Annotated in this window: 55 protein-coding genes and 1 tRNA gene (1 of these 56 only partly in view); 29 read left to right on the forward strand and 27 right to left on the reverse strand. The window is 65.4% G+C overall.

The window, feature by feature from the left end:
* Positions 1 to 53: 53 nt before the first annotated feature.
* Positions 54 to 1,703 carry a thiamine pyrophosphate-binding protein gene (locus ACX0GZ_RS00005; protein ID WP_458811822.1) on the reverse strand — a complete coding sequence of 550 codons (1,650 nt, stop codon included), beginning with the start codon at positions 1,701 to 1,703 and terminating at the stop codon, positions 54 to 56.
* Positions 1,704 to 1,810: 107 nt separating this feature from the next.
* Here ACX0GZ_RS00005 and ACX0GZ_RS00010 point away from each other — a divergent pair, with 107 nt between their 5' ends.
* The 6 genes from ACX0GZ_RS00010 to ACX0GZ_RS00035 all read left to right on the forward strand — a co-directional run bounded on the left by ACX0GZ_RS00010 (position 1,811) and on the right by ACX0GZ_RS00035 (position 6,082).
* Positions 1,811 to 2,518, forward strand: coding sequence for a CoA transferase subunit A (locus tag ACX0GZ_RS00010; protein WP_458811825.1), 708 nt, complete (start codon positions 1,811 to 1,813; stop codon positions 2,516 to 2,518).
* Positions 2,519 to 2,625: 107 nt separating this feature from the next.
* The gene (locus ACX0GZ_RS00015) at positions 2,626 to 3,468 is read left to right on the forward strand and encodes a 5'-nucleotidase, lipoprotein e(P4) family (protein ID WP_458813256.1); all 843 of its coding nucleotides are present in this window, start codon (positions 2,626 to 2,628) and stop codon (positions 3,466 to 3,468) included.
* Between the two features lie 11 nt (positions 3,469 to 3,479).
* A complete protein-coding gene (locus tag ACX0GZ_RS00020; RefSeq protein WP_458811828.1) occupies positions 3,480 to 4,088 on the forward strand; it encodes a hypothetical protein in 609 nt (202 codons plus the stop codon).
* A 31-nt stretch (positions 4,089 to 4,119) separates the two neighbouring features.
* Positions 4,120 to 4,572 carry a hypothetical protein gene (locus tag ACX0GZ_RS00025; protein WP_458811831.1) on the forward strand — a complete coding sequence of 151 codons (453 nt, stop codon included), beginning with the start codon at positions 4,120 to 4,122 and terminating at the stop codon, positions 4,570 to 4,572.
* Positions 4,572 to 5,207 carry a CoA transferase subunit B gene (locus ACX0GZ_RS00030; protein WP_458811834.1) on the forward strand — a complete coding sequence of 212 codons (636 nt, stop codon included), beginning with the start codon at positions 4,572 to 4,574 and terminating at the stop codon, positions 5,205 to 5,207. The genes ACX0GZ_RS00025 and ACX0GZ_RS00030 overlap by 1 nt, the downstream gene beginning before the upstream one ends.
* A gap of 20 nt (positions 5,208 to 5,227) precedes the next feature.
* Complete coding sequence (locus tag ACX0GZ_RS00035) at positions 5,228 to 6,082, forward strand: alpha/beta hydrolase (RefSeq protein WP_458811837.1); 855 nt, start codon at positions 5,228 to 5,230, stop codon at positions 6,080 to 6,082.
* A gap of 99 nt (positions 6,083 to 6,181) precedes the next feature.
* On the opposite strand, the gene ACX0GZ_RS00040 is transcribed toward ACX0GZ_RS00035, so the two are convergent.
* From ACX0GZ_RS00040 to ACX0GZ_RS00065, 6 genes are all read right to left on the reverse strand, one after another.
* On the reverse strand, positions 6,182 to 7,684 hold the full coding sequence (locus ACX0GZ_RS00040) for a S10 family peptidase (RefSeq protein ID WP_458811840.1): 1,503 nt from the start codon (positions 7,682 to 7,684) through the stop codon (positions 6,182 to 6,184).
* 71 nt (positions 7,685 to 7,755) lie between these two features.
* Positions 7,756 to 8,472 carry a PP2C family protein-serine/threonine phosphatase gene (locus ACX0GZ_RS00045; protein WP_458811843.1) on the reverse strand — a complete coding sequence of 239 codons (717 nt, stop codon included), beginning with the start codon at positions 8,470 to 8,472 and terminating at the stop codon, positions 7,756 to 7,758.
* A complete protein-coding gene (locus ACX0GZ_RS00050; protein ID WP_458811846.1) occupies positions 8,469 to 9,491 on the reverse strand; it encodes a type VI secretion system-associated FHA domain protein in 1,023 nt (340 codons plus the stop codon). Before ACX0GZ_RS00050 ends, ACX0GZ_RS00045 begins: the two co-directional genes overlap by 4 nt.
* 11 nt (positions 9,492 to 9,502) lie before the next feature.
* Positions 9,503 to 11,155: a protein kinase domain-containing protein gene (locus ACX0GZ_RS00055; protein ID WP_458811849.1), complete on the reverse strand. Its 1,653-nt coding sequence runs from the start codon at positions 11,153 to 11,155 to the stop codon at positions 9,503 to 9,505.
* A 62-nt stretch (positions 11,156 to 11,217) separates the two neighbouring features.
* Positions 11,218 to 11,964: a LysM peptidoglycan-binding domain-containing protein gene (locus tag ACX0GZ_RS00060; protein WP_458811852.1), complete on the reverse strand. Its 747-nt coding sequence runs from the start codon at positions 11,962 to 11,964 to the stop codon at positions 11,218 to 11,220.
* Entirely contained in the window at positions 11,961 to 13,484 is a 1,524-nt protein-coding gene (locus ACX0GZ_RS00065; RefSeq protein WP_458811854.1) for a putative bifunctional diguanylate cyclase/phosphodiesterase, read from the reverse strand. The genes ACX0GZ_RS00060 and ACX0GZ_RS00065 overlap by 4 nt, the downstream gene beginning before the upstream one ends.
* Positions 13,485 to 13,722: 238 nt before the next feature.
* Here ACX0GZ_RS00065 and ACX0GZ_RS00070 point away from each other — a divergent pair, with 238 nt between their 5' ends.
* From ACX0GZ_RS00070 to mnhG, 7 genes are all read left to right on the forward strand, one after another.
* Entirely contained in the window at positions 13,723 to 14,058 is a 336-nt protein-coding gene (locus ACX0GZ_RS00070) for a hypothetical protein (protein WP_458811857.1), read from the forward strand.
* A 123-nt stretch (positions 14,059 to 14,181) separates the two neighbouring features.
* Positions 14,182 to 16,920 carry a hydrogen gas-evolving membrane-bound hydrogenase subunit E gene (mbhE, locus tag ACX0GZ_RS00075; RefSeq protein WP_458811860.1) on the forward strand — a complete coding sequence of 913 codons (2,739 nt, stop codon included), beginning with the start codon at positions 14,182 to 14,184 and terminating at the stop codon, positions 16,918 to 16,920.
* A complete protein-coding gene (locus ACX0GZ_RS00080; protein ID WP_458811863.1) occupies positions 16,917 to 17,294 on the forward strand; it encodes a sodium:proton antiporter in 378 nt (125 codons plus the stop codon). The genes mbhE and ACX0GZ_RS00080 overlap by 4 nt, the downstream gene beginning before the upstream one ends.
* Positions 17,287 to 18,768 carry a proton-conducting transporter transmembrane domain-containing protein gene (locus ACX0GZ_RS00085; RefSeq protein WP_458811866.1) on the forward strand — a complete coding sequence of 494 codons (1,482 nt, stop codon included), beginning with the start codon at positions 17,287 to 17,289 and terminating at the stop codon, positions 18,766 to 18,768. Before ACX0GZ_RS00080 ends, ACX0GZ_RS00085 begins: the two co-directional genes overlap by 8 nt.
* Positions 18,765 to 19,100 carry a Na+/H+ antiporter subunit E gene (locus ACX0GZ_RS00090; protein ID WP_458811869.1) on the forward strand — a complete coding sequence of 112 codons (336 nt, stop codon included), beginning with the start codon at positions 18,765 to 18,767 and terminating at the stop codon, positions 19,098 to 19,100. Before ACX0GZ_RS00085 ends, ACX0GZ_RS00090 begins: the two co-directional genes overlap by 4 nt.
* Entirely contained in the window at positions 19,097 to 19,372 is a 276-nt protein-coding gene (locus ACX0GZ_RS00095; RefSeq protein ID WP_458811872.1) for a monovalent cation/H+ antiporter complex subunit F, read from the forward strand. The genes ACX0GZ_RS00090 and ACX0GZ_RS00095 overlap by 4 nt, the downstream gene beginning before the upstream one ends.
* On the forward strand, positions 19,369 to 19,698 hold the full coding sequence (gene mnhG / locus ACX0GZ_RS00100) for a monovalent cation/H(+) antiporter subunit G (RefSeq protein WP_458811875.1): 330 nt from the start codon (positions 19,369 to 19,371) through the stop codon (positions 19,696 to 19,698). The genes ACX0GZ_RS00095 and mnhG overlap by 4 nt, the downstream gene beginning before the upstream one ends.
* Before the next feature lie 13 nt (positions 19,699 to 19,711).
* On the opposite strand, the gene ACX0GZ_RS00105 is transcribed toward mnhG, so the two are convergent.
* The 7 genes from ACX0GZ_RS00105 to ACX0GZ_RS00135 all read right to left on the reverse strand — a co-directional run bounded on the left by ACX0GZ_RS00105 (position 19,712) and on the right by ACX0GZ_RS00135 (position 27,404).
* Positions 19,712 to 21,493, reverse strand: a complete 1,782-nt coding sequence (locus ACX0GZ_RS00105; protein ID WP_458811878.1) for a monovalent cation:proton antiporter-2 (CPA2) family protein — start codon at positions 21,491 to 21,493, stop codon at positions 19,712 to 19,714.
* 97 nt (positions 21,494 to 21,590) lie between these two features.
* A tRNA-Lys gene (locus ACX0GZ_RS00110) sits at positions 21,591 to 21,666 on the reverse strand.
* A gap of 99 nt (positions 21,667 to 21,765) precedes the next feature.
* Positions 21,766 to 22,869 (reverse strand): rod shape-determining protein RodA, encoded by a 1,104-nt coding sequence (gene rodA / locus ACX0GZ_RS00115; protein WP_458813258.1) that lies wholly within the window; start codon positions 22,867 to 22,869, stop codon positions 21,766 to 21,768.
* A gap of 5 nt (positions 22,870 to 22,874) precedes the next feature.
* The gene (gene mrdA / locus ACX0GZ_RS00120; protein WP_458811881.1) at positions 22,875 to 24,896 is read right to left on the reverse strand and encodes a penicillin-binding protein 2; all 2,022 of its coding nucleotides are present in this window, start codon (positions 24,894 to 24,896) and stop codon (positions 22,875 to 22,877) included.
* Positions 24,893 to 25,402, reverse strand: a complete 510-nt coding sequence (gene mreD / locus ACX0GZ_RS00125) for a rod shape-determining protein MreD (RefSeq protein WP_458811884.1) — start codon at positions 25,400 to 25,402, stop codon at positions 24,893 to 24,895. Before mreD ends, mrdA begins: the two co-directional genes overlap by 4 nt.
* Positions 25,399 to 26,292, reverse strand: a complete 894-nt coding sequence (mreC, locus tag ACX0GZ_RS00130; RefSeq protein WP_458811887.1) for a rod shape-determining protein MreC — start codon at positions 26,290 to 26,292, stop codon at positions 25,399 to 25,401. Before mreC ends, mreD begins: the two co-directional genes overlap by 4 nt.
* 71 nt (positions 26,293 to 26,363) lie before the next feature.
* Positions 26,364 to 27,404: a rod shape-determining protein gene (locus ACX0GZ_RS00135; protein WP_458811890.1), complete on the reverse strand. Its 1,041-nt coding sequence runs from the start codon at positions 27,402 to 27,404 to the stop codon at positions 26,364 to 26,366.
* A 150-nt stretch (positions 27,405 to 27,554) separates the two neighbouring features.
* On the opposite strand from ACX0GZ_RS00135, the gene mutL reads away from it, so the two are divergent.
* Positions 27,555 to 29,396, forward strand: coding sequence for a DNA mismatch repair endonuclease MutL (gene mutL / locus ACX0GZ_RS00140; RefSeq protein WP_458811892.1), 1,842 nt, complete (start codon positions 27,555 to 27,557; stop codon positions 29,394 to 29,396).
* Between the two features lie 101 nt (positions 29,397 to 29,497).
* Positions 29,498 to 30,031, forward strand: coding sequence for a hypothetical protein (locus tag ACX0GZ_RS00145; protein ID WP_458811895.1), 534 nt, complete (start codon positions 29,498 to 29,500; stop codon positions 30,029 to 30,031).
* Positions 30,032 to 30,398: 367 nt separating this feature from the next.
* On the opposite strand, the gene rplI is transcribed toward ACX0GZ_RS00145, so the two are convergent.
* The 4 genes from rplI to ACX0GZ_RS00165 form a co-directional block, all read right to left on the reverse strand.
* The gene (gene rplI, locus ACX0GZ_RS00150) at positions 30,399 to 31,019 is read right to left on the reverse strand and encodes a 50S ribosomal protein L9 (protein WP_458811898.1); all 621 of its coding nucleotides are present in this window, start codon (positions 31,017 to 31,019) and stop codon (positions 30,399 to 30,401) included.
* Positions 31,020 to 31,030: 11 nt separating this feature from the next.
* The gene (gene rpsR, locus ACX0GZ_RS00155; RefSeq protein WP_010543816.1) at positions 31,031 to 31,255 is read right to left on the reverse strand and encodes a 30S ribosomal protein S18; all 225 of its coding nucleotides are present in this window, start codon (positions 31,253 to 31,255) and stop codon (positions 31,031 to 31,033) included.
* Positions 31,256 to 31,267: 12 nt separating this feature from the next.
* Positions 31,268 to 31,675 carry a 30S ribosomal protein S6 gene (rpsF, locus tag ACX0GZ_RS00160; protein ID WP_458811905.1) on the reverse strand — a complete coding sequence of 136 codons (408 nt, stop codon included), beginning with the start codon at positions 31,673 to 31,675 and terminating at the stop codon, positions 31,268 to 31,270.
* Between the two features lie 206 nt (positions 31,676 to 31,881).
* The gene (locus tag ACX0GZ_RS00165) at positions 31,882 to 32,337 is read right to left on the reverse strand and encodes an RcnB family protein (RefSeq protein WP_458811908.1); all 456 of its coding nucleotides are present in this window, start codon (positions 32,335 to 32,337) and stop codon (positions 31,882 to 31,884) included.
* Positions 32,338 to 32,567: 230 nt separating this feature from the next.
* On the opposite strand from ACX0GZ_RS00165, the gene fabD reads away from it, so the two are divergent.
* The 6 genes from fabD (at position 32,568) to mltG (ending at position 37,535) form a co-directional block, all read left to right on the forward strand.
* Positions 32,568 to 33,503: an ACP S-malonyltransferase gene (gene fabD, locus ACX0GZ_RS00170; RefSeq protein WP_458811911.1), complete on the forward strand. Its 936-nt coding sequence runs from the start codon at positions 32,568 to 32,570 to the stop codon at positions 33,501 to 33,503.
* A gap of 88 nt (positions 33,504 to 33,591) precedes the next feature.
* Positions 33,592 to 34,329, forward strand: a complete 738-nt coding sequence (gene fabG, locus ACX0GZ_RS00175) for a 3-oxoacyl-[acyl-carrier-protein] reductase (RefSeq protein ID WP_458811914.1) — start codon at positions 33,592 to 33,594, stop codon at positions 34,327 to 34,329.
* A gap of 103 nt (positions 34,330 to 34,432) precedes the next feature.
* Positions 34,433 to 34,669 carry an acyl carrier protein gene (locus tag ACX0GZ_RS00180; RefSeq protein ID WP_140047144.1) on the forward strand — a complete coding sequence of 79 codons (237 nt, stop codon included), beginning with the start codon at positions 34,433 to 34,435 and terminating at the stop codon, positions 34,667 to 34,669.
* A gap of 198 nt (positions 34,670 to 34,867) precedes the next feature.
* Positions 34,868 to 36,130 carry a beta-ketoacyl-ACP synthase II gene (fabF, locus tag ACX0GZ_RS00185; protein WP_458811918.1) on the forward strand — a complete coding sequence of 421 codons (1,263 nt, stop codon included), beginning with the start codon at positions 34,868 to 34,870 and terminating at the stop codon, positions 36,128 to 36,130.
* A gap of 122 nt (positions 36,131 to 36,252) precedes the next feature.
* Positions 36,253 to 36,570, forward strand: a complete 318-nt coding sequence (locus ACX0GZ_RS00190) for a GIY-YIG nuclease family protein (RefSeq protein WP_458811921.1) — start codon at positions 36,253 to 36,255, stop codon at positions 36,568 to 36,570.
* Complete coding sequence (gene mltG, locus ACX0GZ_RS00195) at positions 36,567 to 37,535, forward strand: endolytic transglycosylase MltG (protein WP_458811924.1); 969 nt, start codon at positions 36,567 to 36,569, stop codon at positions 37,533 to 37,535. Before ACX0GZ_RS00190 ends, mltG begins: the two co-directional genes overlap by 4 nt.
* A 138-nt stretch (positions 37,536 to 37,673) precedes the next feature.
* Here mltG and eda read toward each other — a convergent pair whose 3' ends face one another.
* The 8 genes from eda to ACX0GZ_RS00235 all read right to left on the reverse strand — a co-directional run bounded on the left by eda (position 37,674) and on the right by ACX0GZ_RS00235 (position 45,238).
* Positions 37,674 to 38,279 carry a bifunctional 4-hydroxy-2-oxoglutarate aldolase/2-dehydro-3-deoxy-phosphogluconate aldolase gene (gene eda, locus ACX0GZ_RS00200; protein WP_458811927.1) on the reverse strand — a complete coding sequence of 202 codons (606 nt, stop codon included), beginning with the start codon at positions 38,277 to 38,279 and terminating at the stop codon, positions 37,674 to 37,676.
* The gene (glk, locus tag ACX0GZ_RS00205; protein WP_458811930.1) at positions 38,276 to 39,247 is read right to left on the reverse strand and encodes a glucokinase; all 972 of its coding nucleotides are present in this window, start codon (positions 39,245 to 39,247) and stop codon (positions 38,276 to 38,278) included. The genes eda and glk overlap by 4 nt, the downstream gene beginning before the upstream one ends.
* 109 nt (positions 39,248 to 39,356) lie before the next feature.
* Entirely contained in the window at positions 39,357 to 41,174 is a 1,818-nt protein-coding gene (gene edd / locus ACX0GZ_RS00210) for a phosphogluconate dehydratase (protein ID WP_458811933.1), read from the reverse strand.
* Position 41,175: 1 nt separating this feature from the next.
* Positions 41,176 to 41,880, reverse strand: a complete 705-nt coding sequence (gene pgl, locus ACX0GZ_RS00215) for a 6-phosphogluconolactonase (RefSeq protein WP_458811936.1) — start codon at positions 41,878 to 41,880, stop codon at positions 41,176 to 41,178.
* 43 nt (positions 41,881 to 41,923) lie between these two features.
* On the reverse strand, positions 41,924 to 43,381 hold the full coding sequence (zwf, locus tag ACX0GZ_RS00220) for a glucose-6-phosphate dehydrogenase (RefSeq protein ID WP_458811939.1): 1,458 nt from the start codon (positions 43,379 to 43,381) through the stop codon (positions 41,924 to 41,926).
* A 237-nt stretch (positions 43,382 to 43,618) separates the two neighbouring features.
* Positions 43,619 to 44,560, reverse strand: coding sequence for an N-acetyl-gamma-glutamyl-phosphate reductase (argC, locus tag ACX0GZ_RS00225; RefSeq protein ID WP_458811942.1), 942 nt, complete (start codon positions 44,558 to 44,560; stop codon positions 43,619 to 43,621).
* Positions 44,557 to 44,778 (reverse strand): hypothetical protein, encoded by a 222-nt coding sequence (locus tag ACX0GZ_RS00230; protein WP_458811945.1) that lies wholly within the window; start codon positions 44,776 to 44,778, stop codon positions 44,557 to 44,559. Before ACX0GZ_RS00230 ends, argC begins: the two co-directional genes overlap by 4 nt.
* A gap of 121 nt (positions 44,779 to 44,899) precedes the next feature.
* The gene (locus ACX0GZ_RS00235; protein WP_458813260.1) at positions 44,900 to 45,238 is read right to left on the reverse strand and encodes a MarR family transcriptional regulator; all 339 of its coding nucleotides are present in this window, start codon (positions 45,236 to 45,238) and stop codon (positions 44,900 to 44,902) included.
* Positions 45,239 to 45,472: 234 nt separating this feature from the next.
* On the opposite strand from ACX0GZ_RS00235, the gene secG reads away from it, so the two are divergent.
* The 3 genes from secG to ACX0GZ_RS00250 all read left to right on the forward strand — a co-directional run bounded on the left by secG (position 45,473) and on the right by ACX0GZ_RS00250 (position 48,543).
* Complete coding sequence (secG, locus tag ACX0GZ_RS00240) at positions 45,473 to 45,853, forward strand: preprotein translocase subunit SecG (RefSeq protein WP_458811948.1); 381 nt, start codon at positions 45,473 to 45,475, stop codon at positions 45,851 to 45,853.
* Positions 45,854 to 45,947: 94 nt separating this feature from the next.
* Positions 45,948 to 47,579 (forward strand): CTP synthase, encoded by a 1,632-nt coding sequence (locus ACX0GZ_RS00245; RefSeq protein WP_458811951.1) that lies wholly within the window; start codon positions 45,948 to 45,950, stop codon positions 47,577 to 47,579.
* A gap of 4 nt (positions 47,580 to 47,583) precedes the next feature.
* Positions 47,584 to 48,543 carry an NAD-dependent epimerase/dehydratase family protein gene (locus ACX0GZ_RS00250; RefSeq protein WP_458811954.1) on the forward strand — a complete coding sequence of 320 codons (960 nt, stop codon included), beginning with the start codon at positions 47,584 to 47,586 and terminating at the stop codon, positions 48,541 to 48,543.
* Between the two features lie 82 nt (positions 48,544 to 48,625).
* On the opposite strand, the gene ACX0GZ_RS00255 is transcribed toward ACX0GZ_RS00250, so the two are convergent.
* A complete protein-coding gene (locus ACX0GZ_RS00255; RefSeq protein WP_458811957.1) occupies positions 48,626 to 49,099 on the reverse strand; it encodes an Hsp20 family protein in 474 nt (157 codons plus the stop codon).
* Positions 49,100 to 49,607: 508 nt separating this feature from the next.
* On the opposite strand from ACX0GZ_RS00255, the gene ACX0GZ_RS00260 reads away from it, so the two are divergent.
* The 5 genes from ACX0GZ_RS00260 to ACX0GZ_RS00280 all read left to right on the forward strand — a co-directional run.
* On the forward strand, positions 49,608 to 50,858 hold the full coding sequence (locus tag ACX0GZ_RS00260) for a lipoprotein-releasing ABC transporter permease subunit (protein WP_458811960.1): 1,251 nt from the start codon (positions 49,608 to 49,610) through the stop codon (positions 50,856 to 50,858).
* Entirely contained in the window at positions 50,851 to 51,525 is a 675-nt protein-coding gene (locus tag ACX0GZ_RS00265; protein WP_458811963.1) for an ABC transporter ATP-binding protein, read from the forward strand. Before ACX0GZ_RS00260 ends, ACX0GZ_RS00265 begins: the two co-directional genes overlap by 8 nt.
* Entirely contained in the window at positions 51,522 to 51,998 is a 477-nt protein-coding gene (locus ACX0GZ_RS00270) for a glutathione peroxidase (protein WP_458811966.1), read from the forward strand. Before ACX0GZ_RS00265 ends, ACX0GZ_RS00270 begins: the two co-directional genes overlap by 4 nt.
* A gap of 69 nt (positions 51,999 to 52,067) precedes the next feature.
* Positions 52,068 to 55,697, forward strand: coding sequence for a DNA polymerase III subunit alpha (gene dnaE, locus ACX0GZ_RS00275; RefSeq protein ID WP_458811969.1), 3,630 nt, complete (start codon positions 52,068 to 52,070; stop codon positions 55,695 to 55,697).
* A gap of 11 nt (positions 55,698 to 55,708) precedes the next feature.
* On the forward strand, positions 55,709 to 56,040 hold the start of the coding sequence (locus ACX0GZ_RS00280; protein ID WP_458811972.1) for a long-chain fatty acid--CoA ligase. Its footprint extends 1,279 nt past the window's final position; only the first 332 of its 1,611 coding nucleotides appear in the window; the start codon lies at positions 55,709 to 55,711; its stop codon lies off the right edge, out of view.

The raw sequence follows: 56,040 nt of genomic DNA on the forward strand, positions 1-56,040 counted from the left end.
TACAAAAGTCGAAGATCGGAGCGCGCGCGAGTGTTACCGCGGCATCCCCTTGATCAGCGCGCGCGGATCGCGCGAATCGTCGTGGCCGGATTGATGACCTCGATGTCGGTCTTCAGGTGGAGCAGCCGCACCCCCGATTGCGCCATCGCACGGTCGAACGCGGGAGCGAACTCCGCAGTCCGCTCGACCGTCGCGGCACTCGCGCCGTAAGCGCGGGCAAGCGCGGCGAAATCCGGATTGCCCAGCCCCGTGCTGCTGACCCGGCCCGGATATTCGCGTTCCTGATGCATGCGGATCGTGCCGTATCCGCTATTATCGACGACGATCACGATCAGGTTCGCGCCGTGCTGGATCGCGGTCGCCAGTTCCTGGCCGTTCATCAGGAAGTCGCCATCGCCTGCGGTGGCGACCACCAGCCGGTCGGGGTTGCGCAGCGCTGCCGCGACCGCTGCGGGCACGCCATAGCCCATCGCGCCGCACGTCGGCGCCAGTTGCGCGCACGGTCCCGAATAGCGCCAGTAGCGGTGCCACCAGGCCGAAAAATTGCCCGCGCCGTTGCAGATCATGGTGTCGGCGGGTGCGACGTCGCGCATGTGCGCCACGCACGGGCCGAGATCGAGCTGGACGCCGTCGCGGGGTTTTGGGTCGGACCAGTCGAGCCATTCGGCATGCGCCGCCGCGCCCGTTTCGAACCTCGGCAGGTCGACAACCGCGTTCAGCGCCGTCGCAAAGCTGCGCATGTCGGCGCAGATGGCGAGATCGGCGGCATAGACGCGGTTCAGTTCTTCCGGGTCGGGATGGACATGGATCATCGTCTGACCCGGATGGTCGGGGTCGATCAGCGTGTAGCCGTCGGTAGTCGCCTCCCCCATCCGCGCGCCGATGACGAGCAGCAGATCGGCTTGTTTGATGCGTTCCGGCAGGCGCGGGCAGGGGCCGTAGCCCAGATTGCCGGCATAGACCGACAGCGTGTTGGGCACCGAATCCTGCTGCCGAAACGCGACCGCGACCGGCATCCCGATCCGCTCGGCGGCTTCGACGAAGGCAGACGAGGCCCCGCCGCACCAGCCCGCGCCGCCGATCACCGCGACCGGGTTCTTCGCCGCGCCGAGCATCTCGACCAGGCGCGCCATCGCCTGCCGATCGGCGGCCTGCGGCAGCTTTTCGATCCGCGCGCGGTCGGTCGCCTTCACGACATCGGTCAGCATATCCTCGGGCAGCGCCAGCACCACCGGCCCCGGTCGCCCGTTCATCGCCGTCGCATAGGCGCGCGCGATGTACTCGGGGAGCCGCGCAGCATCGTCGATCCGCGCCGCCCATTTGGCGATCGGTGCGAACATCGCCTCGAAATCGATTTCCTGAAACGCCTCGCGGTGGCGCGTGCCACGGTCGATATCACCGATGAACAGGATCATCGGCCGCGAATCCTGCATCGCCACATGCACGCCGATCGACGCATTGGTCGCGCCCGGCCCGCGCGTCACGAACGCGACGCCCGGCCGCCCGGTCATCTTGCCGTCGGCGGAGGCCATGAAGGTCACGCCGCCTTCCTGACGACAGGTCACCACATCGATCTGCGGCGTGTCGTGCAGCGCGTCGAGCACGGCGAGAAAGCTCTCGCCCGGCACCTGAAAGATGCGGTCGCAGCCCTGTGCGATCAGGTTGTCGACGAGGATGCGGCCACCGGTGCGTGAGTTGGTCATGACGCCTGGTCTAGCGACCGAAATCGCAATTGGGGAGGGGGCAGCTTCGCTTGACCGTCCTGCGCTCGCCCGACTATCGCCGCAGACAAAGTGCAGGAGAATCGTCGATGAAGAAGCTCTATCCCAACGCGCAAGCCGCGCTCGACGGGCTCCTTCATGACGGGATGACGCTCTGCGCCGGCGGCTTCGGCCTGTGCGGGATCCCCGAGCGGCTGATTGACGCGATCCAGGCAGCAGGCGTCAAGGATCTGACCATCGCCAGCAACAATGCGGGCATCGACAATGAAGGGCTGGGCAAGCTGCTCCGCTCGCGTCAGGTGAAGAAGATGATCTCGTCCTATGTCGGCGAGAACAAGGAGTTCGAGCGGCAATATCTGAGCGGCGAGCTGGAGGTGGAGTTCTGCCCGCAGGGGACGCTCGCCGAACGCTGCCGCGCGGGCGGCGCGGGAATCCCCGGCTTCTACACCAAGACCGGCGTCGGCACGAAGGTCGCCGAGGGCAAGGAAGTGAAGGTCTTCGACGGCGAGGAGTTCATTCTCGAACGTGGCATCCGCGCCGATTTGTCGATCATCAAGGGCTGGAAAGCGGACGAGGCGGGCAATTTGATCTTTCGCAAGACCGCGCGCAATTTCAATCAGCCGATGGCGACCGCGGCGAACATCTGCGTCGCCGAGGTTGAGGAAGTGGTGCCGGTCGGCAGCCTCGATCCCGATACGATCCATTTGCCTGGCATCTATGTGAAACGGATGATCGTGGGCGCGCCCTACGACAAGAAGATCGAGTTTCGTACCGTCCGCCAGCGTGAGAACGCGTGATGGTCCATTCCCGAAATCCGTTTGCTTCGAGCGAAGTCGAGAAGCGTTGGTGCCATGTTTCTCGACTTCGCTCGAAACGAACGGGCCTGATCGGTGTGGCCGCATTGATGCTCGCAGGCTGTGCGACCACCGCCACGCAAGCCCCTGTAACGCAACCGGTTTCGCCGACCCAGCCCGCAGCGCCGCCAAAGGGGATGCAGTGGCTCTACGGCTCGGGCGAATCCGCCGCGACGTCGATCCAGGCGTTCCGCGCGTTTCGCGATTACACCCTCGCCGCGATCAAGGCGCGCCCGCGCGACAGCGTGGTGCTGGCCGACGGGGCAACGCTGGCCGCGCCGCGCTGGGTGCCGTGCGGCAACCGGCCGTTCGCGGTGGTGCTCGACGTCGATGAAACCGTGATCCAGAATCTCGGCTATGAATATGACGAGGCGATCACCGGGCGCAGCTTCGACAGCGCGCGCTGGCAGCGCTGGGAACGGACCGGCGCCGACAAGGTCGCGCCGATCCCCGGCGCGGTGACGGCATTGCGCGCACTGCGCCAGGCGGGCGTCGTCGTGATCTACAACACCAATCGCGAAAGCGTGCATGCCGCACAGACGGCGGACGCGCTCAACCGCAACGGTCTGGGGCCGGTCAAGCATCGCGAGACGCTGTGGCTGGCGGGCGATGTCGGCGAGGGATCGGCCAAGGACGGGCGGCGCGCCGTCATCTCCGAACGCTATTGCGTGGTGGCGATGGCGGGCGACCAGCTCGGCGATTTCTCCGATCTTTTCAACGCCAAGACGCTGGGCGTTCGCGAACGGCGCGAAGCGGCAGGGCGTGGCGACTATGCGCCGATGTGGGGCGCGGGCTGGTTCATGTTCGCCAACCCCGTCTATGGTCCCAGCATTCGCGGCGATTTCGACGAGGTATTCCCGGTCGACAAGCAGTGGCGCGATCCCGGCGAGTAAGGAAGACGAGTATGCGTATCCGATTTCCCCTGATGGCGATGGCCGCGCTGGTCGCGGCCACGCCCGCAATTGCGCAGGTCAGCGACGAGGCGATCGTCGCGGCGGCGCTGCCCGACACCCAGTTTCGCGGTTTCCTGATGCGGACGGTGGCGGGCACCGACACGTTCAAGCGCGCCTTCATCGCGCTCGGCGCCGAACGCGGCTGCGCGCTGTTCACCCCGGCGTTTCAGGCGACCTATGACAAGCACATACCGACCTGGCGCGCGAATATGGTCAGCGCATGGCGTGCGCATATTCCGGCGGAGCTGCTTGAACAGGCTGTCGAAGCCGGGCCGGGAGAGGCAGGCCGCATCGCCGCGCCGCACGCCGAGGCCGTCGGCGGCGCGATGGAGGCATCGAGCAAGCCGGTGCTGACCGAAGCGAGCGCCGAGGTGCTGGCCGCGCTCGCCGAAGAGGCAAAGGCGGTCGATATGGCGTCGGTCGATCAGACGGCGCGGATCGCCGAACTCGAAGCGCTCGACGCGCGCAATTTCTGCGGCGTGATGGGCGGTGCGGTTGCGCCGACACCAACGACCAGCCGCAACGACGAAGACCGGCCCGGCCCGGAACAGGGCCGCTGAGGCGATGATACAGCGACCATCGACGAAAGCGGTGGCGCAGGGTCGCACGCTGTTGACGGTCGGGGGTCTGCTGAGCCTGTTGGCGTCGATGCTTCATCTGGCATGCATCGTCGGTGGCCCGGACTGGTATCGCTTCTTCGGCGCGGGTGAAGGCGTGGCCCAGGCGGCGGAACGCGGTGAGGCGATGCCGGCGTTGATGACGCTTGGGATCGCCGCTGTCTTGGCGGTGTGGGCGGCCTATGCCTTTTCGGGGGCGGGCAGAATCGTCCGGCTGCCGCTGCTGCGGGCCGGACTGGTGGTCGTCAGCGCGATCTATCTTGCGCGCGGACTGATGGGGCTGTTGCCTCCCTCCGCATGGGGGCGCCCCGATCTGTCGGCGACCTTCATCTTCTGGTCGTCGGCAATCGTATTCCTCTATGGCCTTGCCTACGCCATCGGCACGTGGCGGGCATGGCCGATACTTATCACCAGGGAGCATAATTGATGGCGTGGACACGCGACGAGATGGCGGCACGCGCCGCGCGCGAATTGAAGGACGGATTCTACGTCAATCTGGGGATCGGCATTCCCACTCTGGTCGCGAACCATATTCCGCCGGGGGTGGAGGTCACGCTGCAATCGGAAAACGGGATGCTGGGCATCGGGCCGTTTCCCTATGAAGGCGAGGAGGACCCCGACCTCATCAATGCGGGCAAGCAGACGATCAGCGAATTGCCGCAATCGGTCTATTTTTCGTCCGCCGACAGTTTCGCCATGATCCGCGGCGGGCATATCGACCTGACCGTGCTCGGCGCGATGGAAGTCAGCGAAGGCGGCGACATCGCCAACTGGATGATTCCGGGCAAGATGATCAAGGGCATGGGCGGCGCGATGGATCTGGTCGCGGGCGTCAAGAAGATCATCGTCGTGATGGAGCACAACGCCAAATCGGGCGATCCGAAATTCATTCCCGAATGCACCCTGCCGCTGACCGGCAGGAACGTCGTCGACATGATCATTACCGATCTGGCGGTGTTCCAGCGGCCCGACCATGACAGCCCGTTCAGGCTGATCGAGATGGCACCGGGCGTCACCGCCGACGAGATTGCCGCGAAGACCACGGCGAGTTACGTTTCGTGACGGCGCGGCGGTGGGCGGCGGTGGCCCTGATCCCGCTGCTTGCCGCCTGTACGCCACAGGGCGTGCTCAACTCGCTTGACCGGGCGAGCGGCGCACGCGGCACCGAACGCGCGGCAGAGGCCGTGGCGTTCGGCGATCACGGCCAGACACTCGACATCTGGCGCCCGTCAGAACGCGGCAACGGCCTGCGCCCGGTGGTGGTGTTCGTCTACGGCGGCGGCTGGGCGATGGGGCGGCGCGAGGAATATGGCTTTGCGGGCCGCGCCTTCGCGTCGCGCGGCTATGTCACCGTAGTCCCCGATTACCGCAAGCCCTTGTTCGAGGATTTCATGACCGACGGCGCGCAGGCCGTGGCATGGACTCGTGCCAATATCGCGCGCTACGGCGGCGACCCCGACCGGATCGCGCTCGCGGGCCATTCGGCGGGGGCGCATATCGTCACGCTGCTTGCGCTCGATCCGCACTGGCTGACGGGGGCGGGTGCGCCGTCCGACACCGTGAAGGCGGTGGTCGGCCTCGCCGGGCCTTATGATTTCCTGCCCTTCACCTCGCCGCGCGCAGAAGTCGCGATGGGCCATGTCGCCGACAAGACGACGACCCAGCCGATCACCTATGCCCGCGCCGACGCGCCGCCGATGCTGCTCGCGACCGGAAGCGCGGACACCGTGGTTCGCCCGCGCAACTCGGTGGCGCTGGGAAAGGCGCTCGCCGATCTGGGCGCACGCGCGGAGGTGCGCGAATATCCGGGGATTAGCCATGAGGGGATCGTCATGGCGCTGTCGCGGCCGTTCGGCGGCAAGGGGCCGGTGCTGGACGACGCCACCGGGTTCTTGAACGGGATATTCTCGGGGGCGGAGCCGCCGGTTACCGACTAGCCAACCCCGGTGTCGTCATTGCGAGCGCAGCGAAGCAATCCAGGGCATCGTGCGCGGCGCTGATTGCTTCGCTACGCTCGCAATGACGGGTAAATACCATCAGCGCGCGCGAATAAACGCCCGCAAGTCGCTGGACAGCTTACGCAAATCCTCCTCGCGCACATACATCATATGGCCCGATTCATAATAGGCCCAGGTGATCCGCCCGTCGTCCGGAATCCCCGTTCGACTCAATGAATATTCCGCCCCGAACAGCGGCGTCGCCATGTCGTAATAGCCTTGGCCGACGAACACGCGCAGACCGCTATTCTCGCGCATCGCCCGTCCGATGAACGGCGCGACGTTCAGGTAGCCCGATCCGCCGCGCGGCCCGGTGCCGATGTTCCAGTCCCAGTCGCCGACGCCGCCGATCGACACATAGGTCCGCTCGGGCGAGTAGTTCAGCCCTTCGCGCGCCCACTGGTTCATCGCCGCCGTATAGGCGCCGTCGATGCCATAGAAGCTGGGATCGTTGTCGGGGCGCTCGCCCGCCGCATCGTAATCGCGGCCCGTATAGCGGGTGTCTAGCCGCCCCACCGTCAGCCCGCGGTCGCGCAGCAATTCCTTGTAGAAACGGCTGGGCGACAGCCGCAGTTCGGCGTCCGACAGGAAGCGTTCGGAAATGCCGGTAAAACGCGAGAGTTGCGGCAATATCCGCTGGCGCTCGGCGTCGCTCAGCCCATTGCCCTTGAGCAAGGCGGCGGCATAGGGGCCGATTGCGAAGGCGCGTGCTTCGGCAACGAAGTCAGAGACTTGCGCGGGCTTGTTCGCCACCTTGTCATGATACCATGCGGTTGCCGCCATCGTCGGCAGGTTGGTGACATAGCCCAGTTCGTTGCCCGGCACGTCGGCCGCCTGGCTCATGTCGAGGATGGTGGAGATCAGGATGATCCCGTTGACCGATACGTCGGTATAGCTGCCCTCCAGCTCGCGGATGACGGCGGCGGCGCGCACTGTGCCATAGCTTTCGCCGCCGATATATTTGGGCGCGTTCCACCGGCCATGTTCGGACAGCCACAGCCGGATGAACTCGGCCATCGATTTGGCGTCCTGGGTGATGCCCCAATAATCCTTGGGATCGGTCTTGCCCAGCGCGCGGCTGAATCCCGTGCCGACCGGATCGATGAACACCAAATCGGTCACGTCGAGCAGCGATTCGGGATTGTCGACGATGGGGAAGGGCGGGGCGCCGTCGTCGCGCGCATCCGACGGCACTACTACCCGCTTCGGCCCGAACGCGCCCATGTGCAGCCACAGCGATCCCGATCCCGGCCCACCGTTCCAGATGAACGAGACCGGGCGGTTCGGATCGACCGGCCCTTCCTTGATATAGCTGTACGAGGTGATCGCGGCGAGCGGCTTGCCGTCCTTGTCGCGGAGATAGGTTTCCCCCGCGACCGCGCGGTACGCGATGCGCTGGCCGCCGAAGGTGCCGCTGTGGCGCGTGGTGGAGACGACCGGCGGCGCGATATCGACCTCGGCCTGCTCGGCTCGCTTGTCCTGCGCGAACGCGGGCGGTGCCAGTAACAACGCGCATGCCGAAATCAGAGCCGACCGCTTCATCATCTTCCCCCTTTGTGGCCCGACCGTCCCTAAGGCTCCGGTCGCGGCACGCAAGGGGCGGCGGGCGGCGCCTACCCGATTTCGATCAGGATCAGCGAGATGTTGTCGTGACCGTCGCGTTGCAGCGCGTTGGTCAGCATCCGGTCGGCAAGCGGGTCGAGCGCGCACTCACCCGAAACGTCGCGGTCGCTGAGCGAGCGCGACAGGCCGTCCGAACAGAGCAAGAGGCGGTCGCCCGACATCAGCTCGATAGCGCTGGTGTCGATCCGAACCTCGGTCGATGTGCCCAGCGCATGGGTGATGACATTGGCATGCGGATGATGCAGCGCCTGTTCAGGCGTGATGACGCCCGCGTCGATCAACTGCTGGACGACGCTGTGGTCGTGCGTCAGCAACCGCAATGCGCCGTCGCGGATCAGATAGGCTCGGCTGTCGCCCGCCCAGGAAATCATCGCGGTGGTGCCCGCGATCTGTAGCGCGACCACCGTGGTTCCGCCCTGTCCGCCGGTCTGCTCGCGGATCGCGTCGTTCGCTTCGACCAGTGCGGCCTCCAGCGAAGCGGCGTCGGGCAATGGTCCGCTCGCTGCGAGATAGGCGACCAGAGCCTCGGCTGCGACGTCCCCGGCGCTGTGCCCGCCCATGCCGTCGGCCACCACCCACAGCGCGCGGTCGGGGGCGTCGAGCAGCCGGTCCTCGTTGACGCGGCGCACGCGACCGACATGGGTCCGGCTGGTCGATCGGATGACGGGGGGCGGCATCGGCGTCGGCCGGCGGAACAGCGCGTTCACTCTGCCTCGCCGCGGTTGAGCGCCGCTTCGGTGCGGTCATAAGCGGTGACGAAGGCGTGGTCGAGCGACCCCGCATCGCCCGCCTCGATCTGGGCCGACAGGTCGGCATGACGACGCGCGACCTCTTCGACCTGAAGCCCCGCGCGGCTTTTCAGCAGGCTTGCCTTGTCGGCGATCGCGGCGTCGATCCGCGCGGGATCGAAGCTGTCGACCGCATGCCGCAGGCTGCCCTGCAATCCCGCAAAGGTCGCGACCAGATGACGTTTGACGTCGCGGAACGATGCCTTGAGCGCGGCCGGGCCCGACAGAAAGCTCGATGATCCGGCAAGCAGCAGATCGATCGCCAGTCGCTGCGACGGCGCCCATTTGAAGGGGTTGTTGCCTTCGCCGCCGATCGTCGTGCGGGTCAGCTGATAGCGCGCACGGGCACGATTGCGTTCAGTCATCAGGTCGCCGATGCCCAGCACCATCTGGCGATAGAGCGCACCGGCGCGCCGCATCACTTCCTCCGGCTCCTCGCTCGACAGCAGCGACGAATCGAGCCCCGCGCCTTCGCAGAACGCCTCAAGCAGCGAACCGTCGCCGACCGGCGCGACCGGCGCGACCGGCGCGGCTTCGGCCCAGTCGCTCGGCACCTCGATCGACGCGCCCAGCGGCGGGGTCAGGACCATCGTGCGACCTTCGTCGATGCCCGCGACATTATGCGGCGCATGGGTCGCGACGATTCGGAACCGTCCCATTCTCAGTGCCCCCGGCAGCGATACCGGGGCGGGCTGACCATCGGGAAACCGGGTGCCCGCAATGTCGTCGAACACGCCGTTGCTGCCCAGCGATTTCAGGTAGAGGCCGTCGGCAGCGACCTGAAATTCGCAATGTGCCCGCGACAGCGCGCATTCGGGATCGGCGATCGGCCATCCGGCGGCGGGATCGCGCCCGATGCTCAACGTGCCGTCCTGAAGCAGCCGCGCGTCGATCGGCTGGACCGCATCGTCGGCGTCGAACAGCTGGAGCATGTACATGGCGCTTACCCTCAGGCCGCGATGCGGGTGGCGAGAACGGCGGCGTCGGCGTCTGCGGCGCGCGTCTGTACCCGCGATTCGGCTTCGGCGGCGGCGCGATTGAACGCGTCGAACACCTCGCCGAATTCGTCGCGGCGACGATGCGACAGGCGCATCGCAAAGTCGTTCTTGGCGGCGTCGTCCAGCGCGACGCGCAACCGGCGAAGCGGGCGGGCGACCATCGCACCGCTCAGATAACCGACCAGCAGCACCGCGAACATGACGATCGCCGAAAGCGCGGCAAGCAGGGCTTTCGACCGGGCGATGGCCTGGTCCAGCGCCGTCCGCTTGAGCACCAGATCGACCGTGCCGAAGCGTGCGCCCGCATACAGGATCGGTCGAACGAAGCGCAGCCCGGTGCCCGCTCCCTGATCCGGCGCGCTGGTGACCGCACGGTCGCCAGCGCCGTCGATGGTCGGCTCGCCGCTGCTTACGCGATAGCGTCGACCGATCTGGTCGGGGCGGCTCGATGCACGGATGACGCCATCGGCATCGGCGACGACGATGTCGCGCACGCCTTCGTCCTGCGCCGCGGTGGCGACGAACGCCTGAAGCGATGCCCAGTCCTGATCGGCTGCGGCCAGCCCCGCATTATCGGCGGCAACCACGGCGGCGTTGCCGGTCACGAACGCGGCGATGCTGTTGCCCGAGATTGCCGCCATCTGTTCCAGTGCGCGCTGTTCGCGGCCCAGGATCGAATAGACGCTGGCGGCCAGTGCGAGTGCGGTCACGACGAACAGCGTCAGCGGCAGCTTGATTCGCAGCGGCAGGCCGCGGCGCGTGGGTGAAGCCTCGCGCTCGGCGCTCAGTTCGCGGTCGAGTGCGGCGACCAGCGCGGCGCCATCCGCAAAGCGCTGCTCGGGCTTCTTGGCGAGCAGCTTATCGATGATGAAGCGCAGGCCCGGCGGGCAATCGGCGGCGCTCGCCCCGATCGGGGCCACCTTGTCCTGCGCGATCTGGATGGCGAGCGCGGCGAGACCGGTTCCCGGAAACGCGACCTTGCCGGTCACCATTTCATAGAGGACGACGCCCAGCGAGAACAGGTCGGATCGCGCATCGACCGGCAACCCCATCGCTTGTTCCGGACTCATGTAACGCGGCGTGCCGACCAGCTGCCCGACCTGGGTCCTGGCAAGGGCCGCGCCTTCGGTATCGCCGACCCGCGCCACCCCGAAATCGAGCAGTTTGGCGGTCGATCCGTCGGGAGAGATCAGGATGTTCGACGGCTTCACGTCGCGGTGAACCACGCCCGAGCGGTGGGCATAGGCGAGCGCATCGGCAAGCTGGCGGCCGATCCGCAGCACGCGTTCGTACGGCATCCGTCCGGCAGCGTGCAGCACTTCGTCGAGCGGCTTTCCGTCGACCAGCTCCATCGCGATATAGGCGACGCCATCGACTTCGCCGACATCGAAGATGGTTGCGATATTCGCGTGGCTGAGCGCACCCGCCGCGCGCGCCTCGCGCAGGAAGCGCGCGCCGATTTCCGGGTCGCGCGCATATTGGGGCTTGAGCAGCTTGATCGCGACGGTCCGTCCGATATCGGGATCGTGGGCGCGAAAGACGTCGGCCATCGCGCCTTCGCCCAGCCGACCGTCAATCCGATATCGTCCCAACATCGTCGTCATTCGGCAAGCCCCACATCCTTAACCCGGTCGTCGCCTTGTACGATCAATGCCTTATCAATGGATTACCGCCGCGACTGCACGGTTGCCGCGATCCGTTCGGCACGCGCCAGATCGCGCGCGATGGCCGCATTGCCGGGGTCGAGCGCGGCGGCGCGGCGCAGCATCGTGACGGCATTCGCGACATTGCCCTGATTGAGCGCGGCTAGGCCTGCCGACCGCGCGCGCTGGGCCGCAGCGGGATTGGCGGCCGGCGCAGCGCGCGGTGCAGGCGCAGCGGGTGCCGCAGCAGGCGGCTTGGCGCGCGGCGTGGCGGGGGTCGGCGCTGTCGCTCGCGGTGCCGCCGGGCGCGGCGCGGGCGCCACGCGTGGTGGCTGGCCCGGAATGCGCAGCACCCGGCCGGGTGCCAGCGACGCGGGCGTGTCGATGTCGTTATAGCGCGCCAGCTGATACGCTTTCAGCCGATTGCCCAGGAACCGCTGGGCCAGGTCGGGCATGGTTTCGCCCGCGCGCACGGTGTGCGGATAGCTGGTCGGGCCGAGATCGACCTTGGCGTCGCCGGTCAGTCCCTGAAGCAGCACCAGCAGCGACGGGTTCATCGGATCGGTTTTCAGCGCCTTGTCCAGCCGCTTGCGGGCGTCTTTCGCCTCACCCTGCTGGAGCAGCTCGGCAATCGCCTCGATCTCTCCCATCGCCGTCGGTGCCGCGGGCGGCGCGCCGGTCGCGACCTTCGGTCCGCCCGAACAGGCGGCCAGACCCATCGCGGCGGCGACCAGAGCCAGGGTGAAAATCTTACGCAAACCAGCGGTCATGCAATCAACCTTTCGGGGGAAGACGGAATTTCGGTCGGGGCGAGCAACCGGGACAGCGTGTCCCGATCGCGCACGAAATCGAGGAAGGCGTCGCTGTCGAGCGGGCGCGCGAAATAGAAGCCCTGAAAGAACTGGCAGCCATGCGCGCGCAACCACGCATATTCGCGCGCGGTCTCGACGCCTTCGGCCAGAACGCGGATGCCCAGCCCGCGCCCCAGCGCCAGGATCGCGGCGCAGATCGCCTGATTGTCGCGCCTTGTGTCGATATCGGTGACGAACGCGCGGTCGATCTTGATCTTGTCGAACGGCAATGCGCGCAGCGCGCTGAAACTGGAATATCCGGTGCCGAAATCGTCGATCGCGATCGACGCGCCGCGTTCGCGCAACGCTTCGCACAGCCGCACCGCCCGGTCGCCATCGGCCAGCGCGACGCTTTCGGTCAGTTCGACCTCCAGCAGCGGCGGGGGCAGGGCGTGCCGCGCCAGCGTGCGGTCGATCAACGTCATCAGGTTGTCGGCTTCGAGCTGATGGCCCGACACGTTCACCGCGACGCGTAGCGGATTGGTTTCGCTCCTTGCCCAGTGGCGCGCTTCGCGCAGCGCGTGGTTGAGCGCCCACAGCCCGATTTCCTGCGACAGTCCCGCCGATTCCATGATCGGGATGAATCGTCCCGGCGGCACGAGGCCGCGGGTCGGATGGTGCCAGCGAAGCAACGCTTCGGCACCGCATACGCGGCCCGCGGTAGCGTCGATCAAGGGCTGGAACTGCATCCGCAATTCGCTGCGCGCGACGGCCTGGCGCAAATCCTGTTCGACGGCGAAACGCTCGCGGGCATGCGCGCCCAGATCGAGCGTGGCGACGTTTTCGGCGGTGTCGGCGACTAGCGGGACCGAAAAGGAAGACAGCGTCTGCGACAGGATTGCCTGGGGTGACGCGTTCGCCGCATCGAAACGTGCATGGCGGGCAACGATTTCGGGGAGAATCTCCCGCTCGCCATCGACCAGCCGGTTGCCGAGCGCATAGACCAGCGCCTCGGCCTCGGTCATCGCGGCCCCCGGTTCGACGTCCGGGCCGATCCAGATCGCCAGATGCGATCGATCGACATGCGCGAGGAACCGGCTGGCGGGCAGCATCGCGCGCAGCCGATCGACGATTGCCGTCAGCACCCGGTCGGCCAGCGGCGGATCGAACGCGCACAGCCGGTCGTAATCCCGGCAGGCGAGCAGCAGCAGCATGCCGTGGCCGTCGCCGGTCATCCGCACGAACAACGGCTCGCGCGTCGGCAATCCGGTGGCCGAATGAACCTGACCCGTGCGGTGTGCGTCGTTGTCGATCCGGGCCAGCAGGGCGTCGATCGCTTCTGCGGCACGGTCATGTTGCGACCCCGTGAACCGCCGACCGAGCAAGGCCTGCGCGCGGGCGATCGGGCCGCTCAATGCGTTGCTGCGGCGACGCGTGGCCCACACCGCCACGGCAACGAGCAGCGCGGCGACGACCGTGGCGATGGCAGGAATCAGCATGCGCCACCCGTGGCCACCGCGCGTCGCGGGGGCGTCGGGACTGGAAAAAGGGGCAATACCCGGCACATCATCGGCATGGCTGTAATAGTCAAAGATTGACAAACGCTTAGACCGAAACGGCTGGGTGTTCGTCGCGCGCCCGGTAGCACGCTCGGGGAATTTGCCGGCGACCCCACGCCGCGGGTGGCAATTATGGCGCGACAGGTTAGTAGGAAGCGTGGTGACGACTTCCTCTCCCTTGATCCGGACGGTTCGGCGCGCGCTGGCGGTGCTGGCGCTGCTGATCGTCGCGGTTCATGCGTTGACGCCCGCCACCACGCCGATCGAACGCGTCGCCGGTTCGCCATTCAGCGTCGCGACCTATGATGTTGCGATCGGTGGTACGGCCCAGGCCGAGATCGGCGACGACGCCCAGGTCGGCGACGGGCCGGATCCAGGGTCCGACAACGCCATCGCCGGGTCGCTCGACCCAAGCCCGATTGCGGGCACCAAATTCGCCTATCGAAGCTATCGGCAGTCGCATCGCGATCCGCCTGCGATACCGATCTGGTCGCGAGGCCCCCCGTCCGTCTAGAAATTCCCGCCGCGCCGCATCGCGCGTCAGCTTTTTCGTTCGGACATTTCAATGCTTCATTTCGTCCTTGATCGCAGCGTGTCGCCCCAGCAGGTTCGCCGTTCAGATGGCTGAGCCGCGCGCATGCTGATCCTGTTGTTCGTTTCGCTGGTCGGCGCGCTGCTGGTGCCGCTGGCCGCGCGCGTCATCGGGCGCGGGGCGGGGTTCGTCGTCGCGCTGTTGCCGTTCGGACTGCTCGCGGCCTTCGTCGCGATGGCGCCGCTGGTCGAACGCGGATGGGTGCGCGGCGAAGGGTGGATGTGGGCACCGGCGCTGGGGCTGGATTTTACCCTGCGGCTCGATGGTTTTTCGTTTCTCTTCTGCCTGTTGATCACCGGTATCGGCGGGTTGGTCACCATCTATACCGGCGGTTATCTGACCAACAAGTCGCGCAGCGAACGCGCGCGTTTCTTCAGCCTGATCCTGCTGTTCATGACCGCGATGCTCGGCACGGTGCTGGCCGACAATCTGTTGCTGCTGATCCTGTTCTGGGAAGCGACGAGCATCCTGTCCTACCTGCTGATCGGGTTCGATCACAAAAGCGCGCGGTCGCGGCGGGCGGCGAACATGGCGCTTCAGATCACCGCAGCGGGTGGGCTGGCGCTGGTCGTCGCGGCACTGATGATCGGGCATGTCGTCGGCAGCTATTCGTTGGCGGAGGCGGTATCGCGCGCGGGCGAGGTCGCGTCGCATCCGCTGGGGCCGGTGATCCTGATCGCGATCATGGTCGCCGCCTTCACCAAATCGGCGCAGTTTCCGTTTCATTTCTGGCTGCCCAACGCGATGCAGGCGCCGACGCCCGCGTCTGCATTTCTGCATTCGGCGACGATGGTCAAACTGGGCATCTATCTGCTCGCGCGGTTCGAGCCGGTGTTCGCCGCGACCGAATGGGGGCGTCCCGCGCTGGTCGGATTCGCCTGCGTCACCATGATCGTCGCGGCGGTTCAGGCATTGCGGGCGGAAAGTTTCAAAGCGGCGCTCGCCTATTCGACGATCGCGTCGCTGGGCATTCTGGTGCTGCTGATCGGGCTCGACGGCCCGCGCGCCAGCGTGGCGATGATCGGATTTCTGTTTGCGCATGCGCTTTACAAGGCGGCGCTGTTCTTCTGCGCCGGATCGGTGCTGCATGCGACCGGAAAGGGACGGTTGCGCGCGTTGGGCGGTCTTTGGAGGCCATTGCCGCTGACGGCGGCCGCGTGCATCGGCGCCAGCCTGTCGATGGCAGGTATTCCGCCGTTTCTGGGATTCATCTCAAAGGAATTCCTGTTCGAAGCGCAACTGGCGAGCAGCTGGGAACTGGTGCCGCTGACGATCGCGGTGCTGGTCAACGCGGTGATGGTCGGGGTCGCCGGCGTCATCACCCTGCGTCCGTTCTTCCTGAAGCCGAAGGAGCCGGTCGCGGTGCAGCATGGCGAAACCTTTTCGCTGGTCGCGCCGCCGCTGTTGCTCGCGCTGCTGGGTCTGACGATCAGCCTCGATCCCGAATGGATCACGCGCGTCGCGATTCGCCCGGCGGTCGCCGCGGTTTACGGATCGGCGGTGGAGGTCGATCTGTCAGTCTGGCACGGATTGACGCCGATGCTGGCGTTGAGCGCGGTCGTCGTGACGATCGGCGTCATCATCATCCGCTATTGGCGGCGCATCCATGAATTGCTGCGATCGCGTGTGCGGATGGATCAATATGCGATCGAGAATGTGTGGGAAAGCTCGGTCCACTGGCTGATGCGGACCGGCACGGGGCTGACCCGGCGGATCGAACATGGCGACCTGCGCGGCTATGTCGCGGTGGCGCTGGTCACTTTCGTCCTGCTGGCGGCCTGGTCGATGCTTGCATCGGGCGCCGCGCCGCGCCTCCCCGTCGATCGCGCTGCGCTGCGCCTGCCCGAATTGCTGATGGGGCTGACCGCGGTCGCGGGTGCGGTGGTCGCCGCGCGGTCGCGTAACGCGCTGACGGCGCTGGTCGGCGTCGGGCTGACCGGCTTTTCGATCGCCATCACCTTCATGCTGAACGGCGCGCCCGATCTGGCGCTGACCCAGTTCACGGTCGAAGCGCTGCTGGTGGTGCTGTTGACCGCATTGCTGCTGGCATTGCCGATGACGCGCGGCGATACGCGGTCGCGCGGCGAGCATTGGCGCGACGCCGCGATCGCGCTCGGTTTCGGCGTGGTGATGTGCGTCGCGCTGATCGACATGGCGGCAGGACGCGTGGCGTCCGATGCGTCCGAATGGTTCGGACGGATGAGCTATGTCGCCGGGTTCGGTGCCAATGTCGTCAACGTCATCCTCGTCGATTTCCGGGCGTTCGATACGCTGGGCGAAACCGCGGTGATCGCGGTCGCGGCGATTCTGGGCAGCAGCCTGCTGGCGAGGCGCTCCGGGGCGAAGCGCGATGGGGCAGAGGCGCGGCATGTGCATTTCAGCTTTGCCGCGGCCAGCGGTACGCTGTTCTGGCTGTTGCTGATTGCGTCGATCATCATTCTGTTCCGCGGCCACAACCAGCCGGGCGGCGGCTTTGTCGGCGGGCTGGCGGCAGCACTTGCCTTTGCCGTGCTGTCGCTCGCGCGCGGTGCGGCGTCGGCGGAACGCACGCTTCGACTGCAACCGCTGGCGCTGGTCGGCATCGGCCTGCTCTGTGCGGTCGCCAGCGGATTGCCGGGATTGATGTCGGGCGCCGCGCCGTTCCTGACCCATTTGTGGTGGGAACCGGGCCGCGGCCTGCCCAAGCTGGGCACGACGATGCTGTTCGATATCGGCGTCTATCTGGTGGTGTTGGGGGCGGTGCTGTCCTTCCTGTTCGGGTTGCAAAAGGAAGGCGCGCGATGACCATCTTCTATGCATTCTGCGCCGCCGCGATCATCGCCTGTGCGCTCCACATGGCGCTGTCGCGCAACCTGTTGCGAATGCTGTTGGGCCTGTCGCTGCTGTCGACCGGGGTCAATCTGGCGCTGTTCATCGGCGGCGGCCTTGCGAGCAATCAACCGCCGATCATCGCCGACGGCGCGCGAGCGCTGGGTGTCTCCGCCGACCCGCTGGTCCAGGCGTTGATTCTGACGGCGATCGTCATCGGCTTTGCGCTGACCATCGTGCTTGCCGCCATCGTGTTGCGCGCCTGGCGTGCGACGCGGTCGCTTGATGCTCGCGACATCGACGTCCCCGATCAGCAGGCCTGGCCCCAAGAGGAACGCTCGGTTGAGTGACGCGCTGATCCTGGTCGCGCCCGTCGCGTTGCCGCTGGTCGCCATCGCGATCGCGCTGTTGCTGCGCGGTCGGCCGCGTACGAGCGAAGGCTTCTCGCTGGCGGTGCTGGTCGTCACGTTGATTGCCGCGCTTTCGCTGCTTGTCCGTGCCAGCGATGGCGGGACGCTGGCGATCACGGTGTTCGGCGGTTGGCCGTCCGGTTTCGGCGTGTCCTTCACCGCGCGACTGCCGGGCGTCGCACTGGTCGTGGTCACCATGCTGATCGCGGTCGCGGTCGCGATTTACGGCCATGCGTCGGTCGGTGCGCGGCGCAGGCGAAGCGGGCACGATGCGCTGACGCTGGCGATGGTTGCGGCAGTCAATGGCGCGTTTTTGACCAACGATCTGTTCAATCTCTATGTCTGGTTCGAACTCGCCTTGCTTGCCGCGCTCGGCCTGATCACGCTTGACCGCCGCGAGCAGCAGGTCGGGGCGGCGGTGCGCTACGCGACGCTGGGTATTGTCGGCGCGACGGCGATGCTGGCCGGGGTCGGCCTGATCTATGGCAGCACCGGAACGCTCGATCTGGGCACCCTGGCGGCGCGACTCGCCGGCACGCCGCCCACGGTGGCGACGGCGACTGCCGCTGCGCTGCTGATGGGCGGCTTTGCACTCAAATCGGGGGTGGTGCCGCTGCACGTCTGGCTACCTGCGGCGTATGCGCCTGCACCGATTTCAGTATCGGCCACGTTCGCAGGATTGCTGACCAAGATGGGGTTCTACGCGCTGCTGCTGATCGCGGGGGGCGTGTTCGCGATGGGGTCGGGCGGGGTCGGCGCGGCGCACATCACGCCGATACTGGCGCCGATCGCGGCGGCGACGATGCTGCTCTGCTCGCTGGGCGCGCTGGCACAGAATGATATCCGGCGGCTGCTGGGTTACCACGTCATGGCCCAGGTCGGGTATATGCTCGCCGCCCTGGCGCTCGGCACCCGATCGGGCGTCGAGGCTGCGGTTTTTTACATGGTCCATTCGATGATCGTTCAGACCAACCTGTTCCTGGGCGCGGGCGCAATTCACCGGGCGACGGGATCGTGGGATTTGCGCACGATGGGCGGCATGCTGAAACGCAATCCGGTGTTCTGCGCGCTGTTTGCGGTGCCGATGCTGTCGCTGGCCGGGATCCCGCCCTTTTCGGGATTTTGGGGGAAGGTGCTGGTGTTTCGCGCGGCGATCGATGCCGGTAACCTGTGGCTGCTGGCGACCGGTGTGATCGCGGCGCTGCTGACGATCTTTTCGGTCGCGATCCTGTGGTCGGCAAGCTGTTGGAAGGATTTGAAGGGGCGTAGCGCGCGCGCCGTGCCGGTGCCGATGCTCGCGGGCATGGCCCTGCTTTCGACCGTTACCCTTGCCATCGGGCTCGTGCCCGGTCCGGTTCATGGCATCGCGCAGCTGTCTGCGGCGGCGCTTGCCCGGATGGGGATGTTCGGATGAGGCTGTTCGCCAAGATCTTCGCCGCCCTGATGCTCGCGATCAGTTTCCTCTGGGATTTGTTCGCATCGACCTGGACGGTCGCGCGGATCGTGCTGGCGCCCGGCATCCGTACCGAACCCGCCATCCTGGTGATGCCGGTCCGCGTAACCCGGCCCTGGGCAGTCGCGATGCTCGCCTATTTCACGTCGTTGACGCCGGGATCGACCTGCATCCATGTGTCGGCGGACCGGACACGGCTTTATCTCCATTTGCTCGACGCGCGCGATCCCGAAGCGTCGATCGACAAGTTTCGCCGCCTTTATGAACGCCGGATCGCGGAGCTGGAGCGATGACCGACCTGTCTATGCTGGCGACGATCCTTTCCGTCGTGCTTTGTGCGGCGCTGGCGCTGTCGGGCTGGCGAATGGTTCGCGGACCGAGTTTCGCGGACCGGTTCATCGCGTTCGACATGCTGACCGCGCTTGCCATCGCGTTCGGCGCGCTTACCGCGGTGGCGACCGGGCGCGGGGTGTTCCTCGACATCGGGCTGGCGCTCGCGCTCGTGAATTTCACCGCGACCGCCGCGTTCGCGCTGTTCCTCGAACGAAAGGCGCGCGACCGATGACCTGGCTGGGTGCGGTGTTGCTGGGTGGCGGCGTGTTGTTGATGCTGATCGCCGCGATCGGACTGGTGCGTCTTCGCGACCCGTTGCAACGCATGCACAGCGCGACCAAGGCGGGAACGCTCGGCACCATTTGGGTGGTGCTCGGCGCGCTGATCGTCGTCGACGACGTGCCGGTATCGACGGCGATCCTGACGATCCTCTTCCTGCTGTTCACGCTGCCGATCGGCGCTCAGCTGCTGGGCAGGGCGACCTATTTGTCCGGGGCGAAGCTCAAGGGGATCGACGACGATCCCATCGACGAGCTGCGCCGACGTTCGCCGGACTGAACGCGGACCGCGATCAGGATTTCGCTGGCGGAAAGAAGGGTTCGGGTTCGGGCGTCGTCATGTTGCCGCGAAGCAGCTTGCGTCCGGCCGCCAGTCCGCCGACCAGTTCCAGTTCGACCCGCTGCTCGTCGCGCTCGCGCACATCGTCGATCGCTTCGCGCGCTTCGCGTTCGTCGAACCCCAGTCCGGTCAGCACCGCATGGCCGAAGGCGAGCGCGGATTCGAACGTCTCGCGGATCTGGTAATCGACCCCCGCCTTGATCAGTCGCAGCGAATGCCCGCGGTCGAATGCGCGGACATAGAGTTTGACCAGCGGAAATTCGGACCGGCACAATTCGACGATCCGGTCGGCGACCTCGGGATCGTCGACGCAGACAAGGATCGCTTCGGCCCGTGCCGCGCCCGATGCGTGGAGCACGTCCAGCCGGGTGCCGTCGCCATAATGGACCTTGAATCCGAAATTGCCCGCGGCGCGGATCATGTCGACATCGGTTTCGATCAGAGCCAGCTCGACCCGGCGGGCGAGCAGCGCCTGGCTCGCGACCTGGGCAAAGCGTCCGAAGCCGACGAACAGCACGCGGCCGTGAAGATCCTCCGCGCGGTCGATCCCGTCGAGCGATACCGGCGCTTCGCTGCGCATCCGCGTCTGAACGATCAGGATCAGCGGAGTCAGCGCCATCGACAGGATGACGATCGCGGTCATGATCGCCGACACGCGCGGATCGAACAGGCCCACGCCCAACGCCGCGGCATAGAGGACGAATGCGAACTCGCCGCCTTGCGCGAACAAGGCGGCCCGGTGGATCGCGGCGCGGTGATCGGACCCGGCTACCCTCGCGATCGCATAGATGCCGATTGCCTTGACCACCATGAATGCCAGCACGCCGCCCAGCACCAACCGCCATTCCGCAGTCACCACCGACAGGTTCAGCGACATGCCGACGCTCAGGAAGAACAGGCCCAGCAGGATGCCGCGAAACGGCTCGATATCGGCTTCCAGCTGGTGACGGTAATTGGATTCGGACAGCAATACCCCGGCCAGGAACGCGCCCATCGCCATCGACAGACCCGCCGATTGCATGAACAGCGCCGAGCCCAGCACGACCAGCAGCGCGGCGGCCGTCAACACCTCGCGCGCGCCCGCCCGCGCGATGATCCCGAACAGCGGGTCGAGCAGCCAGCGCCCCGCCGCGATCAGCGCCGCCAGGGCGCCGATCGCAATGCCTACGCTTTGCCACAGCGGCAGGGCGTCCGCCGATCCGCGTCCGTTGAACGCGGCCCATAATGCGACCAGCGCGAGTAGCGGCACGATCGCCAGATCTTCGAGCAACAGGATGGCGACCGCCTTCTGCCCCTCGGGGCTGGCGGTGTCGCCGTCCTCCTCCAGCGTCTGCATGATGACCGCGGTGGACGACAGCACGAAGCCCATCGCTCCGACCGCCGCGACGACCGGCGCGAACCCCGCGACGATGCCGACGCCGGTCAGCAGCAGACCGCAGGTCAGCACCTGCGCCGCGCCCAGCCCGAAAATCTGGCCCCGCAATTTCCACAGCTTCGAAGGTCGCATTTCCAGCCCGATCAGGAACAGAAACATGACCACGCCCAGTTCGGCGATGTGCAGCAAGGCTTCGGTGTCGGAGAACAGCCCCAGCCCGAACGGCCCGATCACCAGCCCGGCGGCAAGATAGCCCAGCACCGACCCCAGACCCAGACGCCGGAATATCGGCACCGCCGCCACCCCCGCGCCAAGCAGAATCACCGCATGCCCCAGCCCGAACCCCGCCGCGTCGGCCATCGCCCACCCTTTTCGTAATTGCGCTCGCAAACTGTAACCGGAGCGCGCACGAACGCTAACGTCTTTTACGAGGCGAGAGGTTTAACGTGAGAAGACGTGGTGGACGCACTTGGGCTCGAACCAAGGACCCGCTGATTAAGAGTCAGCTGCTCTACCAACTGAGCTATGCGTCCATCCGGTGAAATCGGCGGCTCCGATGGCCAGCCGTTTCGTTTGGAAGCGCGCGGTTAGCACCGGGGTTTGGGGTTGGCAACCGCCTTTTGCGACAAAAATTACCAGCGTTGGACTTTACGGCTTTCGCGGTCGATGGCGAAGAGGATGCCGAGCGCGAACATTACCGTCATCATCGAGGATCCGCCGTGGCTGATGAAGGGCAGGGGGATGCCGGTGACCGGCGCCAGGCCCATCACCATCAGCAGATTGATCGCAACGTAGAAGAAGATCGTCGCCGAAATCGCCGCAGCGGTCAGGCGTTCGAATTTGGTCTTGGCGCGCATCGCAACGCCGACGCCCCAGACACACAGCGCGACGAACATCGCGATCAGCGTGACGCCGCCGACCAGCCCGAATTCCTCCGCCACCAGCGCGAAGACGAAATCGGTATGCCCTTCGGGAAGGTAGTTGAGGTGGACCTGAGTGCCGTTCAGGAAACCCTTGCCGAACAGGCCGCCCGATCCGATCGCGATTTTCGACTGAGTGATGTGATAACCCGCGCCCAGCGGATCGGCTTCGGGGTCGAGGAAGATCAGCACGCGCTTCTGCTGATATTCGTGCATGCCATATTCGATCATCAGCGGGATCGCGATCGCCGCCGTCAAGCCGCCCGCAACGAACAGCCGAAGCGGTACTCCCGCCAGGAACATAATCGTCGCGCCGCCCGCGATAATCATGACGGCGGTGCCCAGGTCAGGTTGGATCAGCACCAGCGCCGCGGGCACCATGATGAGGATCGCAGCAGGCCAGATCGCACTGAATTTCCGTGTCTCTCCGGCAGGCAGCATTTCGTAGAAACGCGCCAGCGCCAGCACCATCGTCAGCTTCATCAATTCGGATGGCTGGAGGCGCATGAAACCCAGATTGAGCCAGCTTTGCGCGCCGCCCGCGGTGTGTCCGATAAATTCGGTGAGAACGATCAGGAACAGCGCGGCGCCGTAAGCCGGAAATGTCAGGCGCCGATACCAGTCGATCGGAATGCGCGACATCGCCATTGCCACGCAGAAGAAAAAGCCGAAACGGATGCCGTGGCTGAACGCCCAGGGCGTCATGCTTCCTCCGGCTGCCGAATAGAGCATCAGCACGCCGAACCCGCCGAGCGCAAGGACCAGGAGTAGCGCTCCCCACGGCAAGCGCATGACGGGGGCGGGGACGATCGACAGGCTGGTCATTCGGGAACGGCGGCAGGCGTTGGGGTCGCCGTTGGGGTGGCAGTCGGGGCGGGGGTGGGGGTCGCGGTTGGTGCCGGGAACGTCCCCGGCGGCGTCGACGCGGCGGGATCAGCCGCGATCCCGGCGGCGATCGCCTGACGCTGGGCGAGGAACACCGCCTGTTCCTTGGCCATGCGTTCCGAAATCGTGCCGCCCCATTCCTTTTCCATCGGCGCGAGCACATCCATCGCCTTGTTCCGGTCGAACAGGAAGGTCAGGCAGTCGCGCGCGACTGGCGCTGCCGCGCCGGAGCCCGACATTCCGTGTTCGATGACGACTGCGACCGCATAGCGCGGGGCATCGACCGGCGCGAAACCGACGAACAGGCCGTGGTCGCGATATTTCCACGGCACGTTGCGCCCGCCGCGCGCCATGCCCTGCAAGCGGCGGACCTGCGCGGTGCCGGTCTTTCCGCCCATGCGGATGTCGGGAAAGGGGAGTTTGGAGCGCCCCGCCGTGCCCGCGCCGTTGACGACCTCGTCCATGCCGGACCGCACCGCGGCGAGATGTTCAGGCGAGAAGCCGAGCAAGCCCGGAGCGCCGACCTGTCCTGCGATCATGTGCGGAACGAGCGCACGGCCCGAGGCGATACGAGCGGTGGACAATGCAAGCTGGAACGGGCTGACCAGATAATAGCCCTGGCCGATGGCGGCGTTCAGGCTGTCCGACTGAGTCCAGGCCTGTTTCCATCGGCGCTGTTTCCATTCGGGGTCGGGCACGGTGCCGTAACGCTGCGACGGCATCGGCAGGTCGAATTGTTCGCCGAACCCCAGCTTGCGCGCGGCCTCCGCCATCGCGTCCATGCCGATTTCGCGACCCAGCGCGTAGAAATAGGTGTTGCACGACCGCGCGATGGCGGTGTGCATGTTCATCGGCCCGTGCCGACCAAGGCACCCGAAGCGACGATTGCCGAGCTGATAGCCGCCGGGACAGTTGATCCGGCGTTCGGGGTCGATCCCCATCGACTGGATCGCCAGCGCATGGGTGGGCTTCAGCGTCGATCCGGGGGGGTAGAGCCCCTGCAACGCCTTGTTGGTCAGCGGCAGATGGTCGTTTTCGGACAGCATCGCCCATTCGTTGCGGCTGATCCCGTCGGAAAATGCGTTGGGATCATAGGCCGGCATCGAGGCGAGCGCGAGCACGCCGCCGGTCAGGCAGTCGATCACCACGACCGATCCCGATTCGGTGCCGAGCCGCCGCGCGGCATATTCCTGCAAGCCAGCGTCGATCGTCAGTTTGACGGTGCCGCCCTGGCTGTCGGGACGGGTGTCGAGTTCGCGGACCAGCCGCCCGCGTGCCGTCACCTCGACGCGCTTGGCGCCGGGGACGCCCTGCAATTTGTCCTCCAGCACCTTTTCGATGCCGTCCTTGCCCAGCTTGAACCCCGGCGTGTTCATCAGCGGGTTCTTGGTTTCCAGAAACTGTTCGCGGGTCGCCGCGCCGACATAGCCGACGAGATGACCCACGGCGGCGCCCGCCGGATAATAGCGGGCAAATCCGCGCGTCGGCGATACGCCGGGCAGTTCGGGCAACCGCACGCTGACTGCGGCGAAGCGTTCCCAGTCGAGATTCTCGGCGACCGGCACCGGGCGGAACCCCGATGCGCCCTCCAGATCCTCCATGATGCGTTCAACATCGTCGGCGGTCAGCGCCAGCAGATCGCGGAGCTGGCCGACGACGCGTTCCTTGTCCTCGATCCGGTCGGGGATCAGGTCGACGCGGAAATCGGTGCGGTTGCTGGCGATCGGCGCGCCGTTGCGGTCGACGATCCACCCTCGGCGCGGCGGGATCAGGGTGATGTTGACCCGGTTGCTGTCGGCGAGCAGCGCATAGCGTTCATTCTCGGCGATCGACAGCCAGCCCATCCGCCCGGCGAGCACCAGGCCAAGCGCGGCCTGTCCCCCGCCGACGACCATCGCGCGGCGCGAAAAGCTGAAACTCTGGGCCGCTTCGCTGACGATGCGTGCGGGTCCGCTCATTCGGCTACTCGCGGGTCCCAGCGGGCGACGAGAAGGGCGATCAGGGGGTAGAATGCCATCGCGATCAAAATCTGTACCAAAAGCACGGTGTCGACATGCGCGGCAAAGCCGGTCGCGACCAGCCGTCCCGCCACCAGCACGAATGCGACGCCCCCTGCCGCAATCGCGAAGTCATGCCAGAAACTCCGCCATACCAGCCGCGCGTCGATGATGTCGATGGCCAGATAGGCGATCGTCCACAATAACATGGCACTGCCGAGCGGCTGGCCGGAGACGAGATCGTCGAACAGCCCCAACGGCACCGCCGCCCAGGTCTTGAAGCAATCGGGCCGCCTGAGCCGCCACGCAATAAGTAGCATCAATCCGAAGGGCGGCAGGAACGGGACGGTGGCGATGATCGGGATGAGCGTCAGCAGCGATCCCAGCATGACGGTGACCGGAGCCAGCCAGACTTCGCGGCCCGGCGGGTCGGGCTCGCCGATCCGCGAGGCGTTGATCGGCGTCACGGAGCGTCGATTCCGGGCGCGGGTTCGGCCTGGGTGGCGGGTTCGGGCGGCGGCTGAAACGCACTTTGCACCAGCGCGAAATCGAAGGCGTTGGGGCTCGCCATCGGGCGCGCCAGGCTGGCGTCGTCGGCGTTGCGCATCACCCGCGCAACCGGCACATTGGGCGGGTAGAGGCCGCCCGTGCCCGAAGTGACGAACAGGTCGCCCGAATTGAGCGGAATGTTGGCGACGTTCGCCGAGCGGATGTCGATAAGCCCGTCACCGCGGCCGATGGCGAGTGCGGGGAGGCCGTCCCGTGCGCGGCGCACCGGCACGATGCTTTCGGTGTCGATCACCAGCAGCACGCGCGCGGTATTGGGGCTGACCTCGACGATGCGTCCGATCAGGCCTTCGGGGCCGCGCACCGGCTGGCCGACGCGAACGCCGTGACGCGATCCGGCATTCAATGTGGCGAAACGGCGCGTGCTGGAGGCCGACGAATTGACGAGGCGCGCGGTGACGATGCCCTGAACCGGCACGTCCTGAACGCGGAGAAGCGCACGCAGCCGGGCGTTCTCGCGATTGATCGACTGGGCCTGGACCAGCACGGGACGGGTGGCCTTTACTTCCGCGCGAAGCTGTTCGTTTTCGCCCATCACGAAGAAATAATGGCCGATCGCCTCGGGCACGTTGCCGACCGAACGGCGCACCCAGTCGAGTGCCGAAGAGATCGGAGTTGTCGCTTCGCGGATGCCGCCGCGCAGATGCTGATAGGCGGGGGGATTGATCGCCGACAAGGCAAGCAGGATAGCGCCGAGAAGCGCGCCCGCGCCGGCGATCACATAGCCCAGAAACAGACTATATTGCGCCCGCCTCGAAAAGCCCGGACGCCTGTTGCGTTGCGGCGCCATGCGCCCCCCAGCGTTTCAGCGTCCGGCGGTGAGGCCGCTGCTGCCCCACCCGCCGAACGCGCCTTCGAAACTTAAACGGCGAGCAGCACGCCGCGATAGATCGGGTCTTCCAGTGCGCGACCGGTGCCCAGTGCGACGCAGGTCAGCGGGTCTTCGGCAACCGACACCGGCAGGCCGGTCTCGTCGCGCAGCACTTCGTCCAGACCCTGAAGCAGTGCGCCGCCACCGGTGAGGACAATGCCCTGATCGACAATGTCGGCGGCGAGTTCGGGCGCGGTGTTTTCCAGGGCGATTCGAACGCCTTCGACGATGGTGTTCACCGGCTCTGCGAGGGCTTCGGCAATTTGGCCCTGGTTGATCTGAATTTCCTTGGGCACGCCGTTGACCAGATCGCGGCCCTTGATGTGGATGGTCTGGCCGATGCCGTCGGCGGGCGGCTTGGCGATGCCGACTTCCTGCTTGATGCGCTCGGCGGTCGCCTCGCCGATCAGCAGGTTGTGGTTTCGGCGGACATAGGAAACGATCGCTTCGTCCATCTTGTCGCCGCCGACGCGGACGCTGGTCGAATAGGCGAGGCCGCGCAGCGACAACACCGCGACTTCGGTGGTGCCGCCGCCGATATCGACGACCATCGACCCGATCGGCTCGGTCACCGGCATGTCGGCGCCGATCGCGGCGGCCATCGGTTCCTCGATCAGGAACACCTGGCTTGCGCCCGCATTCGACGCCGCGTCGCGGATCGCGCGGCGCTCGACGCTGGTCGAGCCCGACGGCACGCAGATCACGATCTGGGGCCAGCGGACGAAGCGGCGCTGGCCGTGCACCTTTTGAATGAAGTGCTTGATCATCTGTTCGGCGACGTCGATGTCGGCAATCACGCCGTCGCGAAGCGGGCGGATCGCCTCGATCGAGCCAGGCGTCTTGCCCATCATCAGCTTGGCGTCGTCGCCGACCGCCTTCACCTTGCGCACGCCGTTCAGCGTTTCGACCGCGACCACCGACGGTTCGTTGAGGACGATGCCGCGCCCGCGCAGATAGACGACGGTATTCGCCGTCCCGAGGTCGATCGCCATATCGTGCGACATGAATTTGAAGAATCTGGAAAAGAACATCGCTTCGCCCGTCGTCGGCCGACAAGAATGATGGTCGGCAGGTCCACCCGTTATCCTTGACCTGTCCCCACCGCTGCCGGAAATGCGGCATCGATCGAGCAGTGCGGATGCGGGTCGCGGAAGCCCGCCGCTTGGGCTAGAGCGGCACCCATGTCAATACGCCGCCTGCCTTCGCATCTGGTCAATCGTATCGCCGCCGGTGAAGTGGTCGAAAGACCCGCCAGTGCGTTGAAGGAACTGGTCGAGAATGCGATCGACGCAGGCAGCGCACGGATCGTCGTGCGGCTGGCGGGCGGCGGCATCGACGGGATCGAGGTGATCGACGACGGCTGCGGGATGTCGGCCGCCGACATGGCGCTGGCGCTGGAGCGGCATGCGACGTCGAAATTGCCCGATGACGCCATCGAGAATGTGACGACGATGGGCTTTCGCGGCGAGGCATTGCCGTCGATCGCCAGCGTGGCGCGGCTTACGATCGAAAGCCGGGTGCGCCCTTCGACAGGCTCAGGACAGGCGGCGGCGGACGGCTGGCGGCGGGTCGTGGACAATGGCGATTTGGTCGAGGAGGGGCCTGCTGCGCTGCCGCCGGGGACGCGGGTGAAGGTCGAGGGGCTGTTCGCGCGTGTTCCCGCCCGGCGCAAGTTCCTTCGAACCGCGCGCAGCGAATATGCCGCGTGCGTCGATGTGGTGAAGCGTCTGGCGATGGCGCGCAGCGATATCGGTTTTACGCTGGAGCATGACGGGCGGCGGACGTTGCACGTCCAGCCCGGCGAAAGCGCGCCCGACCGCGTGGCGGGGCTGACCGACCGGGCGCTGGTCGAGAACAGCGTTGCGATCGATGCCGAGCGTGAAGGGGTGCGGCTGGGCGGGATCGCGAGCCTACCGACCTTCAATCGCGGGGTGGCGGATCACCAATATCTGTTCGTCAACGGCAGGCCCGTGAAGGACCGGCTGCTGATCGGCGCGGTGCGCGGTGCCTATGCCGAGATGCTGGCGCGCGACCGCCATGCGGTTGTCGCGCTGTTCCTCGACGTGCCGACCAGCGAGGTGGACGTGAACGTGCATCCGGCGAAGACCGAAGTGCGGTTCCGCGATCCGACAATGGTGCGCGGGCTGATCGTCGGCGGCCTGCGTCGCGCGCTGGACGAGGCGGGCCATCGCAGCGTGCAGCGACCGAGCGACGCGGCACTCGGCATGTGGCGCGCGGAACCATCTAACCCCTCCCCTTCAGAGGAGGGGTTGGGTTGGGGCCTCGCCACTGAAGCCGCACCCTTGTGGGACCGCCCCACCCCAAATCCCTCCCCTGAAGGGGAGGGGCTTTATCATTTCCGCGACTCGCGCCCGACCTTCCTCTCGCCCCCGCCAATGGCCCGGGCGGAGGCCGCCGCAGAACCCGTCCCCTCAACCGTTCAGCATCCGCTGGGCGTCGCGCGCGGGCAGGTGGCGAAAACCTATATCGTCGCCGAGGCCGATGACGGGCTGGTGCTGGTCGATCAGCACGCCGCGCACGAACGGCTGGTGCTCGAACGAATGCGTTCGGGTCTTGCGGGTGGGAGGATCGCCGCCCAGGCGTTGCTGATCCCGCAAGTCGTCGAACTCGACGAGGTGGCGTGCGATCGGCTGGAGGCGCGCGCGGTGGAATTGGCGGAATTCGGCCTCGACCTCGAACGCTTTGGCCCCCGCGCGGTGCTTGTGCGATCGTCTCCGGCGCTGCTGGGGAGCGGCGACCCGACCGGTCTGGTCACCGACCTGGCCGACGAACTCGCCGCGTTCGACGAGGCGTTGTCACTGAAGGAGCGCCTCGATCACGTCGCCTCGACGATGGCCTGCCACGGATCGGTGCGGGCAGGGCGGGTGCTGTCGGTCGCGGAAATGAATGCGCTGCTGCGCGAAATGGAAGTCACCCCGCATTCGGGCCAATGCAACCACGGCCGCCCGACCTGGGTGAAACTGGCGCACGGCGATATCGAGAAGTTGTTCGGGAGAAAGTAAGTTCTCATCTCGTTTCCGAAGGATAAGGGTCAATTGCGATAGTTCCAAATTCTTCGGTCAGACCACGTCAGCAATCTCAACCTCTACAAGCAGTCAAAAATATGCGCATCGATCTCCGGGCTAAGGCATTCCCAGGTTTATTGGAGGCAGTTGGCTTGGCGGTTATACATTTTGACGCGATGGAACGCGCGATACCGTCTGTGTTTCGCGCTGCGCTGAACGTCAGTACAGGTTTTCAGCGAAACATTTTCACAGTCACACGTGGTCTCGATACGCATCTAAAGCTGGCGGAGGCTGCCGTCGAAGAGGGGGCCGCAGATTTTCTTGATCGGTGGAGATTAATCGCCAAGCGGGTGCGCTCACTTTCGGAACTACGGGGCAAGGTAGCTCATTCTGGCATTTCTATTTACGGGGGTGGCGTCATAGTCGATTTGGATGAGGACGGAAAACCCACGGGAATTTTACGGCGGGCGGGACCGCCCACCGCCTCCTTGTTGAAAAGTACCCGAGGTAGTTCTGAACAAATTTCGGAAAAAGAAGTGCGGCAACTTGCCGCCGATATTTTGGTTATTGAAGGCGATATCAGGCAGCTAGCAGCAGATATAACGGCTTCTCGGCCACCACCGTCTTCTTAGTCCTTAACCGCCTCTGGCTTAACGGCTTGACTGCGAAAAAAGGTCAACCGATCCCGTTTCGCGCTGGCTGATTTACGACACCTTTGTCCCTACGCAACCATTCGTCGCCCTGAGCATTCTACCCGTCGAACAGACAGGTGAACGATGGTTAAGCAGATTTTCCCGGTTATTCTTGCGCTTATCCCGCTGGTGGCGGTGTGTGGGGCGGTTGTGGCTTGTCCGTGAGTTGGGTGCAGCATCCTTCGACAGGCTCAGGGTGAGCGCGGTCTAGACGAACGATCGATAACCGCGATCGACAACGCAAAAGGGCCGCTCCGGTATCTCCGGGGCGGCCCTTTCGTTTGTCTGGCTTCGGTGGTTGAGCGGCTTAGGCCTGCTCTTCCTCCGATGCTTCGTTTGCGTCGTCCGAACCCGCATCGCCTTCGGCTGCGGCGAATTCGCCCGGCTCCAGGTTGGGGTCGCGGTCTTCGGTGAAGCCGGCGGTGTCCTGCTCGAACATCGCGGCCATCACGTCGACGCCCTGTTCCTGCATTTCGGCTTCTTCAGGCGAACGTGCGACGTTGACCTTGACGGTCACCGACACTTCCGGGTGCAACGCGACCTTGACGTCATAGACGCCGATCGACTTGATCGGCTTGTCCAGGACGATCTGGTTCTTGGCGATCTTGTGGCCTTCGCCTTCCAGCGCTTCGACCAGATCGCGGACCGCAACCGAACCGTAGAGCTGGCCGGTGTTCGATGCCTGACGGATCAGGGTGACGCTAGCGCCGTCGACCTTCTTGGCGTCCTTTTCGGCATCGGCGCGCTTCGCGGCGTTGTCCGCCTCGATGCGTTCGCGGTTCGCCTCGAACACCTTCTTGTTGGCTTCGTTGGCGCGCAGCGCCTTCTTGTTGGGCAGGAGGAAGTTACGGGCATAGCCGTCCTTCACCTTGACCACGTCGCCGATGGCGCCGAGCTTTTCGACGCGTTCCAGCAGAATGATATCCATGCGGGCGCTCCTTACTTAACGATGTAGGGCAGCAGGCCCAGATGACGGGCGCGCTTGATGGCCTGGGCCAGTTCGCGCTGCTTCTTCGCGCTCACCGAGGTGATGCGCGAGGGGACGATCTTGCCGCGTTCGGAGACGAAGCCCTGAAGCAGGCGAACGTCCTTGTAATCGATCCGGGGCGCGTCCTTCGCGGAGAAGGGGCAGCTCTTGCGGCGGCGGAAAAAGGGTCGTGCCATGTTCGCTACTCCTTACTGGTCGCCGCCGTCGCGGTCGCGACGGGGGCCACGATCACCGCGGTCGCCACGATCGCGGCGGTCGCCGCGCTCGCCACGGTCGCTCTTGCGCATCATCACCGAAGGGCCGTCTTCGAGCGCATCCGTGCGGATGGTCATGTAGCGGATCACGTCTTCGTTGATGTTGGTCTGGCGCTCCAGCTCGGCCACGACGTCGCCGGGCGCGTCGATTTCGAGCATCACGTAATGCGCCTTGCGGTTCTTCGCGATGCGGTAAGCGAGGCTGCGAAGGCCCCAGTTTTCGGTCTTTACGACCTTGCCCTTGTGATCGGTGACGATCTTGGCGGCGTTTTCCGCCAGTGCGTCCACCTGCGCCTGTGCCAGATCCTGGCGCGCAAGGAAGACGTGCTCATAGAGAGCCATAGCTTCTTCTCACTGTTGGCCGATCGCTGATCTTCGCGCCCATCGCGAGATCCCTCCGGCTGTCGTCTAGGTCAATGAATCAAGGGCGCGGGACGATCGTCCTGCACCCGTGATCCCGCGCACCTTACGGATTTGGCCCGCCAACGCAAGGAAAAAGGCGGCGTGCCGTTTCCGACACGCCGCCCTTCGCTGGGGTATGCGCTACCTTAGTTGAAGATCGCGCCGCCGATGACCGCGCCGATCAGGCCGCTGGCGATCGAGATCAGGACCGCGTCGTTGCCCGACTGGACCCACTGGTAACCGCGGGGCGGGGCATAGACGCCGCGACGCTGATACTGGCGGTAGTCGATCTGGCGATAGTTCGCCGCATAGCGCCGGTCGAAACGCTGGCCGCGCTGCCACTGGCGATGCGCGATCCGCTGCTGCTGACGGATGGCCCGCTGCTGCTGGATTGCCCGCTGGTTCTGGCGGACGATTACGTTCTGGCGAACATTGCGCTGGTTGTTGTGCTGAATCACCTGGCGCTGCTGATAGCCGGGACCACGATTGATGACGACGGTCGCGTTCGGGCGTTCGCGGACGATGGTGCGCTGCTGCGCGTCGGCCGCGGCGGGAACCGCGAAGATCGAAGCGGCGATGGCTGCGATGGCGAGCTTTTTCATGTGCCTTACTCCTCGTTTGAACTCACGTGCCGCCGGTTGTGCGGCGATGAGGACAATCTGGGGGGCGGGTGTCGCAGGCGATTGTCGCAAAGGCCGTGAATTGGTCGCAAAAGGTCGCAAAACTGCGGGTTTGATGAACCTGCGTTCAGAACCGGGCGTCGCGCGCGGCTTGCAAGCCGGTTTTCCAGCGCATAGGCGCGGTCACTTCACGAATTAAGAGGGTTGGGACCGTGCGTGCATTCATCTTTCCGGGGCAGGGCAGCCAGTCGGTCGGTATGGGCCAGGCGCTCGCCGCCGCGTCGCCGGTCGCTCGCGAGGTGTTCCAGGAAGTCGACGAGGCGCTGGGGCAGCATCTGTTCAAGCTGATGACCGAGGGGCCGGAGGCCGAGCTGACGCTGACCGAAAATGCCCAGCCTGCGATCATGGCGCATGCGATCGCGGTGCTGCGGGTGATGGAGCGCGAAGGCGGAATGCGACTGGCCGACAAGGCGGATTTCGTCGCGGGCCATTCGCTGGGCGAATATACCGCGCTGTGTGCGGCGGAGGCGATCGACCTGGCGACGACCGCCCGGCTGCTCAAAACGCGCGGGCGCGCGATGCAGGCGGCGGTGCCGGTGGGCGAGGGGGCGATGGCCGCCGTGCTGGGTGCGGATCGTGACAAGGCGCAGGCGATTGCCGATGCCGCGGCGGAGGGCGAAGTCTGCACCGTCGCCAACGACAATGATCCGTCGCAGGTGGTGATTTCAGGCGCGAAGGCCGCCATCGAGCGCGCGCTGCCGCTGGCAAAGGAAATGGGGGCCAAGCGCGCGATTCTGCTGCCGGTGTCCGCACCGTTTCATTGCCCGCTGATGCAGCCCGCCGCCGACGTGATGGCCGACGCATTGGGCGCGGTCGCGGTGCAGGCGCCGCTGGTGCCGCTCTACGCCAACGTCACCGCGGCACCCGTCGCCGACGCGCAGACGATCAAGGCACTGCTGGTCGAACAGGTGACGGGAATGGTCCGCTGGCGCGAATCAGTGATTGCAATGGTGGACGCAGGCGTGAGCGAGTTCGTCGAGATCGGCGGCAAGGTGCTCGGCCCGATGGTGAAACGCTCCGCGCCGGATGCGACGACGGCGAGCGTGATCTCGATGGACGATATCGAGGCGTTGCTGAAGGGGATGTAAGAAGCCTGCCTTCCCAGCAGATGCTGGAGGATCATGCGGCTTGATATTCCAGCTTGCGCTGGAATGACGATTGTTTCGGAGAGAGTTTATGTTCGACCTTACAGGCATGACCGCGCTGGTGACCGGCGCTTCGGGGGGGATCGGTTCGGCGATCGCCAGGGCGCTGGCGGGGCAGGGGGCTCGGCTCGCGGTTTCGGGGTCGAATGCGGAGAAGCTGGAGGCGTTTCGCGCCGAATTGGGTGGCGATCATGTCGCCCTGGCGTGCAACCTGTCCGACGGTGCCGAGGTCGATCAGCTCGTTCCGCGCGCGGTGGAGAGTTTGGGAAAGCTCGATATTCTCGTCAACAATGCCGGGGTGACGCGCGACAATCTGGCAATGCGGATGAAGGATGACGAATGGGATCAGGTTATCCGCGTCAATCTGGAAGCCGCGTTCCGGCTGTGCCGTGCGGCGGCCAAGCCGATGATGAAGGCGCGGTTCGGGCGGATCGTGTCGATCACGTCCGTGGTGGGCACGACCGGCAATCCGGGTCAGGCCAATTATGCGGCGTCGAAGGCCGGGTTGGTCGGCATGTCCAAGGCGCTGGGCCAGGAACTCGCCAGCCGCGGGATCACCGTCAACTGTGTCGCGCCGGGCTTTATCCGGTCGGCGATGACCGATGTGCTGCCGGATGCGCAGAAGGCGGCGCTGCTCACCAAGATACCGGCGGGCGATCTGGGCGATGGTGCGGATATCGGCGCGGCGGTCGTTTATCTCGCCTCGAAGGAAGCCGGTTACGTCACCGGCCAGACGCTGCACGTCAATGGCGGCATGGCGATGATTTGATCGGGCCACGAGACACCTGCCCCCCTTGCCACCACGCGGACGGCGTTCTACGTGCGTTCAGGAATCACCCAATTTCAAAGACCCAATCGAGAAGGAACAGGGAATGAGCGAGACTGCCGATCGCGTGAAGAAGATCGTCGTCGAGCACCTCGGCGTCGAAGCCGAAAAGGTGACCGAAGATGCGAGCTTCATCGACGACCTGGGCGCAGACAGCCTCGACATCGTTGAGCTGGTAATGGCGTTCGAAGAAGAATTCGGTGTCGAAATCCCCGACGATGCCGCCGAAAAGATCACGACCGTCAAGGACGCGATCACCTATATCGACGAACATCAGGCCTGACGCGCGTTCGCGCACAGGCCGCCCCGTAAAGGGGGCCGGATGTGTTTCAGACGGCCTCCCGTCCTGCGGCTTGCGCTTGGGACGGGGGGCCGTTTTTGTTGAATGGGGCTTCGTCGCCCAGCCAAAAACTGGCATGGCGAGGCCGATGACCACCGCGCGATCCGTCGGGCGGACGATTGAGATGTTGAGGGAATGCTTATGCGCCGCGTAGTCGTGACCGGTCTGGGCCTCGTCACTCCGCTGGGGGCCGATGTCGAAACCGCCTGGAAGAACATCGTTGCAGGCAAATCGGGCGCGGCGACGATCACCCATTTCGATGCGAGCGATTTCCACACCAACTATGCCTGCGAAGTGAAGGCGCCTACCCACGAATATGGCTTCGACCCCGGCAAGCGCGTCGATCACAAGGTCCAGCGCCAGGTCGATCCGTTCATCGTCTATGGCATCGATGCCGCCGGACAGGCGCTCGAAGACGCCGGGCTGACCGATATGAGCGAAGCCGAGCGTTTTCGCGCGGGCTGCTCGATCGGTTCGGGCATCGGCGGGCTGCCGGGGATCGAGAGCGAATCGCTGGTGCTCGCCGAAAAGGGACCGAAGCGGGTTTCCCCCCATTTCGTGCACGGACGCCTGATCAACCTGATTTCCGGTCAGGTCTCGATCAAATACGGGCTGATGGGGCCGAATCACGCGGTCGTGACCGCATGTTCGACCGGCGCGCATTCGATCGGCGACGCCGCGCGGATGATCGCGATGGACGATGCCGACGTGATGCTCGCGGGCGGTGCGGAAAGCGCGATCTGCCCGATCGGCATCGCCGGATTCGGCCAGGCGCGCGCGCTGTCCACGGGCTTCCGCGACGATCCGACCCGCGCGAGCCGCCCCTATGACAAGGACCGCGACGGCTTCGTCATGGGCGAAGGCGCAGGCGTCGTCGTGCTCGAGGAATATGAGCATGCAAAGGCGCGCGGGGCGAAAATCTATGCCGAGGTGATCGGTTACGGTCTGTCGGGCGACGCATACCACGTTACCGCGCCGCATCCCGAAGGATCGGGCGCGTTCCGGTCGATGGAAATGGCGATGAAGAAATCGGGCCTCAGCCTGACCGACATCGACTATATCAACGCGCACGGCACCTCGACCCCGCTGGGCGACGAGCTGGAACTGGGCGCGGTGCGGCGGCTGTTCGGCGGCGCGATCGACACGCTGTCGATGTCGTCGACCAAATCGGCGATCGGGCATCTGCTGGGCGGCGCGGGCGCGGTCGAGAGCATCTTCTGCATCCTCGCCATGCGCGATCAGGTGGTGCCGCCGACGCTCAACCTCGACAATCCCAGCGACAATTGCGCGGGCGTCGATCTCGTCCCCTATGAGGCGAAGGAGCGCAAGGTGAAGGCGGTGCTGAACAATTCGTTCGGCTTCGGCGGGACCAATGCATCGCTGGTCATGAAGGCGATGGATTGAGGTCTGAGGTTCCGAAACACCCTTCGACAAGCTCAGGGTGAGCGCGGTTGGAGGTTAAGGCATGGACTCCACACCCCGCGCTCAGGCTGAGCTTGTCGAAGCCGGATTGGAGTGACCTGACATTGCCGTTCTGGACCTATATCCTCGAATGCTCTGACGGGACTTATTATGTCGGTCACACGGATCATCTCGACAAGCGGATGGCAGATCACTCCAATGGCGTTGCCAGTGCGTATACGTCGAAGCGAAGGCCGCTGAACCTGCTCTGGTCGACCGAATTCCAGATGCGCGACGAGGCGTTCTTTCTCGAACGCAAGCTCAAGGGTTGGTCGCGGCCGAAGAAGGAAGCGTTGATGCGGGGTGAGTTTCACCCGTTGCCGGAACTGTCGCGAAGCACGCTTCGACAGGCCCAGCGTGAGCGCGGTGGGGATGAGCATTGAAACGGCTCGGTTGCCTTGGAATCGTAGCGGCGCTCGGCCTGGTGGCGGCGTTGTTCTTCGTTGTCCAGCAATGGAGCGGTGAAGGCCCCGCCGAAACTGACGTGACGGTGGTGGTGCCTCAGGGTTCCACGCTCTCGTCCGCGGCGCGGGCGATGGAGGACGCGGGGGCGATCGCGTCGGCGGACCGGTTCCTGTTGTTCGCGCGCTTCCTGGGTTCGGATGCGCCGATCCGCGCCGGGGAATATGAGATTCCGGCACGCGCCAGTGCGTCGCAGGTGCTGGAGATGATGCAGTCTGGGGCGACGCTCCAGCGCTTCGTCACCGTGCCCGAGGGCTGGCCTTCGGTGATGGTCCATGACGCGCTGATGGCGGCGACCGAGTTGACCGGCGAGATTCCCGTGCCCGAGGAAGGATCGATCCTGCCCGACAGTTACAGCTACACGCGCGGGGAAAGCCGCGCGGCGGTGGTCGCCCGGATGCAGAAGGCGATGGCGGATTATCTGGCCAAGGCCTGGGAAAAGCGCACGCCGAACACGGTAGCGAAGACGCCCGAGGAAACGATCATCCTGGCCGCGGTGGTCGAAAAGGAAACCGCCAAGCCCGAGGAACGGCGGATGGTCGCGGGCGTCTATTCGAACCGAATTCGCCAAGGCATGCGGTTGCAGGCAGATCCCACCGTCATCTATCCGATTACTCAGGGACGCCCGCTGGGACGACGCATCCGGCGGTCGGAACTGGATGCGGTCAACGGATACAATACCTATGCGATGGCGGGGCTGCCGGTCGGGCCGATCGCCAATCCGGGGCGGGCGTCGATCGACGCGGTCCTGAACCCTGAGACGACCAGCGCGCTGTATTTCGTCGCGGACGGGACGGGCGGGCATGTCTTTGCCGACACGCTGGAGCAGCATAACGCCAATGTGCGGAAATGGTATGCGATCCGGCGGGAGCGGGGGGAGATGTAGCGTTCCGATCCTCCCCGCATGCGGGGAGGTGGCAGCATGAAGTGCCGACGGAGGGGGAGTGCCTCGAAACGCAGCGCTTGTTGCCTGCCCCTTGCACCATCCTTCGGATGCTTCCCCTCCCCGTGCCGGGGAGGAGTGTTAGCGACGCAATCCCGCCGCGGCGTGCGCCCTGGCCTTGACGTCCGCCAACGTGCCGCCGGTGACCCAGCTTCCGCCGACGCAGAGCACTTTCGGAAACGCCAGCCATTCGGGGGCGGTCGCCTCGGTAATCCCGCCGGTCGGGCAGAATTGCGCTTCGTGGAAGGGGGCGGCGAGCGCCTTCAGCGCCTTCAGGCCGCCGCTGGTTTCCGCGGGGAAGAATTTGAAGTGGCGAAGGCCCAGATCGTAACCGCGCATGATGTCGCCTGCCGTCGCGATGCCGGGGAGGAAGGGGACGCCCGATTCGATAATCGGCGCTGCCAGCCGTTCGGTGAGTCCGGGGGAGACGATGAACTCCGCGCCCGCGTCCATCACCTGCGCGAACTGGTCGGCGTTGACGACCGTACCTGCGCCGACGATAGCGCCGGGCACCTGCTTCATCTCGCGGATCGCATCGAGCGCAGCCGGGGTGCGGAGCGTCACCTCCAGCACTTTTAGGCCGCCCGCAACCAGCGCCTCCGCCAGCGGTTTCGCAGTCGCCGCGTCGTCGATCACCAGCACCGGGATGACCGCGCTGGTCCGCATGATGGTTTCGATGTCGCTCATGCCTTGTGCTCCTGTGCATAGGCCGCTGCCGCGCCGAACAGGCCGGGCTGGGGATGGGTGATGAGGCGGACGGGGATGGATTTCATCAGCGACTGGAAGCGGCCCTTGGCCACGAAGCGCTGTTCGAATCCCGATTTGACGAGATGGTTCTTGAGCCGAAGGCCCAGGCCGCCGGCGATGACGACGCCCTTCGGCCCATGCGTCAGCGCCAGGTCGCCCGCGACTGCGCCCAGCGACAGGCAGAAGCGGTCCATCGCGGCCACCGCCAGGCTGTCCTTGCCCTCGAACGCCATGTCCCACACCTCGCGATCCGACAGGCTGGTGATTGCCCGCCCCTCAATCTGGGCAAGCGTTTCATAAATGGCGAGGATGCCAGGTCCGGCGACGATGCGTTCGACCGAAACGCGCGTGAAGGTGCGGCGCAGGCGTTTGAGGATCGCGTCCTCCAGCCCGTCGAGCGGCGAGAAATCCATGTGGCCGCCTTCGGTCTCGATCACATGGTAATCGCCGTTCTTGCAGCAATAGACTTGGGCGACGCCAAGCCCGGTGCCGGGGCCGCAAATCGTGATCGATCCGGGCTTCTTCCAATCCTCGTCCGGGCCGCAGAGATGTTCGAAATGGTCGAGGCCAAGTTGCGCCACGGCATGGCCGATGGCGCCGAAATCGTTGACGAGGATATAACTGTCGACGTCGAGCCGTTCCTTCACCAGCGCGGGCCGGATGATCCAGGGATTGTTGGTCAGCTTGATGAGGTCACCGCCGATCGGCGATGCCACCGCGATGGCGGCGGCGCGAGGAAGCGGGCGGTCGAGCGTCTTGCCGAATGCCTGCCAGGCGAGTTGCAGGCTGGCATGGTCGTTGGTCTTTTGCGTGACTTCTTTGTCGAGCCGAACGACCCGACCTTTTTCCACTTCGGCGATGGCGAAGCGGGCATGGGTGCCCCCGATATCGACCGCGACGACTTCCATGATGACCTCTCTAATTTTTCTATTCCGTCATTCCCGCGGAGGCGGGAATCCATATTCTCGGACGTTAGCGGTTATGGATTCCCGCCTTCGCAGGAATGACGCTGTGTTGTCATAATCCAGCCGCCGCCAACATCGCCGATGCGCCTTTTTCCGCCTCGTCGGCCTGACGCATCATCGCGAACAGTTCGCGGCCGGTGCCGTCGGCGGCGCGCGGAGCTTCCGCCTGATCGCGGGCGGCCCATTCATTTGCGTCCACCAATGCCTCCAACTGCCCGGTCTCGGCGCAGACACGGATGACGTCGCCGTCGCGGACCTTGCCGATCGGGCCGCCGCCCAATGCTTCGGGCGACAAGTGGATCGCGGCGGGCACCTTGCCGCTCGCGCCCGACATGCGTCCGTCGGTGACCAGCGCGACGCGGTGGCCCCGATTCTGGAGCACGCCCAGCGGCGGCGTCAGCTTGTGGAGTTCGGGCATCCCGTTGGCGCGCGGTCCCTGGAAGCGGACCACCACCACCACGTCGCGATCGAGTTCGCCCGACTTGAACGCGTCCTGGACCTCCTGCTGGGTCGAAAACACGCGGGCGGGGGCTTCGATGGTCCAGCGGTCGCGATCGACGGCGGATATCTTGATACACGCCCGTCCCAGATTGCCCGACAGGATGCGGAAACCACCTTCGGGCGCGAACGGCGCGTCGAGGGTGCGAACGATGCTGTCGTCGCCGCTCTGCGCCGGGTGCTCGTGCCAGGCGAGGGCGTCGCCCTCTATCTCCGGCTTACGGCCATAGTCGGCCATGCCGCCCTTGGCGACGGTTAGAATGTCGCCATGCATCAGTCCGCCCGACAGAAGTTCGCGGATGACGAAGCTGGGACCGCCGGCATCCTCGAACCCGTTCACGTCCGCCGACCCGTTGGGATAGACGCGGGTGAGCAGCGGCACGACCTTCGACAGCCGGTCGAAATCTTCCCAATCGATCACGATCCCCGCCGACCGCGCAATGGCGGGCAGATGGATCAGGTGGTTGGTCGAGCCGCCCGTGGCGAGCAGCGCGATCGCCGCATTGACGATCGCGCGTTCATCGACGCATTCCGCAAGCGGGCGATAGTCATTGGTATTCCAACCGATTTCGGGCAGCCGCTGAACCGCGGCGCGAGTCAATTCCTGGCGCAGCTTCGTCCCCGGATTGGCGAAGGCCGCGCCGGGGATGTGCAGGCCCATCGCCTCCATCATCATCTGGTTCGAATTGGCCGTTCCGTAAAAAGTGCATGTGCCCTTGGAGTGATAAGCGGCGATTTCGGCGTCGAGCAGTTCCTCGCGCCCCACCTTGCCCTCGGCATATGCTTCGCGGACCTTTGCCTTTTCCTTGTTGGCCAGCCCCGACCGCATTGGTCCGCCGGGGATCATGACCATCGGCAGATGGCCGAACCGCAGTGCGCCCATCAGCAGGCCGGGAACGATCTTGTCGCAGATGCCGAGCAGCGCCGCGCCCTCGAACGTGCGGTGGCTGAGCGCGATGGCGGTGGAGAGCGCGATGGTGTCGCGGCTGAACAGCGACAATTCCATGCCGCTATAGCCCTGGGTCACGCCGTCGCACATCGCAGGCACGCCGCCCGCGACCTGAGCCGTCGCGCCCGCCTCCAGCGCCCAAACCTTCATCTGTTCGGGATAGCGGTAATAGACCGCGTGCGCCGACAGCATGTCGTTGTAGCTGGTGACGATGCCAATGTTCATCCGGTTTGCCGGGCGCAGTTCATCGCGCTGCTCGTCGGTCCCGGCATAGGCGTGGGCGAGGTTCGCGCAGCCCAGTTTGGGCCGGTCCGCCCCCGAATCGCGTTCGCGGGCGATCATCGTCAGATAGGCGGTGCGTTTTTCGCGCGACGCTTCGATGATGCGATCGGTGACGGCAGCGATTTCGGGGTGGAGGGTCATGTCAGGCGCTCCAGTGGATATCGACCGGCAGTTCCGATTGCGCCAGCACGCGACCGATGGGGTAGGGCGAGCCGACGCCTTCCTCGATTGCCGCCTCGATCACGTCGCGCTTGGCCTGGCCGGTGACGGCGATCATCAGCGCGCGAGCGGAAGTAATCGCGGCGAGCGACAGGGTAACGCGGGCAACGGGCGCTTCGGGCGGCAGCGGGTCGGGCATGACTCCCAGCGCGCGACGGTCCTTGGGACCGTTCAGCGCTTCCTCCAGATCGGGGCCGGGGAAGATCGATGCGGTGTGGCCGTCGGCGCCGACACCCAGCAGGCAGAGGTCGAGCGGCCAGTGGAGATCCTGCAACCGCGCATCCGCCGCGCGGCCGGACGCCTTGTAATCCTCCGCCGCTTCGCTGGTGATCGGGATGACGCGCGCGCCCTTTGGCAGGAAGGTCTTGGCGATCATCGTCGCATTGGACAGCGGATCGCCCATCGGCACCAGACGGTCGTCGGTGGGGATGATCGTTACGCGTTTCCAGTCGATCTTGGCCTCTGCCAGCTTGTCGAAGGCGGGTTGGGGGGTGCGTCCGCCCGCAAGGGCGATGACGGCGGCACCGCGCGCGTCGATCGCGCTTTCGATGATGAACTGGATGTCGCCCGCGACGGCATTCGCCATCTCGTCGGCGTCTTCATAGTCCCACCATTCGATCTCGGTCATTTCAATTCCTTGTGTTCATTTGAGCGAGGGCGAGGTCGCCCCATCAGTCCTGCCAGGTCGCGCCGTCGAGGCGCGTCAGCATGAAGCTCGCCTCCGGCCCCCAGCTTCCCGACGCATAACGGGCAGGCTTGGTTGCACTGGCGGCCCAGCCTTCGCGGATGCGGTCGATCCAGGCCCATTGCGCCTCAACCTCGTCGCGGCGGACGAAGAGGGTGGGGTCGCCTTCGATCAGGTCGAGCAGCAGCCGTTCGTATGCGATGCGCCGCCGGGTGCCCGCAAAGGCGGTGGTGAGCGATAGGTCGAGCGGGACTTCGCGCAACCGCACGCCTTCGCGGTCGAGCCCCGGTTCCTTCGACATCACCAGCAGCCGGATATACTCTTCGGGCTGAAGCCGGATGATGAGCGTGTTGGCGTGCAATTTCGCGCCGCGATCGGCGAAGATCGAATGCGGCACGCATTTGAACTGGACGATGATCTCGCTGCGCCGTTCGGGCATCCGCTTGCCGGTGCGCAGATAGAAGGGGACGCCGTTCCAGCGCCAGTTATCGACATGCGCCTTCAGCGCGACGAAGGTTTCGGTGTTCGAATCCTTGCCCAGTTCGTCGTCGTAACCACGAACGACTTTGCCATCGAGCGCACCCGACTGATATTGGCCGCGCACGGTCAGCGCATCGACATCGACGGGCTTGATCGGGCGCAGCGAGCGCAGGACCTTTACCTTTTCGTCGCGGATCGCGGTGCCGTCGAAATGCGCGGGCGGTTCCATCGCGATCAGCGCGAGCAATTGCAGCATGTGATTCTGGACCATGTCGCGCATCGCCCCGACATCGTCGTAATAGCCTGCGCGCCCTTCCAGTCCGACGGTTTCGGACACCGTGATCTGGACATGCTCGATATGGTTGGAATTCCAGACGGGCTCGAACATCAGATTGGCGAACCGCAGCGCCAGGATGTTCTGGACGGTTTCCTTGCCCAGATAATGGTCGATGCGGAACGTGCGCTCCTCGGGGAAGGCGGCAGCGACGATGTCGTTGATCTCGCGACTCGAATCAAGGTCGTTGCCGAGCGGCTTTTCCAGCCCGATGCGGACATTGTCGCCGGCAAGGCCCGCCGATTGCAGACCCTTGATCGTCGGTCCGAACAGCCACGGCGCGGTCGACAGGAAGATGGCGAGCCCGCCCGAGATATCGCCGATCTTGGCAGCGAGATCGTCGAATCCGTCGAGCGTGGAGGCATCGAGCGGCTGATACTGGATACGCTCCAGAAAGCTCGTGATCGCGGCCTCGTCCTTGCGGTCGTCGGGCAGGAACTCGCCGAGCGCCCTGGCGGCGAACTCGCGAAAACCCGTATCGTCGTGATCGGAGCGTGCGGTGCAGGTGATCGTCAATCCGTTGGGAAGCAGGCCGTCGGCATGGAGACCGTAGAGCGAGGGGATCAGCATCCGCTGCGCCAGATCGCCGGTCGCCCCGAACAACAGCAGTTTCCCGGCGGCTTCGCTCATGAATGTCGGTCCTAACGGTCGTTTGACGGGCTGATTAGCAGACGCGGGCGTGCCTGCGAACGAGGCGGCATACCTATGCCGTGCGAAACTGGTCAGGCCAACCCCGGAGACGGTATTTTTGGCTTTGGGCATAATCGCGCAGGTAGGGCGGGCAACGGGAGAATTGTGGCAAGGCTGCGCCCCCTTTTTCCGTTTCTGCGGAGCGTGTCCAAGCACGAACGGGGAAGGGGTAGGGCTTTAGAGGCTAAGCCCCGCGACCGGATCGAGCCCCGCCATGATGTTCAGATTCTGAACCGCCGCACCCGCTGCGCCCTTGCCCAGATTGTCGAGCGTCGAGATCAGCATCGCGATGCCTGCATCCGCATTGCCGGTGACCCGTACGGTCAGCCGATCGCTGCCCGCATCGTCCTCCACCCGCACCAGCGCGTCATCGCCACTCGCGACCCCGATCAGCGGGCTGTCGCGATAGGCGTCGGCGAGCACGGCTTCGACCTGCGCCAGCGACCAGCTGCGCGGCAGCGCGTGGAGCGGCAACGGCACCTGAACCACCATCCCGCGATAGGTGCGCGCGACCGATGGTGCGAAGATCGGCGGATGGGCAATGCGGGCGTGGCGGTGCATCTCCGGCATATGCTTGTGCGCCAGTCCGAGCGCATAGCCGCGCCAGGCGGTCGCGTCCGCACCGGGTGCGCCCGCATCCTCGAACGCCGCGATCATCGATTTGCCGCCGCCCGAATAGCCCGAAACCGCGTTGACGCTGAGCGGCCAGTCGTGCGGGATGACGCCCGCACGCACCAGCGGGCGGACCAGCGCAAGGAACCCGGTGGGATAGCAGCCGGGATTGCTGACTCGCGGGCTTTCGGCGATCGCCGCCTGCTGGCCGGGTTCGAGTTCTGCGAAGCCATAAGTCCAGCCATCCGCGATGCGGTGGGCACTCGATGCGTCGATGACGCGGGTGTTCGGGTTCTCGATCAGCGACACGGCCTCGATCGCGGCATCGTCGGGCAGGCAGAGGATGACGAAATCGGCTGCGTTCAGGGCGTCCGCGCGTGCGGCGGCGTCCTTGCGTCGATCCTCGGGCAGCGTGACCAGCGCGATCTCGCCGCGTCCCGCCAGCCGGTCGCGGATTTCAAGGCCGGTGGTGCCGACCGCGCCGTCGATGAAGACCCGCGCCGTCATGCCGCGTCCGCGTGCCCCGCGTCGTTGTCGCCGACATGCGGGCCGAGCGCCGAGGCTTCAACGAATCCGACGACGCCGCTGGCGACCGACCGGCCCCAGCCCTGTTCGCTCGACAATTCATAGAGCTCGAAAGCCTCCCCCGACGCCAACTGGCCGAGCCGTTCGCTGTCGAGTCGGCTCGACTGGCGGATCGCGCTGGCCGCGATCGCGGTTCGCATCACATGTTCGGCATAATGGGGAGCGAAAACGCGATCGGCGAGTTCGATCGCGGCAAGGTCGCGACGGACGGGCTGGGTACGGGGATCGACGATCGTCGAGCGGCCGGTAAGCGCGAATCGCCTACGCGGTTGCGCGCCGGCGTTCGTCGCTTTGGCCGGGCTGTGGTTCGCCGTCGGCGATGACGAATTGTCCGAACTCTTCAAGAAACTCCGCCCCTTCATCGGTGCGCGCCACGAAAATGTTGCGCTTGTCCGCATCGTCGCGCTGGCGGCGCAGATAGCCGAGCGAGCCCAGTCTGTTCAAGGCGCGCGTGATAACCGGCTTCGACACGTTCAGCGCACGCGCCAGACCGCGTACCGTATGCGGTCCGGGTTTAAGATATACCAACAGCAGCAACGCCATTTGGCGATTGGTCAAATCGGGTTCGCCAGACCGGACATAATCGACCAGGGTCTGCATCCATTTTCCGAGCATCGGGGTAGCGGTCGCGGTGGCCATACTCAATTTCCGTTACACGCCCGCAAGCATCGGGCTTTCGCGGGGATTAACGTCGATCCGCCCATGATGTTTCCCACCCGTGACAGATTTCCCTGACAGATTTGTTGTCTAGCGTTCAGGCGGCATGGTTGATCGCGGACCCGTGCTCGCCTATGTCGCCGCCTTCACCAATCATATCGGTCCCAGGCGCGCCCCATGTTCACCTTTCTCCTCGTCGTCCAGGCGATCATCGCCGCCTTGCTGGTGACGGTGATCCTGATGCAGCGTTCGGAAGGCGGCGGCCTGACCACCGGCGGCAGCGGAGGCGGGCTGATGTCGGCGCGCGGCGCGGCGGATTTCCTGACGCGCGCCACGGCGGTGCTGGCCACCGTGTTCGTCGCGATGTGCATTCTGCTGGCGTTCCTTGCCGCGAGCCGCGGCTCGGGCTCGATCGACACCAGCCTCGCCCGGAGCCCGGCCGCGCAGACGACGCCAGCGGCAGGCGCTCCTACCGAAGCCGATGTCGCGAATATCGTCGCGGCGGCGGAAAATCAGGCTGCGGCGAACGAAAGCGACGGCGTTCCGCTCGTCCAATAAGGCGTTCATTTCACCGGTTTCGCATCCGTCCGGCTTGATTGCCGGATAAGGACGCTTGCTGTTTCCACCCAATCGACGCTAGGGCTCTCCTCCCATGACGCGGTATATCTTCATCACCGGCGGCGTGGTCTCCTCGCTTGGAAAAGGCCTGATGGCCGCCAGCCTCGCCGCTCTCCTGCAGGCGCGCGGCTACAAGTGCCGCATTCGCAAGTTCGATCCTTATCTGAACGTCGATCCGGGCACGATGAGCCCGTATCAGCATGGCGAAGTCTATGTGACCGATGACGGGGCGGAAACCGATCTCGACCTTGGCCATTACGAGCGCTTTACCGGGGTGCCGTCGCGCCAGTCGGACAATGTGACGTCGGGCCGCATCTACCAGCAGATCATTCAGCGCGAGCGGCGCGGCGACTATCTCGGTGCCACGGTGCAGGTGATCCCGCACGTCACCGACGCGATCAAGGAGTTCGCCAAGGCCGATACAGAGGGCCTCGACTTCGTGCTGTGCGAGATCGGCGGAACCGTCGGCGATATCGAATCGCTGCCGTTCATCGAGGCGATCCGTCAGCTTCGCAACGAACTCGGTCGTGGCCAGTCGGTCAGCATCCACCTGACGCTCGTCCCCTATATCGCCGCGGCGGGCGAGTTGAAGACCAAGCCGACCCAGCATTCGGTGCGCGAACTTGCGGCGCTGGGTGTCCAGCCCGACGTGCTGGTGTGCCGCTGCGAACATCCGCTGCCCGCATCCGAACGCGCCAAGATCGCGCTGTTCTGCAACGTCCGGCCCGAAGCGGTCATCCCCGCGCTCGACGCGTCGAGCATCTACAGCGTGCCGCTGCAATATCATGCCGAAGGGCTGGACAGTGAAGTCCTTCGTGCCTTCGATATCGAACCCGGCGAAGCGCCGAAGCTCGACCGCTGGAGCGAAATCGTCGAACGGGTGCAGAATCCCGAAGGCGAAGTGACGATCGGCGTGGTCGGCAAATATGTCGGTCTGCCTGATGCGTACAAGTCGCTGCACGAGGCGCTTGTGCATGGCGGCATCGCCAACCGGGTGAAGGTCAATGTCCGCTGGCTCGACGCCGAATTGTTCGAAAGCGACGAGGACGACATCGCCGCTCGGCTTGAGCCGATGCACGGAATTCTGGTCCCCGGCGGGTTCGGCGAGCGCGGTTCGGAAGGCAAGATCGCCAGCGTCCGCTTTGCGCGCGAACGCAAGGTGCCGTTCTTCGGCATCTGCCTTGGCATGCAGATGGCCTGTATCGAAGGCGCGCGGGCAGGGGGCGTGACGGGGGCCACCACCACCGAATTCGGCCCCACCGAACAGCCCGTCGTCGGTATGATTACCGAATGGATGACCGAGCAGGGCCTGCAAAAGCGCGAAGCGGGCGGCGATCTGGGCGGCACGATGCGGCTGGGTGCGTATCCGGCGAAGCTCGCGGGCAACAGCGTCGTGTCCTCGATCTACGGCACGCAGGACATCAGCGAGCGGCATCGCCATCGCTATGAGGTCAACACCGCCTATCGCGACAAGCTCGAAGCCGGTGGCCTCGTCTTCTCGGGCATGTCGCCCGACGAAACGTTGCCCGAAATCGTCGAGCGTCCCGACCATCCCTGGTTTGTCGGCGTGCAGTTCCACCCGGAGCTGAAATCCAAGCCGTTCGACCCGCACCCGCTGTTCGCCAGCTTCATCGAAGCCGCGGTCAAGCAAAGCCGCTTCGTCTGATCCGATGCGCGTCCTGCTGACCGGATCGTCGGGCTGGCTGGGACACCATCTCGCACCGATGCTGGCGGCGCGTGGGCACCGGGTGACCGGCATCGACGTGGCGCCGGGCGACCACACGCAGATCGTCGGTAGCGTGGCCGAGCGTTCGGTGGTCGACCGCGCCTTTGTCGATCACGGGATCGAGGCGGTGATCCACGCCGCGGCGCTCCATAAGCCCGACATCGTACGCTACTCGCGACAGGCGTTCGTCGATGTGAACGTCACGGGCACGCTCAACCTGCTCGAATGCGCGGTGGCGGCGCGGCATCGGCGGTTCGTCTTCACCTCGACCACCTCGCTGATGATCGGCCACGCGATCCGCGACGAGCGCTCCGACCACGCGGTGTGGCTGGACGAAGCGTCGGGTCCGATCGAACCGCGCAACATCTATGGCGTCACAAAATTCGCTGCCGAGCAGTTGTGCCGCCTGATCGCCGAGGAGCATGGCCTGTCGGTGATCGCGCTGCGCACCGGGCGCTTCTTTCCCGAGGACGACGATACCCACCACGCGCTGTCGGGCGAGAATATGAAGGCGAACGAATTGCTGAATCGTCGCCTGTCGGTCGAGGATGCCGCCGCTGCGCATGTCGCGGCGTTGGAACGCGGCGGGCTCGATGGCTATCGCCTGTATCTTGCCTCCGCGCCGACGCCGTTCGACCGGGCGGATGCCGCCGAACTGAGGCGGGACGCCGCGGCGGTCATCGCGCGTTATTTTCCCGAAGCGCCGGCGCTTTATACCGCGAAGGGCTGGGTGCTGCCTGCCTCCATCGGGCGCGTCTATGATTCGTCGGCGCTGTGCCGCGATCTGGATTTCCGGTTCGAGAGTGATTTCGCCTCGGTGCTGCGCGCCCTTGAACGCAGCGACCCGATGCCTTTTGCACATGACGCAAGCTACACGTCGCCCGCCGCGGGTTTGTTCCGATAAAGCAAAGCGCCCGGACCTGGATCCGGGCGCCCCGGCCGCGCCGCTGAAAGGGAGCTAAAGCGTCGCGGTCTAACGATGGAGATCAGGCAGCGGCCTGTTCCTCCTGATGATCGATCGCAGGCGCGGGCGTTGCCGTTCCGACCGCGATCTTGCGCGGCTTCATCGCGTCGGGAATTTCGCGGACCAGTTCGACGGTCAGGAGACCATCGGCCAGATCGGCGCTTTCGACGCGCACGAAGTCGGCGAGCTCAAATCGCCGCTCGAAATTGCGGTTGGCGATGCCGAGATGCAGGAACGCGGCGCGGTCATTGGCGCCATCCTCTGCCTTCTTGCCCGCCACGACCAGCAGGTTCTGCTGCGCGGTGATGTCGATCTCTTCCGGTTTGAAGCCCGCAACCGCCAGCGTGATGCGATAGCGATCCTCGGCCAGTCGTTCGAGATTGAACGGCGGATAATTGTCGCCCTGGGCCTGGCGCCCGGTTGCTTCGAGCATGTCGAACAGCCGGTCAAAGCCGATCGCGGTGCGGCGATAGGGGGTGAAGTCGAACTGACGCATTTTCAAATCCTCCAAATGAGCAAGATGTGACGTCATGCCGCCCGCCATCTGGCCGGGGGCGCGATTGCGGCCCGAAATCCGGCACCGCAACGGTTGCGAGATTGGAATCCCGACGATGATTTTCAAGAGATGGGAAGCATCAAAGCTGCGACGAGCCGAGGGCAGGTGAAACGGAAAACGCCCGGACCGTTTCCGATCCGGGCGCCTGCGTGACGAATGCTCGTCAGCCCCCTTAAAGATGGCCTTCTGCCCGCACGCCCACCTCCCAGTCAGGCGGGGCGGAACGCCCTCCCCGAACCACGGCCGTTGGCCTGCGCTTCGTGTGATCCTTGCTAGGCGATGAATGGTCGCTTGTCATCGGTCGGAACCGGGGTTGCGGTATTTTGCGCGCAGTCTGTGGCAGTTCCGCAACAAGGCTTTTCGCACCCGCCACCATTGCGGGGCGTCGATGCGGCCCCTACACCATGCCGACAGACACCATATCTTTTGCGGGATTGATCCAAGCCACATGCTGTTATCGCGTTACGAGCGAATGATCGCGCGCCGTTATCTGCTGCCCGGTCGCGGGGAGGCGTTCATCGCGCTCGTCGCCGGGATCAGCCTGATCGCGGTGATGCTGGGCGTCGCCGCGCTCGTCGTCGTCATGAGCGTCATGAACGGCTTTCGCGCCGAGTTGTTCGACAAGATCACCGGGCTTAACGGGCACGCCGTGGTCCAGGGCTATGGCGGGCAGTTGCAGAACTGGCGCGCGGTACTCGACGAGGCAAAGGCGACGCCGGGCATCACCAGCGCGACGCCGATGATCGAAAAGCCGTTGATGGGCAGCCATGAAGGCCGGGTCGAAGTAGCTCTGGTGCGCGGGATGCTGGTCGAGGATATTCGCCGCAATGAAACGATCACCAGCAACGTCCAGATCGGCTCGATCGACAGTCTGGTGCCCGGCAGCAGCACGATCGCGATCGGATCGCGGCTCGCCCAATCGCTGGGCGCGACTGTGGGTAACGAGATCTCGCTCATCAGCCCCGAAGGCCACACCACGCCGTTCGGAACGATGCCGCGCATTGTCAGCTACCGGATCGGCGCGATCTTCGAAGTCGGCGTCTATGATTACGACAAGGCGTTCGTAGTGATGCCGATGGAGGATGCGCAGACCTTGCTGCTGATGGGCGATTCGGTCGGGATGATCGAACTCAACACCGTCGATGCCGACCGCGTCGTCGACATCCTCGCCCCGCTCGCCCCTAGGGTGTCGGGCGCGGCGCAACTCGTCACCTGGCAACAGATGAACGCGCAATTGTTCGAAGCGCTGGCGATCGATCGGGTGGTGACCTTCACCGTCCTTTCGATCATCATTCTTGTCGCCGTCTTCAATATCCTGTCGTCGCTCATCATGCTGGTCCGTGCCAAGACGCGCGACATCGCGATCCTACGCACGATGGGCGCAACGCGGTCGAGCATGATGCGGATTTTCGTGACCGTCGGTACGATGATCGGCGCGCTGGGGATCGGGGCGGGGTTGATCCTCGGGTTCATCTTCATCGAATTCCGTCAGGGCGTCGTCGGCCTGATCGGCTTCTTCACCGGCCAACAGGTCTGGGATCCGCAGATGCGCTTCCTGACCGAACTGCCCGCGCGCACCGACCCGGTCGAGGTAGTGGTGATCGCGGTTATGGCCTTTGTCTTCTCGGTCCTTGCGACGCTCTATCCCGCCTACAAGGCGGCGAGCACCGATCCGGTTCAGGTTCTGCGTTATGAGTGATTTCGTTCTCCAAACCACCGGACTGCGCCGCGACTTCACCCAAGGGGGGGAGACGATCCACGTCCTGCGCGGCGTCGACCTGTCGGTCGCGCCGGGAGAAATCGTCGCGCTGGTCGGTCCTTCGGGGTCGGGCAAATCGACATTGCTCCAGGCCGTCGGGCTGCTCGAAGGCGGGTTCGAGGGATCGATTATGATCGCGGGCGCTGAAGCCGCAAAACTGGATGCCGGGGGGCGGACCGAAGTTCGGCGCGATCAGCTCGGCTTCATCTATCAGTTCCACCATCTGCTTCCCGATTTCAGCGCGGTGGAGAATGTGGTGCTGCCCCAGTTGATCCACGGATCGACGCGTGAAGATGCCGATGCGCGTGCGGCAGAGCTGCTGTCGGCGCTGGGCCTGGCGAAACGCCTCACGCACCGTCCCAGCCAATTGTCGGGCGGCGAGCAGCAGCGCGTCGCGGTGGCGCGCGCGCTGGCGACCCGGCCTGCACTGGTGCTGGCCGACGAACCCACCGGCAATCTGGACGAAGCGACCGCCGACGTGGTGCTGGAGGAATTCCTGCGCCTCGTCCGCCACGAAGGCTCCGCGGCACTGATCGCCACGCACAACGAGCGGCTCGCGGCCAAGATGGACCGGGTGGTCCGCCTGCATGAGGGGGTTCTGGAATGAAGGTAACCGACCTGATCGTCCGCGCCGCCGATGGCACCGATGTGGCGCTGTCCGACTATGCCGGGCAAGTGCTGGTGATCGTCAACACCGCGTCCAAATGCGGGTTCACGCCGCAATATACCGGGCTGGAAGAGCTGCATCGCCGGTTCGGCGCACGCGGCTTCGAGGTGCTGGCCTTTCCCTGCAACCAGTTCGGGGCGCAGGAGCCCGGCGACGCAGCGGAAATCGCCAGTTTCTGTTCGCTGACCTATGACGTGACGTTCCCTGTGTTCGCCAAGGTGGACGTGAACGGCGACGACGCCGCGCCGATCTTCAAGCATCTGAAAAAGGCGCAGAAGGGTGTGCTGGGGACCGAGGCGATCAAGTGGAACTTCACCAAATTCCTGGTGAACCGCGATGGCAAGGTGGTCGAACGCTATGCGCCGACGACCAAGCCGGAGGATATTGTCAAGGATATCGAGGCGCTGCTCTGAACGGTGAAAGCTGTGGATAATCCTCAGCCGTGCCTTTCTTTCGCCCGGTCCAATCCCTAGCGTAGATCGATGCCCCATTCCGGTTTCGTGCCACTCCGCGTCTTTTCCGCCTATACCATGCTGGAAGGCGCGATCGAGCCGAAGGCGATCGCCAAGCGTGCGCGCGAGCTTGGCTTTCCGGCCGTCGCGCTGACCGATCGCAACGGGCTTTACGCGGCAATGGCGTTTTCGGACGCCTGCAAGGATGCGGGCGTGCAGCCGATCGTCGGGACGATGCTGGGCGTCGCGCGGCCCGGCACGCCCGACAACCAGCCGCCGATCATCGACTGGCTGACGCTCTATGCCCAGGACGAGGGCGGTTACGACAATCTGTGCGCGTTGGTGTCGGCGGCGCACCTCGACCGCCCGATCGAGTATGACGCGCATGTCGATTTCGATATGCTGTCGCGGCATTCGGATGGCCTGATCGCGCTGACCGCCGGCAGCGAGGGCGCGCTGGCGCGGCTTTATGCCGAGGGGATCGCGCCCGAGGCGGAATGCTATTGCGACCGGTTGCAGGCGATGTTCGGCGACCGGCTCTATATCGAACTGGTGCGGCGGCTGGATGCGATCGAAGGCGCGGCGGAGGGCAGGCTGATCGACCTCGCCTATGCCCGCAACCTGCCGCTGGTCGCGACCAATCCATGCTGTTTCGCTGAGGAGAGTTTCCACGAGGCGCATGACGCGATGCTGTGCATCGCCAGTTCGTCCTATGTCGCGTCAGACGATCGCAACCGGTCGTCGCCCGATGCGTGGATGAAGCCGGCAACGGCGATGCGGTCGCTGTTCGACGATTTGCCTGAGGCGATCGACAATACCTTGGTCGTCGCCCGGCGCTGTGCGGTGATGGCGCCCAAGCGCAAGCCGATCCTGCCGAGTCTGGCGGGTGACCGCGAAGGCGAAGCGCGGAAGTTGCGCGAGGATTCGGTTGCCGGGCTGGTCGAGCGGTTGCGGCGGGTGGTGGCGTTGGAGGCGGCGCGGGCAAACGCCACCACCAGCCCGTTCGTTTCGAGCGAAGTCGAGAAGCGCGATCAAGACGCCACGTCGGTTCAAGGTTTCTCGACTTCGCTCGAAACAAACAGAGGGGGGGAGCAGGAGGACGGTCTCTCCGAAGCCTACCTTCGCGCGCGCTTCCCCGATTATTTCGACCGGCTCGATTTCGAACTCGACGTCATCATTCAGATGGGGTTTCCCGGCTATTTCCTGATCGTCGCGGACTTCATCAAATGGGCGAAGGACAACGGCATTCCGGTGGGGCCGGGGCGCGGGTCGGGCGCGGGGTCGGCGGTTGCCTGGGCGTTGACCATCACCGATCTCGATCCGCTGGCGCTGGGGCTGCTGTTCGAACGCTTCCTCAATCCCGAGCGCGTGTCGATGCCCGACTTCGACATCGATTTCTGCGAAACCCGGCGCGGCGAGGTCATCCGCTATGTCCAGGACAAATATGGCCGCGATACCGTGGCGCAGATCATCACCTTTGGTAAGCTGAAGGCGCGCGCGGTGTTGAAGGATACCGGGCGCGTGCTCCAGATGAGCTATGGCCAGATCGACCGGCTGGCGAAGCTGGTGCCCAACCATCCGACCGATCCGTGGACGCTCGACCGTGCGCTGAACGGGGTCGGCGATCTGCTGCGCGAGTATCAGAACGACAATGACGTCCGGCACCTGATGGACCTGGCGATGAAGCTGGAGGGGTTGCCGCGCCATTCGTCCACCCACGCGGCGGGCGTGGTGATCGGGGACCGCCCGCTGGCGCAACTCGTCCCGCTCTACCGCGACCCGCGATCGGACATGCCGGTCACCCAGTTCGACATGAAATATGTCGAGAGTGCGGGGCTGGTGAAGTTCGACTTTCTGGGGCTGAAAACGCTGTCGGTGCTCCAGCGCGCGGTTGAGCTGCTCAATCAGCGCGGGGTCGAGGTCGATCTCAATGCGCTCGGCTGGGACGATCCGGGCGTCTATGAACTGCTCCAGCGCGGCGACACGGTCGGCGTATTCCAGCTCGAATCCGAAGGGATGCGCCGCACGCTGAGCGCGGTACGCCCGTCCAATTTCGGCGACATCATCGCGCTCGTCTCGCTCTATCGCCCCGGTCCGATGGACAACATCCCGATGTTCGGCGCGCGCAAGAACGGGCGCGAGCCGGTGGAATATCCGCACCCGCTGCTCGAGCCGATCCTGAACGAAACATACGGCATCTTCGTCTATCAGGAACAGGTGATGCAGGCCGCGCAGATCCTGGCGGGATACTCACTGGGCGGCGCCGACCTGTTGCGCCGCGCGATGGGCAAGAAGGTGAAGGCGGAGATGGACGCGCAGCGCGCGATCTTCGTCACCGGCTGCGCCGAGCATAACGCGATCCCCGAGGCCAAGGCCAACGAGCTGTTCGATTTGATCGACAAGTTCGCCGGTTACGGCTTCAACAAGTCGCATGCGGCGGCCTATGCGCTGCTCGCGTACCAGACGGCGTGGTTGAAGGCGCATCACCCGGAGGCGTTTTTCGCCGCGTCGATGGCGTACGACATCCACCAGACCGACAAGCTGGCGATCTTTCACGACGATATGCGGCGGTTGGGGATTGCGTGCCTGCCGCCGTGCATCAACGCGAGTTCGGCTGATTTCAGCGTCGAGGATCATGAGGACGGGGCCGCCGTCCGTTACGCGCTGGGGGCGCTGAAGGGCGTGGGCGAGCGCGCGATGGAACTGGTTTGCGAGGAGCGCGGCCGGCAAGGCCCGTTCCGCTCGCTCGACGATCTCGCGCGGCGGATCGATCCGCGGCTCGTCAACAAGCGGCAGCTGGAAACGCTGGCGGCGGCGGGGGCGTTCGACGCGATCCATGCCGACCGAGCGGGGGTCCATGCCGCTGCCGAAACCATCCTTGCGGTCGCCAGCCGCACCCACGATCAGCGCGCGACCGGGCAGGGCGGGCTGTTCGGCGAGGCGGAGGTCAATGACGTCGCGATCCAGCTGCCCCAGGCGGCGGCGTGGACGATCATCGAACGCACCAATGCCGAGCGCGAGGCGTTCGGTTTCTATTTCTCCGCCCATCCGCTCGACCGTTATGCCCATCTTGCCAAGGTTCACGGCGCACGCTCGATCGTCAGCCTCGCCGACATCGCCATTCCCGAAGGCGCACGCAGCGGCGCGACGCTGGCCGCGCTGGTCGAGGACGCGAAATGGCGCACCTCCGCGCGCGGCAAACGCTACATGATGGCGACGCTGTCGGACGCGAGCGGGCAGGTGATCGCGACCTGTTTCGACGAAGGACCGTGTGAGGATCTGGAAGAAGCCGCGAAGGAAGGCGGCTGCGCGCTGCTGACCGTCGAACTGGATCGCCGCGCGGGCGAGGAGACGGCGCGGGCAACCGTCAAACGGGTTCAGCCGCTGGAGGCGCTGGCGACCAGCGTCCGGCTCGCGCTCGACCTGACGGTCGGCGACCCGCGCGTGTTGTCGCGACTGGCGGCTTTGCTCGACGGGCGCACGGGCGGGCGCGGCGAAGTGCGGGTCCATACCCCGCTTTCGAACGGCGATACCGCCATTGTGCTGCTGGGCAGGCAATTCCGGCTCGATGCGGAGCTTGCGGCGCTGATCGAGAACATGCAGGATGTCGGAAAGGTCGAATTAACGACCGTGGAAAGGCGGCTTGCCGCCGTCGGATAGCGGAGAGATAGATGCTCGGTGGGATGCAGGACGTCGAACTCAGGATTCCACGACTGATCGAGCATGCGGAGCGCGAACATGCGACGCGCGAGATCGTGACGCGCTGGTTCGACGGTTCCGAAACCACCACCAACTGGGGCGAGATCGCGCGCGATTCGCGCAAGCTGGCGCAGAAGCTGGAGGCGATAGGGATCAAGCCGGGCGACCGCGTCGCGACGCTGGCGATGAATCACAGCCGCCATCTGGTCGCGTGGTATGGGACCATCGGGATGGGCGGGGTGATCCACACCATCAACCCGCGCCTGTTCCCCGATCAGCTCGCCTTCATTGCCAATCACGCCGA

The organism is Sphingomonas aestuarii (genome assembly GCF_054457155.1).

Coding starts and splice junctions, on each gene's coding strand:
- ACX0GZ_RS00005 (WP_458811822.1), bottom strand. CDS start 1,703: ATGACCAACTCACGCACCGGTGGCCGCATCCTCGTCGACAACCTGATC.
- ACX0GZ_RS00010 (WP_458811825.1), top strand. CDS start 1,811: ATGAAGAAGCTCTATCCCAACGCGCAAGCCGCGCTCGACGGGCTCCTT.
- ACX0GZ_RS00015 (WP_458813256.1), top strand. CDS start 2,626: ATGCTCGCAGGCTGTGCGACCACCGCCACGCAAGCCCCTGTAACGCAA.
- ACX0GZ_RS00020 (WP_458811828.1), top strand. CDS start 3,480: ATGCGTATCCGATTTCCCCTGATGGCGATGGCCGCGCTGGTCGCGGCC.
- ACX0GZ_RS00030 (WP_458811834.1), top strand. CDS start 4,572: ATGGCGTGGACACGCGACGAGATGGCGGCACGCGCCGCGCGCGAATTG.
- ACX0GZ_RS00040 (WP_458811840.1), bottom strand. CDS start 7,684: ATGAAGCGGTCGGCTCTGATTTCGGCATGCGCGTTGTTACTGGCACCG.
- ACX0GZ_RS00050 (WP_458811846.1), bottom strand. CDS start 9,491: ATGTACATGCTCCAGCTGTTCGACGCCGACGATGCGGTCCAGCCGATC.
- ACX0GZ_RS00055 (WP_458811849.1), bottom strand. CDS start 11,155: ATGACGACGATGTTGGGACGATATCGGATTGACGGTCGGCTGGGCGAA.
- ACX0GZ_RS00060 (WP_458811852.1), bottom strand. CDS start 11,964: ATGACCGCTGGTTTGCGTAAGATTTTCACCCTGGCTCTGGTCGCCGCC.
- ACX0GZ_RS00065 (WP_458811854.1), bottom strand. CDS start 13,484: ATGCTGATTCCTGCCATCGCCACGGTCGTCGCCGCGCTGCTCGTTGCC.
- mbhE (WP_458811860.1), top strand. CDS start 14,182: ATGCTGATCCTGTTGTTCGTTTCGCTGGTCGGCGCGCTGCTGGTGCCG.
- ACX0GZ_RS00080 (WP_458811863.1), top strand. CDS start 16,917: ATGACCATCTTCTATGCATTCTGCGCCGCCGCGATCATCGCCTGTGCG.
- ACX0GZ_RS00090 (WP_458811869.1), top strand. CDS start 18,765: ATGAGGCTGTTCGCCAAGATCTTCGCCGCCCTGATGCTCGCGATCAGT.
- ACX0GZ_RS00095 (WP_458811872.1), top strand. CDS start 19,097: ATGACCGACCTGTCTATGCTGGCGACGATCCTTTCCGTCGTGCTTTGT.
- mnhG (WP_458811875.1), top strand. CDS start 19,369: ATGACCTGGCTGGGTGCGGTGTTGCTGGGTGGCGGCGTGTTGTTGATG.
- ACX0GZ_RS00105 (WP_458811878.1), bottom strand. CDS start 21,493: ATGGCCGACGCGGCGGGGTTCGGGCTGGGGCATGCGGTGATTCTGCTT.
- mrdA (WP_458811881.1), bottom strand. CDS start 24,896: ATGAGCGGACCCGCACGCATCGTCAGCGAAGCGGCCCAGAGTTTCAGC.
- mreC (WP_458811887.1), bottom strand. CDS start 26,292: ATGGCGCCGCAACGCAACAGGCGTCCGGGCTTTTCGAGGCGGGCGCAA.
- ACX0GZ_RS00135 (WP_458811890.1), bottom strand. CDS start 27,404: ATGTTCTTTTCCAGATTCTTCAAATTCATGTCGCACGATATGGCGATC.
- mutL (WP_458811892.1), top strand. CDS start 27,555: ATGTCAATACGCCGCCTGCCTTCGCATCTGGTCAATCGTATCGCCGCC.
- ACX0GZ_RS00145 (WP_458811895.1), top strand. CDS start 29,498: ATGCGCATCGATCTCCGGGCTAAGGCATTCCCAGGTTTATTGGAGGCA.
- rplI (WP_458811898.1), bottom strand. CDS start 31,019: ATGGATATCATTCTGCTGGAACGCGTCGAAAAGCTCGGCGCCATCGGC.
- rpsR (WP_010543816.1), bottom strand. CDS start 31,255: ATGGCACGACCCTTTTTCCGCCGCCGCAAGAGCTGCCCCTTCTCCGCG.
- rpsF (WP_458811905.1), bottom strand. CDS start 31,675: ATGGCTCTCTATGAGCACGTCTTCCTTGCGCGCCAGGATCTGGCACAG.
- ACX0GZ_RS00165 (WP_458811908.1), bottom strand. CDS start 32,337: ATGAAAAAGCTCGCCATCGCAGCCATCGCCGCTTCGATCTTCGCGGTT.
- fabG (WP_458811914.1), top strand. CDS start 33,592: ATGTTCGACCTTACAGGCATGACCGCGCTGGTGACCGGCGCTTCGGGG.
- ACX0GZ_RS00180 (WP_140047144.1), top strand. CDS start 34,433: ATGAGCGAGACTGCCGATCGCGTGAAGAAGATCGTCGTCGAGCACCTC.
- fabF (WP_458811918.1), top strand. CDS start 34,868: ATGCGCCGCGTAGTCGTGACCGGTCTGGGCCTCGTCACTCCGCTGGGG.
- eda (WP_458811927.1), bottom strand. CDS start 38,279: ATGAGCGACATCGAAACCATCATGCGGACCAGCGCGGTCATCCCGGTG.
- glk (WP_458811930.1), bottom strand. CDS start 39,247: ATGGAAGTCGTCGCGGTCGATATCGGGGGCACCCATGCCCGCTTCGCC.
- edd (WP_458811933.1), bottom strand. CDS start 41,174: ATGACCCTCCACCCCGAAATCGCTGCCGTCACCGATCGCATCATCGAA.
- pgl (WP_458811936.1), bottom strand. CDS start 41,880: ATGACCGAGATCGAATGGTGGGACTATGAAGACGCCGACGAGATGGCG.
- zwf (WP_458811939.1), bottom strand. CDS start 43,381: ATGAGCGAAGCCGCCGGGAAACTGCTGTTGTTCGGGGCGACCGGCGAT.
- argC (WP_458811942.1), bottom strand. CDS start 44,560: ATGACGGCGCGGGTCTTCATCGACGGCGCGGTCGGCACCACCGGCCTT.
- ACX0GZ_RS00230 (WP_458811945.1), bottom strand. CDS start 44,778: ATGCGAACCGCGATCGCGGCCAGCGCGATCCGCCAGTCGAGCCGACTC.
- ACX0GZ_RS00235 (WP_458813260.1), bottom strand. CDS start 45,238: ATGCAGACCCTGGTCGATTATGTCCGGTCTGGCGAACCCGATTTGACC.
- secG (WP_458811948.1), top strand. CDS start 45,473: ATGTTCACCTTTCTCCTCGTCGTCCAGGCGATCATCGCCGCCTTGCTG.
- ACX0GZ_RS00245 (WP_458811951.1), top strand. CDS start 45,948: ATGACGCGGTATATCTTCATCACCGGCGGCGTGGTCTCCTCGCTTGGA.
- ACX0GZ_RS00250 (WP_458811954.1), top strand. CDS start 47,584: ATGCGCGTCCTGCTGACCGGATCGTCGGGCTGGCTGGGACACCATCTC.
- ACX0GZ_RS00255 (WP_458811957.1), bottom strand. CDS start 49,099: ATGCGTCAGTTCGACTTCACCCCCTATCGCCGCACCGCGATCGGCTTT.
- ACX0GZ_RS00260 (WP_458811960.1), top strand. CDS start 49,608: ATGCTGTTATCGCGTTACGAGCGAATGATCGCGCGCCGTTATCTGCTG.
- ACX0GZ_RS00265 (WP_458811963.1), top strand. CDS start 50,851: ATGAGTGATTTCGTTCTCCAAACCACCGGACTGCGCCGCGACTTCACC.
- ACX0GZ_RS00270 (WP_458811966.1), top strand. CDS start 51,522: ATGAAGGTAACCGACCTGATCGTCCGCGCCGCCGATGGCACCGATGTG.
- dnaE (WP_458811969.1), top strand. CDS start 52,068: ATGCCCCATTCCGGTTTCGTGCCACTCCGCGTCTTTTCCGCCTATACC.